Source organism: Mesorhizobium sp. WSM4849, from assembly GCF_055811385.1.
On sequence record NZ_JBVVPW010000007.1, the window covers coordinates 228642 to 269431 of the forward strand.

The window sequence follows — 40790 nt, forward strand, 5'->3', positions numbered from 1 at the left end:
GCTCGAACTGCAATATCATTGCCTGGCGCTCGGCTTCCGCGGCAAATATCGTGTTCCAGGCCGGTCGGGCGACCGCTCGCTCAATGCGGTTCGCGTTGCTGCGGCGCGCTTTCTGCGCGATGCCGACGCCGACGGCGCGCCGCTGTCGCCGAACTGGAAAGGCGTGATCGCATCCGACGAGCCGCAGCGTTTCATCGTGCCGATCTGGGTGATGGGGCTCGGCGCGGCGGTTCTCGCCACGGCAATCTATCTCGGGCTGTCGATGGGACTGAGCAGTCAGGCGGTCGAGCTTTCGACGCTGGTTCGTGCTTTGCCGCCGCCGGCCCGCGGCGATATCAGCCGGACATCGCCACAGGTCGACGCGCCGCCGCCGGAGGCAGTGGATTTCGCGCTGGTGCCGGAGTTTCAGGCCGGAGCGCCGGCCAACCTCAGGGCCGCGCTAAGCGGCACCGAGAGCGTTTCGCTGGCCAGGCTGATCATTCAGGCCTCCAACCCCGAACTGTTCCAGTCGTCGCGGCCGACACTGACGGAAGGCTTCGAACCGCTGATCGGCTCGATCGCCAAAGTGATCCTCGCCAATCAGGAACTGATCGGAAACATCACCGTGGTCGGCCATACCGACAGTATTCCCTTGCAACGGTCCAATCCACTTTCCACCAACCAGCGGCTGTCGGAAGCGCGCGCAGCAACCATTACCGAGATGCTGGTCCAGAACGGTGTGCCGCAGGACCGCATTCGCTTCGAAGGACGTGCAGCTACCGATCCAGTGGCCGACGACAGCACCCGCGCGGGCCGGGCCTTGAACCGCCGCGTCGAGGTGCTGGTCGAAAAGAGGCTGTGAGATGTTCATCCTGCGCTTCCTCTGGGCGGTTCTGACATCGCGCTGGCTGTGGACGCTGATCGGCATCGCGCTGCTTTCTCTGGTCATCTGGGTGTTCGGCCCGATCGTCAGGGTCGGTGCTTACGAACCCTTCGCCTCGGAAAACGTCCGCATCGTCATCATTGCGCTGCTGGTCATCTTCTGGCTGATCTGGCTGATCCTCGCGCAGCGCCGGGCGATCCGAGCCAACCGCATGTTCGTCGCCGAAATCGCTGCGCCAGTGGTGGAGAAACCGCTGAGCCCCGGCGAAGAGAACGTCGCCGCCGTCGGCGCCAAGTTCGCCGAGGTGATGGTCGAATTGAAGCGCCGCAAGCTCGGCGGACGCAAGTTCCTGCGTGAGATGCCCTGGTACGTGATCGTCGGGCCGCCGGCCACCGGCAAGACCACGGCCTTGCGCCAGTCCGGCCTGAACTTTCCGATCGATCTCACCGACGACCTGCAGGGGGTTGGCGGCACGCGCAACTGCGACTGGTTTTTCTCCGAGAACGCAGTTCTGATCGATACGGCGGGCCGCTATGTGCAGCAGGAGAGCCAGCCGGACGTCGATGCGGCGGAATGGCTGGGCTTCCTCGACCTGTTGAAAAAGCATCGCGGCCGCCGGGCGCTGAACGGCGTGATCGTCGCGCTTTCGATCGACGCGCTTTCAGAGGGCGACGAAGCCATCAAGGCGCATGGCCGCAAGATCCGTCGGCGCCTGGCAGAGCTCAACGACCGGCTCGAAATCCGCCTTCCAGTCTATCTGATGCTGACCAAGGCCGATCTGATCAAGGGTTTCGAGGCTTTCTTCGGCGGCCTGTCGACGGCCTCGCGCGAGCAGGTCTGGGGCACGACCTTCGCGCTGGATGCGCGTGTCGACGCAAAGACCATAGAACGGGAAATCGCCACCCTTGCGACGGAACTCGAGCGGCGGCTGGTGCCGCGCCTGGAGGACGAGGACAAACTCGCCGCCCGCGCCGAGATTTTCAGGTTTCCCGCCCAGCTGACGAGCCTGTCCGAACCTATTCAGGTGCTGGTCGAGGCGATGTTCGGCGAAAGCCGCTACGAAGAAGCCGCCTGGCTGCGCGGCCTCTATCTGACGTCGGCAACCCAGGAAGGGGCGCCCATCGACCGGCTGACCGCGGCACTGTCTTCATCCTTCGGTCTTCCGCCGCGACGGGCCATGCCGGCGCCGCGCGTTGAAAAACGCAGCTTTTTCCTGAAGAACCTGCTGACCGAGGTCATTTTTAGGGAAGCCGGCCTGGGGACGTTCGATCCGCTGGCGCAGCGCCGCCGCGCCTGGATCTGGCGTGGCGCTGCGGCAGCCTGTGCCGCCGCAGCCCTGTTGGCCGGTGCGATGTTCACCTGGTCCTACTATGACAACCGCAATGCGATCGCGGCGCAAGCGGGCCAGTTCGAAGCACTGCAGGCGCCGCTGACCGCGGCAGCCGCGAGCCCGGCATCGGTGGAGCAGCCCGCCATCGACAGCGCGCTTTATGCGATGGCCGAGGTCGCCAATGCCCGAACCGCACCGCCGAGCAGTGCCCAGGATCTGCTGGGGCCATCGGCGTCGGCGGAGCTGCTGCGGGCGCAGGCCGACACTTACGAGCACGCGTTGCGCAACGTCCTCGAGCCGCACATGGTCGCTCTGCTCGAGGCAACCATGTGGCGGCAGATCCGCGATCCGGATTTCATGCTGGGGGCGCTAAAAACCTATCGGATGATGACCGGCCTGTCGCAGATGGACGCCGATTTCGTCCAGAACTGGTGGGTCAACGACTTGCCGGAATTCGCACCGGCGGCGCCCTTTCCGACTGCCGACGCGGAAGAGCACCAGCTTGCCGCGATCCGCCGCATGGCGGTCGACGACAGCTACATATCAGCGGATCAGGCGCTGGTTGCCGAGGCGCTGAAAACGGTTTGCACGATTTCGCTGCCGGCGCGTGCCTACAGGCAGTTGCTGGCCGACCCGGCGGTGGCCGACCTCAAGGAATGGATCCCGGCGAATTTCGCCGGTCCCAACGGCGCCAAGGTTTTTGCGCGGCGTTCCGACAAGACGCTGCGCGTCGGCATTTCGGGCGCGTTCACCTATTCCGGCTTCCACGATGCCATCCTCGACCGGGTCGAGGATGTCGCCGCCCAGGCGGCGCTCGATCGGGCGGTCTTCGCCGGCGGCTGTTCGGAAAATTCGGAAACCTCTGTCTCGGCACTGTCGGAGGATATCCTAAAACTCTATTACGAAGACTACATCGCCCAATGGGACAGCATCCTGCGCGATATCAGGCTCGCGCCATTGGCCGACCTGAATGTCGCCAGCGAGAACCTCAAGGACCTTTCGAGTGCCGACTCCGCGCTGAAGCGCCTGCTTACAGCGGTCGTTCAGGAGACCGAGCTGACCCGATCCGATGAAGCGCCGGCCGCCGACAACAAGGCGGCAGCCAAGGGCACCTCGAAACTGCTCAGCAAGCTGGGGAAGCTGGGAAAGATCGTAAAGACAGGGGCAAAACTGCTGCCGCGCGCAGGCTCCGCCAACGAGGTGGACCTTACCGGCAATCTGGTGGCCGAACATTTCAAGCCGCTCAAGGGCGCGATCGCCGAAGTCGACGGCCAGCCGCCGGCACTCGACGCCGCGGTGGTGGCGCTGACCGCACTTTCGAACGTGCTGCAGACGGTCACGGCCAATCCCGATCCGCAGGACGCCATCAAGAAGCAGGGTGGGCTGGCCGAACTGACGGGAGCGGTCGCCAGGCAAGCGCAGATCCTGCCCGATCCGGTCGACGACTGGCTCGGCGGCATTGCCGGCGACACCAGCGGCCTGACCCAGAAGGCGGTCACCTCGGAGCTTAACGCCATCTGGCGCGCCGACATCCTGCCGTTCTGCCAGGCGGCGCTGAACGACCGCTATCCGTTCAGCCCCGAAAGCGCGGTCGACGTCAATGTCCGCGATTTCGCCCGCCTGTTCGGGCCGGCCGGGATGATCGACACCTTCATCAACGACCATTTGATCAGCTATGTCGACACCGCCAGCCAGCCATGGAAATGGCGCGCCGATTTCGGCCTCGATGCGGCGGCTCTGGCGGCGTTCGAACAGGCCAGGCGGATCCGCGACGATCTGTTTCCGGGCGGTACCGGCCCGGTGATGAGTTTTACGCTCCAGCCGACGGACCTGTCGCCCAACGTCACGCGCGTGACGCTCAATCTCGACGGCCAGAACCTCGTCTATTACAACAACGCGACGCGGCCGCAACCGATGACCTGGCCCGGCAAGGATGGCACCGGCGTCATCTCGCTCGCCTTCCAGCCGATCGACGGCTCGCCCGAAGTCATGTTGAACGAAACCGGCAGCTGGGCGTGGCTGAGGCTGCTACGCAGCGGCCGCTTCACCGGCACCTCGCTGTCCGACGTCTACAGCCTGCGACTGGGCACGCAAGGCATGTACGCCGATTTCGAGCTCAAGGCGGCAAGCGTCGAGAATCCTTACAATCTGCAAATGTTCAAGAAATTCTCATGTCCGCCGCAGATATGATCCTGCCCGGCTTTTACGGCAAAATGCCTGCCACCGGCGATTTCGTTACGCGGCGGCTGCCAGCGGATTTTGTGCGCATCTGGGACCGCTGGCTGGCGCAGCACATCGTGCCGCTGATCGGCTCAAAAACCTGGCCGCGCGCCACCGCGCTACGCTTCCTGGCCGGCCCGGCTTCTTTCGGCGCCTCGGCAGGCATTATTCTGCAGAGCGCAGACAGGGTCGGCAGGCAGTTCCCTTTGAGCGTTGTCGCGCAGCTTCCTGACGCTTCAATTCAACTGGCTCGCGCCGATGCGTGGTTTTCCAAGATCGAAGAAGCGGCCATCGCTGCCCAACGGGGCGAGCTGACGCCTGACGAACTGGACACCGCTTTAAGCGTGCTGCCGGTGCCGCCTGTCGAACCAAGCGAAGAGGTCATCAGCGACATGGTGATGTGGACAGCCCGTTCGGACATTTTCGACGTCGACCCGCTGTCGCCACAAGCGACGCTGGAGCAAGTGTTCTCAGGAAGTTGGGAGATTAGGCTGATATGACCGGATCAAATGACGAACATTATTCCCTGAGTGAACCCGCCGGATGCTCTGGCATCCTGTTTCCGAGAACATCCTAAGCCAACGAATTTACCGCCTGAGGGTCCGCCGCCGCCATGTGGGAAGTCAGCAACAGCACCGGGTTTCCAGCGATGGGGAGCTGGGTTCAGGACAAGGCCGCGAACAAGATCTGGCTGGTCTGCGTGAAAGCTACCTTGGACATACAGGCCGACGGAAGCATGCGGCCCTCGGAGAACCAGGTGCCGCCGTTCATACAGGGACAGCCCCTCGACGGCGACTACGAGAAAAGCCTGATCTATGAAGCCGATTTTTTCGGGGTGAAGCCCTGCACGGACGTGCTCGTCAACGGCACCGCCTGGTCACCGAACGGCAAACCGATCACAGAGCTCGATGTAGGATTCCAGGTTGGTCCGGTTCAAAAGCGCCTGAGCGTATTCGGCAATCGCTGGTGGACGGTGAACCTTGCCGGACGACGTGTCATCGCGAGCCCCGACCCGTTTCTCAAGATGCCGATCCGGTATGAAGCTGCATTCGGCGGCTGGGATCGCACTGCCAGCAATCCGAAGGATCATCGCCTGGAGGCGAGGAATCCGGTCGGGCAGGGCTTCATCTCCAACCCGAATGGCTGTCTCGGGCGGCCGCTTCCCAATATCGAGTATCCGGCAAACCTGATTTCGTCCGTCGCTAGCCGCCCCGCGCCGGCCGGCTTCAACGCGGTGCCCTGTCATTGGTCGCCGCGCCGGGAACTCGCCGGCACCTATGACGAGATCTGGCAGAAGACGCGCTTCCCGCTCTGGGCGAATGATCTCGATTCCCACTACTATTGCTGCGCCCCGCAGGATCAACAGGTCGCCGGCTATCTGCGGGGCGGCGAGCCGGTGCAGCTCATCAATCTCTCGCCGAACGGCCCGATACGCTTCCATCTTCCGCGCCTAGTTTTCGGCTTCTCAACGCGCATCAAACGCGAGACGATTCACACCAAATGCACGCTGGCGACCGTGATCCTAGAGCCGGATACTTCGCGCGTGATTATGGTTTGGCAAAGCTCGCTCATATGCAATAAGGACATCGACTATCTCGATCAAACCTCTGTCCGCCTGAAAAAGCTGATGTGATGGAATGACGATGCCTACGCCAAGCGTCGCAGCCTATCTCCCTCGGACGGCAGTCTGGCTGGCCGGCCTTTCAGCGCGGACTCCGGTTGGTCTGCGTCCCGAAAGCGCTGCCGCAGCGGTGCGGGCGGGGATCTCAGCAATTTCCGAGCATCCGTTCTTCGTCGACCGCAATGGCGAGCCCATGCGCCTGGCGCAGGATGCGGTCATCGGCCCCGAGGTGCCGCTGGCAGAGCGCATGAAGGAACTGCTGTTGTCGACGCTGCTGCAACTGCCGCAGGCAGCGGCGCTGTCGGCCAACGGCCTGAGAACGCTCCTGATCATCTGTGCGCCGGAGCCGCGGCCCGGGTTACCGGACGGCATCGCCGAAGTGCTCGGTCGTGCCGTAATGGGACGATTCGGCCCGGCGAACCTGCGCGTGCAATGCCTGGCCAACGGACATGCTGGCGGAATGTTTGCGTTCGGTATGGCCGCCAAGGCGATCGATGAAGGCAAGACGGATCTGGCGGTGGTAGCAGGCGTGGATTCCTATCACGACTATCAAACGCTGGAATGGATGGATGAAACGGGGCAACTCAAATCCGAGGTGAACCGAGACGGCTTCTTCCCGGGCGAGGGAGCGGGCGCGTGCCTGCTGGCACGCCGCAATCTGATATCAGAACTGGGCCTGGAGGCCCTGGCGCAGCTGAGCGCAGTCAGCACCGCGCCCGAGCGGATCACCATCAAGCGACACGGCGAGGACGGGGTTTGCGTGGGCGAAGGGCTGAGCTCCGCCTTCCTCGGACTCGAGCCGGTCATTGGCACAGATCGGCGCAAGATCACCGACACCTACTGCGATCTCAATGGACAGCGCTACCGAAGCGAGGAATTGGTCTACACAATCCTGCGAGTTCAGCATCTTTCAGATGAGGCAACCCACTATCTGCATCCAGCTGACTGCTGGGGCGATGTCGGCGCAGCGTCAGGTCCACTGTTCGCGGCGCTGGCTCACGCCGCCGCCAGCAAGGGCTACAGCCACGGTTCGCGAGCGGCGCTCTGGGCCAGTTCCGAAGGCGGCCAGCGCGCGGTGACGCTGCTGGACTTTTCTGCCAACCCGCCAAGAAAGGCTGCCTGATGGTTTCCGTTGGAGTCAACCCGCCCAAGACGCCGGTGACCGAGGGCAGCATAGACATGGCGCCGGCGGACGTGCCCAATGTGTGCAAGATGCCGGGGCCGCCGGCTCCGTTCGTGCCCGTTCCGCTGCCGAATTTCGGACGCTCCGCCGACAGGCTGTCGGATGCCACCTCGACGGTCAAGATTGAAGGGAAGAAGATAGCCATCAAGGGAAGCTACTACATGAGCGCGCCGTCGCCTGATGTGGCGAGCCAAGGCACCGGCGGCGGCGTGGTGTCGTCGGCTACACAGGGAAAGACCGAGTTCGTCGCGCCCGGCTCGATGGACGTGAAGGCAGAAGGCAAGAACATCCAACTGCTCGGCGATCAGATGACGAACAATGGGAGCTAAGAACTCCGCCACCTCGACCGGTAATAAGCAGGGTCCGGACAACAAGCCGATGCACAAATGCGGCGAGGTTGGCAGCTATGGAAGTCTTTGTAACAGCGGCAAGGCGAGTCGAGCAGACGGGTCGCGGGTATGGGAGCGCGACCACGTTCCGGCGAAGGGAACTTTATATGCACGCGCCGTAAAACGCTTCGGCCCTTTCGACCCAGACGTTGCAAAGTGCGTAAAGGACAAAGTGGAAAGCAGGGGCATGGCTATCGTAATCCCACGCAAAGTTCACCGGGCGGACAGTGAAACATGCGGGAATTTAAACAAACCGCTGATGAAGCCGGACGCGGAAACCAAGCAAAGCATGAAGGATGCCATAAAACGAGACACCGACGCAATACAAGCAGCGTTGGACGACACCGAGTGCGGACCCGCATATGCTGCGGCGGTCAAGGAACTTAAAGAGTTTGATTTCGAAGGAATGATAAAAGAGGCGGTCAAGGAGTGCGAGGGCTGACCATCGATCAAGCCAGTATGGAGGCAGTAATGGATTATCAGAAATGGGTAGACCTGTTTGGAAAGACGAATAACGATCCGGATTTAAAGGAAAATTTGAAACGGTCAGGTGTCACAAAACGTGTGGTTATGCCGAGGGATGAGATCTACCTCTCCGTCGATGTAGATGGAATGACCCTTCAATTTGAGGATGTTGAGCTCTTCAAGGATGTTCCGGGGGGCGCCGGCACATGCGTGCTCACCAGTGTGACCATGCATGTGAAAAGGGAACCTTGGCCGTCTCCTTATGATATCCCAAAAGATGCAACTCGGCCGAGCCTGAGGGAAAGATTTGGAACTCCGGTCGAGCAGGAGGAAGCTTGGGACCAATGGAGAGTGTCAAACAAACTTCTTCTGAAGGCTCGCTACAAAATCGATGGTGACGCTCTCATGAAGGTTACCTTAAGCATGGAAGAACCGAAATAGGGGACGGATACGGCCTGGCATGGACTTCAGCGGAGCTGTAAGCCTTCTTGGGAGATCGTCAACGGATACCGAGGTTCAGGCCTTGATGTCGCGGCTGGCCATTTTGCGGCAGCCGGAAGTCGTGCTCGACGAGAACGACGGATCTGTCCTGAATGCTCAGGATTGGCTTCTGAACAAGAAGCTTGGGGTGGAACTGGGATTCGAGGCGAGAGCGCACCTGCTCGGGCAGGAAATAGAGGATCCCAAGAACGAGCCGATGCTGCTCACTCAGATCTACTTTTACTGCGAGCAATATGATGTCGGCCCGTACCAAGGATCTTTGCCTGCCGGCCTCGTGGCTTCGGACAGCAGGATTTCGGCGCGAGACAGGTTGGCCGCCTACGAGAGCACCCGGCGTTCCTACACCAGGGACACGTGGGAGCTTCCACAGTTTCAGCTCATCATTGGTTATGCAAATGGCGGCACGAATATAGGTTTCGTTTCTTGTCAACTTCGACCGCCGCCAATGCCTGCCGACTACGACGATGCAGCTCTGATACCGTCAACCCCAAATATCATCGCCGCGCTTGGCAAGAAGCTGTCCGATCCCGGACTCCGGCTTATGTTTTCGCCTCTGCGATTGGAGCAAAATCTGGAGGTCGACGATGGCGGCTTGGTTGGAAGATTCGATAAACACTTGGGTCTTTTCCTCCACTTCCGGTACATGGAGGGGGGGCGCGATCTGGCGCTGACCCATGTGCTGTTCTATCGAGAATACGAAGCCGACGGGGCGCGTTGGCCCGGCACGCTTCCGAATGGATTGCACTTCGACGATTCGCCTGAAGTTGTATTTCGAAAGATCACAGCAGAGCCGATCAAGCATTACGACGAGGAATTCACAGGAGACGCAACCTGGAAATTCCCTGAGTATACGTTGCAAGTTTTGTATAGCACCATGAGGAATTACATCCTACGGGTGCAGGTCAGTGCGCCTGGAGTTCTCCCCATAGCATAGCGACGAATTGCGCCGCATTCAGATCACGGCTATCATGCGCCAAAGACATCAAGCTAGTCACAAGGTAAGCACCTGTGAACGATCGCCCCGATTTCGCGCGCGTAGGCAGCGGTCTCAGCGATGGCCTTGTCATCGGCACCTTCATAGGACGCAACAAGTCAGGCGAGCCGATCGTCTCCGTACCGGACGGAATCGAGAGCAGGATGGTTGCTGCCCGCGCTGCAACCATGCTCGAGGCGTCGGATTTCGGGACCGACGTGGTCGTGATGTTCGACGGTGGCGATCCCGACCGCGCCGTCATTCTGGGCCGCCTGCTGCGTCCGAAGCCGGTTCCCGCCGAGGACGTCGCCGTGACGCTGGACGGGGAGCGCCTGGATCTTTCCGCCGAACGCGAGATCGTGCTTCGCTGCGGCAAGGCCAGCATAACGCTGACCCGTACCGGCAAGATCATTCTGCGCGGCACGTATATTCTCAGCCGCTCCTCTGGCCCCAACAAGATCAAGGGGGGCTCGATCCAGCTTAACTAGAGCCTCGAATGTCGCGCCGCGTTATCGAGCATATCGTCGAACAACATGCCGAAGACGCGGCGTTCCTTTGGCTGCAGCGTGACAGGGCGGTCGATGCTCCCGATCAGTACCTCAAGAATTTAAGCCGACTGGACGACCGCCTGGAGGCACATATCGACGGGCTTCGTGTTGCGGGCGAGTGGGGCTGGCAGGTAGCCGAGAGGGCCTTCGACCAGTATCAGGAGCCGGGCGAGACTTTCGTGGCTGCCGTCCTTGCCTTCGAGAGCCTGTCCGAAAACAGGATTGGCTACGTTCTGAATCTCGCCGAGGCATCTCCAGATTTATTCCGAGCCACAGTATCGGCCCTGGGCTGGGTCGAGCCGTATCGAATTCAAGAATGGGTATGCTCCCTTTTGGAGGATTCGCGCCCCATCCGGCGCCTGCTTGGTTTGGCCGCGTGTTCAGTCAGGCGGATCGACCCCGCGAGGCGCCTGTCAGAGTTGCTGAACGATAGTCCGGCGGTGCGAGCCAGAGCCTTGCGCCTGGCCGGGGAAGTTGGGCGCGTCGACCTGCTCTCCGACATCAAGGCGGCCCTAAATGACCCGCACGAAACTTGTCGATTTTGGGCCGCGTGGTCCTGCGTGCTGCTGGGCGACAGGCATGAGGCACTGGAAATCTTGCGGATGCACGCCAGCGTCGACGGGATTGGTTGGAAGGGCTTGCAACTTCTGTTGCGCGCCGTGGATCATCCAAGCGCCGTGCAATGGCTGCTTAGTCTGCGTGGGGATCGTTCGAAGGAGCGTCTGATTGCTGCCGGGGCGGGCATCCTGGGGGACCCCATCTTCGTGCCGTGGCTGACCACACGCATGCGCGACTCGAAGCTCGCACGGCTGGCCGGCGAAAGTTTTGAGACAATAACCGGAATGTCAATCGAGCGCGAAGGGATGCATATCAAGCCGCCGGCTGACGTGGATTTCGAGAATGCGTCGCCAGCCGACTATTTCGCTCGCGACGAGGACTTGGTCTGGCCCGATGTCCGCAAAATTCGCGAATGGTGGCGGCGCAACCAGACGGACTTCAGTCAGGGCAAAAGGTATCTGCAGGGCAAGCCTCTGGCGGCGGCGAGTCTGGCGGAGATCTTTGCAAACGGGACGCTGCGTCAGAGGCGATGCGCTGCTCTTGACTTGGCGTTAAGTGCGCCGGACGCCTCACTGGCCAACAGCTCGGCACGTTCGCTCAAGCGGCTCGCGCCAGTTCGTTGAGACTCGACAGTGGTCCTGTGATCCGTGCGGCCCGCCTGGCGCCTCGCTCATTTCATTCATTCCGTCTATTTGATGTGTCCTTGGCGCTGTCCCCATTGCAGGACTTTGCCGGCAAGCGGGACACTTACGGCCTGACCACCAAAATACTCCTCGAAGCGAAGCCCTGCCGCGCCAGGATCATTCGTAAAGAGATCGCTCTCTTGCCGCGCCTCGGGAAACAGTTCCAGAAACGATGCGCCCGCGGTCACGGCAAGGGCGGGATTGCCCATCTGTTCAATCAACCACGGCAGGATCGATCGATCGCCCAACATGCCAGCCGCTCTCACCCCGAGAGAGGCGCTCTGCGGCGAGGTATACAGCGAGCCTATCCAGCTTCGCGCTTCCTTCATCGGCGTCGCCTTCACCGCAGCTCGAAGCGCGCTCAGCGCGTTGTGGTCGCCTTGCACTGCTACCCTCCTCAGTTCAGGAACAGCGAGGTCGCCCGAGCCAAGCTCGCTCAAAGCCCAGGCAGCCCAGAAACGTACCTGCTGGTCCTCATCGGAACCCGCATTCCTGACTTCGCCCGTCAGGTCGGCGCGACCGAGCTTTGCGACCAGCCGAAGGCTCGCCGCACGTACTGACGTGTCGGGATCGCGCAGTCGCAACGACAGGATCTGTTTTGGATCGACGCGGTGTTCGAGGCAGGCCGACACGCCCAGGAACCGCTTGAACGGATCACGCGCGTCATTAATCCACGCTCGCACCCATGGCGCAATTAGGCGAGGCGCATGCCATGCCAGCGCGCCGAGCAGGCCACCTGGGCCGTCGATCGCGGTGCGACCAATTTCAACTGCTTGCGCGACATAATCGGCGCTCTCGAATTCGAGAGCCGTCCAAGACACGACGAAGAGTTCGCCCTTGCCAGGCGACGCCTCATGGAGGGCGAGGACACAGGGCCAAGCCGCCCGGCTGGCGACCCTTATGCCATCGAGACTTATTTCCAATCTGTCGTCTATGGCCGCTACGGCGTCCAAATCTGGAGGATCGTCAAGGGCTAAACTGTCCCTTTGTGCCCACAACGACGCCGCCTGCTCAGCATGCTGCCCTACAATATTCTCTAGGATGATCATTCGGGCAAAAGCAGCCATTCTCTCACGATACACGATGTTGTTAAGGCGCTACCCCGCCATCAATGAAAACAAGGCTTCCGCTAGTTTTCGTGGATTTTGGAACCCTTCATGGTGATGTCGCTCGATGCCTTGATATTGATCTTTCCGGATCCGTTGACGGTAATGTCTTTGCCCTTGATGATGATATTTCCATCCTTCTTCATGGTGATCGAGGCGCTGCCACACGTCAGCGAAATCGAATCCCCGGCGTCGATCGCAAAGTTCTTGCCGATCTTGAAACTGCCGTCGTCGGCAACATCCACGGCACTAGCCTTGCCGACCTTCAGGGTGTGCCCGCCGCCGACGTCGGTCGCGTCGTCCGCGCCGATCTTCAACTTGCGGCCTTTACCGATTTCAAAATTTTGGCCACCGCCGACCTTCTTATTCTGGTCCGCAGCGATGCTGATATTCTGGCTTGCGCCGATCTTCCAGGTATCCGAGGCGCCGATGCTGTGGCTCTGGCTTGTCCCAACACTGACCGACCGCGTCGCCCCGATCGTGTTGCTCTGCAATCCGCCGACACTGCGTTGTTCCGCCGCGCCCACTGAATCCACACGCGCCGCGCCCACCGTGATCGTCTGCACAAGCGCCACGGTCTGCGTGTGATTGGCCCCGATCGTCTCCGTAGAGTTCGCCCCAATACCGATCGTCTCGTTCGACCCCACCGTCAGCGAGCGATTGACCCCCACCGTCTCGGTGTCGTTGTTGCCGATATCGGTGGTCTGGTCGACGCCGACCTTGACCGTCTTGTTGTTGCCGACGTCCTCGTCGAGGTTGTGGCCGACGGAGTGCTTGGCGTCGTGGTCGATGCGGTCGGACTGGTCGTGCTGCACCAGCTTGGTGCGGTCGTTCTTGATCAGAAGGTTGTGGTCCTTCTGTGCCTGGAAATTGACCAGTTCGGAGCCGGCCTTGTCCTCGAACATCAGCTCGTTGTAACCGCCGCCGCCTTTCGACGAGTCGGACTTCCAGCCGGATTGCGTGGCGTTGCCCGGCAGCCCGTAGGGCGGCATCTGCGAGGCGTTGTAGACGCGGCCGGTGATGATCGGCAGATCCGGGTCGCCTTCGATGAAGTCGACGATCACCTCCTGGCCGATGCGCGGGATCTGGATGAAGCCCCAGCCGCTGCCGGCCCAGGTCTGCGACACGCGCACGAAGCATGAGCTGTTCTGGTCCTTCTTGCCGAGACGGTCCCAGTGGAACTGGACCTTCACCCGTGCATATTTGTCGGTGAATATTTCTTCGCCGGATGGGCCGACCACCGTCGCCGTCTGCGGGCCCCGCATGATCGGCCGTGTCGTGACCCGCGGCGGGCGATAGGCCAAGGCGGTCGGCGCCACGCCGAGGATCACCTTGAAATTCTCGCTTTCGACGTCGGCAAGGGCTCTGTAGCCCGGATCGAACAGCCTGTATTCGGCGCTGACCACCAGATACTCCTGGTTCTGGTCTTCCCTTGGGAAGCCGTCCAGCTTGAACGTACAGCCCGAATACAGGCCGCGCACGGTGCCGACTGCAGCGATGCGCTGGTGCACTGCCTGGATTTCCTCGCGCCGGATCGCGGCCAGGCTGTCGCCGCGGCCGACGTCGAGATGCGCGCCGGGCTGGCGGTAATTCTCGCCCGCCGCCAGCTTGTGACCGAACGGCTGGGCGGATTTGGCCATCAGATCGGCGCCCGGCTTCTTGAAATCATAGTCGGTATGGACATAGGCACCTGGCCGCACCGAACTGCCCGGAATCCATTCCGTGATGTATTCGACATCGCGCCGGGAGCCCTGCCCTTCAAAGTGATAAGGCACCTTTTCATAGCCCGGCGCCGGCTTGAGCTTGTTCATTGCGTCTGCAAGGACAAGCGTATGCTTGCCCTCGTCATGCTCGAAAAAGTACAGGATGCCTTCGTGCTCGAGCAGCCGCTGCACGAAATCGAGATCGGTCTCGTCATACTGGACGCAGTACTCACGCGGCGGATAAGACCCTTGCAAACGCTTCTCGAATTTTGCCGTGCTGTATTTCGAGAAAACCTCCTCGACGATTTCGATGACGCTCATGTTCTGGAAGATACGGCAGTCGGTGGTATTGCCGAGAAACCAGAGCCATGGCCTGATGACGGCTTCGTAGTAAGCCAGACGGTCCTCAATCCGGGTCAGCCGAAACTCGGAGACAAGGCCGCTGAACCAGCGTTTCGGATCGGATTCACCTTCGACCGAAACAGCACCGCCCAGCATCTTCAGCGGATCGATGTCGGGGCTGCTGCTCACGAACCCGACCGTATAGGCCAAACAACGACTGATCTCATCGCGCCCGATAAGATGCGTGAAGGTCAACAGGTCAGCGCCAACCGGCGTCTGCACAACCGTAGCACGTTCGTTCGGCATGGGTCGCGCCCCCTCCCGCCGCTCGTTTCTGCTTAAGCCTAGCACATGTCTTCCAGCGACCAAAGAGGACCGCTTGCTGACTGCAGCGTGGTCACGTTCAGATTCATCGACTTGAACGCTTCTGTGCCGCCGCGCTCACAAATTGCTGGTATAATGGGGTGTCCTGGGTGAGTTTCCCGACAGGATCGACGGCGATTTTGAATGTTCATCAGGCTGCAGATCAACAATGTCGTCTCCCTGCCCGCCGGTATGTCGACCGGGTATTCCGCTCGTGATCGCAGCTTCGAAATCGGCCGCGAGGCCTGTGGCTGGACCTTGCCCGACCCCGACAAGTTCATCTCCGCCCGACACTGCGAAGTTCGTTACGAGGCAGGCTCGTTCTGGCTGCACGATATCTCGCGCAACGGAACTTTCATAAACGGATCGACCCAGCGCATGGCCGGCCCTCACCGGCTCGGTCAAGGCGACCGGTTGCTGATCGGCCGTTATGTGGTCTTCGTTTCGATTGATGACGAGCGCGCCACGGCAGGGCATCCTCGAGGCAGCCACGGTTCGACGCAGCGACAAATGCCGATCACGACAGGCCGGCCGCTGGACTTCGGAGACCAGCCTTTCTTCGAGCCGGTGGAGCAACGGCCCGGGCAGAGGGCACTGGCGTCGACGCCTTCGCCGCCCGCGCCTCTCCCTTCAACGAGAGACGAGGTGCTGCGGGAAATCGCAATCGGAGCCGGCATCTCGCCGGAATTGCTCCAATCGCGTGATCCGCATGAAGTTGCTGCCGAAATCGGCGCGGTGCTTCGAACGGTTGTCGAGGAACTGGCCTTGCTGCTGAAGGCACGTGCGGCTGCGAAAGTACTGGCCAAGAGCACACACCGGACGATGATAAGCTCCGCTGATAACAATCCCTTGAAGTTCGTCCCGGGAACCGACGACATCCTTGAAATCATGTTCGCACGGCGCAGAGCCGGCTACCTTGATGCCAGGCACAGTGTCGAAGACGCATTCCGCGATCTCAAGACGCACGAATTTGCCACCTATGCGGCCATGCAAGCTGCGCTCTCCCGGCTGCTTGACGATCTGTCGCCCGAGGCGATCGGCAAAAAACTCCCACCCACGTCATTCACATCGAAGAAGAGCCTGGCTTGGGACGCCTTTGTCGCCAAATGGCGGACCATGGAGGAAGCACACGAAAACGGAATGCTGGACATATTCCTGGCCTATTTCAGCGAAGCCTATGCCAAAGCCGACAAGCAAAAATAAGCCGGGGAGATTGAACCTGGCCCATGCCCCGGAAATCGGATTGGTTTGCTGCGCTGACCTTCGGCCGCGGTACGGATCACGCGCCAGGTGGAAAGTATTAGAGCGTCCTTTGCGAGCCCAAAGATGCGGTGCTGTAGTTGGCGAAGAAAAATCCTTTCGCAGCGCTGCATCTGGTTCCAATCGACCGTTTCTAAGCTTACGATCACTTACGACAGTTCGCCAGCGGGTAAGGCTGATTGACCCGGGGGTCTGCGGCACATGTCATGTTACGGCGGGATAGAAAGATATAGCCGACCTTCCTCCAGACACTGCCCTCGCCAGCAGCGCCTGCAGTTCCTGCGCCTGACCAGGGACCGCTTTGCCCCGCTGTGGCGCACACGCAGCAACCGGGCATGGACGGACGTTTGGAGATGAGCTCGAAGGACGATCCTTTCGGCCCAGCGGGCAAGACCGTCATTCGCGCACCGCGCCGCGCTGAAAAACCAGCGGCGGCTCCTCAGGTGCCTGTTCGCGACAGCGGGCAGCCCGGTTCCTCGCGCGTTAAGGATTCAACGGTTTTCGATCCCGGTCGGCATGCACCGCCGGGCTGGGAATCCGGAACCGTGATTTATCAGGGTGCAGACCCCGGCGCAGCGGCGGCAACCGGCTCCTTTGCGGCGACGCCGGGCATTGAGCAGGACATCCTGCTGAATGCCACGGACAGCGTCAGATATTCAGCGGCAAATCAGATCCTCGCTGCGGCCGCTCCTTTGCTGATGCTGTTTGGCCAGCTCAGGCTTATGCCTGTCGAAAGACAGGCGGAACAATTGGCGGAACATGTTGCCGAGGCGATCGAAAAATTCGACCGGACAATGGAGAAAGCCGGTGTTCCCGAAGAAGATGCACGGATCGCAAAATTTGCTCTCTGCGAAACCGCTGACGACCTCATCGGCAACCTGCCTTGGCCCAAGAAAGACGCCTGGGCGCAGCACAGCATGCTGTCACAGTTCTTTCACGTCGTGCCCACCGGTTCGGGCTTCTACGAAGCGCTGAACAAGGTACTGGCAGCGCCGGAGGCACACTACGACTTGCTTGAATTGATGCATGCCTGCCTGTCGCTGGGGTTCGAAGGCCAGTATCGAGGCCTTTCGCGCGAGGACAACAATCTCGAACGCGTTCGACGCGACGTCTACGAGACGCTTCGCTACTTCAGGGCGCGCGCCGACGAAGACATCTCGCCCCACTGGCAAAGCATGGCGGTGTCAAGCGCACAGTCGTCGACCCGGTTGCCGCTCTGGGTGGTTGCGGCCGCAGCGTCGGCGCTGTTGACGGCGGCATTCTTCGCATTGCGGGTCTTCATCACCAACGAGGGCGAGGCCCTTGCCGGCAGGTTGCTGGCGCTCGATCCATCGACGCCGATCGCCATAGAACGCGCCAGCGTGGTGCCGTCGGCTGCGCCGGTGAAAGTCGCTCCGCCTGTCGCCACTACCCCCTCTCAGATCGATCGCATCCATGCCGCACTGGCCAAGACTATCGCGCGCGGCGGGCTGACCGTCGGCACGCAGGGCAAGTTCATCGTCGTGGAGATCAACAATTTCCTGCTGTTCCAGTCCGGCAGGGCCGAGATAAAACCGGAGTTTGGACCGATCGCCGCGGACATCGCCGCCGCGCTGGAACCGGAGCCCGGACCGATCATGATCGTCGGCCACACAGACAATGTGAAGCCGCGAAAATCGAGCGCGTTCAAATCCAATTTCGACCTTTCCATCGCCCGGGCGAAGGCTGTCGAAGCGATGATGGCGCCACGGTTCAGCAAGCCTTCCCGGATCACGGTCGACGGCAAGGGCGAAGACGAACCGATCGCCGACAATGCGACGCCGGAAGGCCGCGCCCAGAATCGCCGTGTCGACCTGATGATCCCCAAGGAGGAAACGCTGTGAGCACGGCCATTTGGAAGCGCCTATGACGCGTTGGCTGCTGCGGATATTCAGCGCGATCGCGCTGGCCGGTTTCGCGGCAGCCGTCTGGTTTGCCGGACCATTGATCCGCTTTGCCGACACTCGTCCGCTGGCACCCGTCTGGCTGCGCGTGACGATCATCGGCGTGATCGTTGCGATCGCGACGCTCTTTTATGGAGTGCGTTTCTGGCAAAAGCGAAAGGCGCAAAAGGCGCTCGAGACGATAGTCGCCCGCAATGACGACAGGGATGACGACTCGCAGGTGGTCGAGGCTCGCATGAACGAAGCCATCGCTGCGCTCAAGCGGTCGAGCGGCAAGCGCAATTTCCTCTACGAAGTTCCCTGGTACGTCGTAATCGGCCCGCCTGGTGCCGGCAAGACAACGGCGTTGGTCAATTCCGGTCTGAATTTTCCGCTTGCCGGTTCGGGCGACGCCCAGCCGGTCGCCGGCATTGGCGGCACACGAACCTGCGACTGGTGGTTCACCGACCAGGCGGTGCTGATCGACACCGCCGGACGCTACACGACGCAGGATTCCAACGCGCAGAGCGACAAGAAGAGCTGGCTCGCCTTCTTGTCGCTGCTTAAGAGATACCGCACCAGGCAACCGATAAACGGGGTTATCCTGGCCATCAGCCTTGCCGATCTCATCAGCCTCGATGATCAGCAGCTTGACGTCCATGTCGTTGAAATACGCAGCCGTCTGCGCGAAATCCACGAAACGCTGAAAATCCAGTTCCCGGTGTACCTGCTCTTCACCAAGGCCGACCTTGTCGCCGGTTTCATGGATTATTTTGGCGGTTTCGACGAGCAGCGCCGCCGGAAAGTATGGGGCGCGACATTCCAGACTGCCGATCGCAACAAGAACATGGTCGGTGAGGCACCGGCCGAATTCGACGCATTGGAAAAACGCCTGGCGGAGGAGATGGCCGACCGCCTGCAGGAAGAGACCGACCCGGTCGCTCGTATATCCATCTTTGGCTTTCCAGCCCAGTTTGGCGCGCTGAAGGGCCGTATTGCCAGTTTCATCGCAAGCGTATTCGATCCGGCCCGCAGCCAGGTGAACGTCAGCCTGCGTGGACTCTATTTTTCATCGGGCACGCAGGAGGGCACGCCGATCGACCAGGTGCTGGGCGCAATCGGTCGCAGTTTCGGCAGCGCTTCTCGCGCCCATCTTTCCGGCACTGGCAAAAGCTTCTTCCTGCACGATCTTCTGACCGGCGTCATTTTCGCGGAATCCGGCTGGGTTTCATACGACAAATCGGCTGAAAGACGTGCAGCGATCGCCAGATATGGCGGCCTTGGCTTGATCACATTGATCGCTGCCGTGGCTCTGGGCACCTTGGCCCTGAGCTTTACGGCCAACAGGTCGCTGATCGCTTCTATGACGCAAGCTGTAAGCCGCTATCGCGAGACGGCGGACCCGCTCCTCAAAACCCCGACGGTCGCCGATGTCGACCTCGAAAACGTCATTGGCCCGCTCGACCAGTTGCGCGAGCTGCCGGCCGGGTTCGACACCAGTGACTTGCCGACCCCGATCGAGGCGACGTTCGGGCTCAGTCAGCGGGAAAGACTTCTTTCGGCATCAAAAACAGCTTACCGGCAAGCGCTGGAGCGCTTGTTCCGTTCGCGCCTGCTGCTTCAGGCCGAACGGACGATCCAGGCCAAGATGGCTGATCCCGCCGCGCTTTACGAACCGCTGAAGATCTACCTGATGCTTGGTGGCAAGGCGCCGAAGGTCGACGACGAGCTGATCGTGTCCTGGATGAGGCAGGATTGGGAGCAGAACCGGTATCCGGGTGAAAACAACCGCGAGGGACGGGCGCAACTCGAAAAGCACCTGCGGGCCATGCTTGCGCTGGACGACGCCTATGATCCGGTCTTCGAACTCAACCAGCCACTGGTCGAAGCCGCTCAACGCTCGCTCGGACGCATGAGCCTTGCCGATCGTGCCTCTGCCTTGGTGAAGTCGGCGGTATACGCCGCAGCACTGGACGATTTTTCCGTCTCCGTCAAAGGCGGCCCGGAAGCGCAGCTGTTGTTCGAGCGTGTCGATGGCGGCGATCTGTCCGGCCTTCGCGTTCCCGGTATCTACACCTATAGCGGCTTCAACAACTTCTATCTCGGACAACTCTCGCGCATCGCGAAGATGCTTGTCGACGACCAGTGGGTTCTCGGCGGCGGCGCCGAGCAAGGCGGCATCGACCAGGAGTTGCCAAAACTCGGTCCCGAACTTGTCGAGCGCTATGGCAGGGAGTTCGCCGCGGCGTGGAACGGCGTTCTCGACAGACTGAAGTTCAAGCCAATGCTGAAGGACAAGCCGAACTATATCGCGCTCTCCGCCGCCGCGTCACCAAGCTCGCCAATCGACCAGCTTTTTGCCGCGATAGCCGACGAAACAGCACTGACGCGAGACGCCGGTTCCAGCGAAAACTCCGGCTCCGAGGCCGACGCCGGCATACTTCAAAACCAGCCGCAAAACGCTGCAGATATTGCCAGCGGATTGGCCCGCATCGGCATTCAAATCGCCAGCGGCAAATCGCAAAGCCGGGCCGGCACAGGGTCCGCCGGCGGGCAAAACCAGAACCCCGGGGCGAACATCGAAGCGCAATTCAGATCATTTCAGGCTTTGGTGAACGGTCCCGCCGGACGCCGCCCGATCGATGCACTGACCCAGAATTTCCGCGACATCCATCAAAGCCTGCAATTGGCGGCCGATGTCCCTTCGCAAACGGAACGCGCCAACATGAATCTGCAGCTGCAGATATCCACCCTTCGCGCCAATGTCTCGCGGCTGCCCAAGCAACTCGCCCGAATGGTCACTGCGACCGCCGACGAGCTTGACGGCAACGTCGCAGAAACCTCGCTGACGAACTTGAACCAGATGCTCGACGAGAAGGTCACGCGCGCCTGCGAAGAGATGGTCGAGGGCCGTTTTCCTTTCGCCAGCGATGGCTCGGAGGATATTGCGATGGCGGATTTCGCGAAACTGTTCGCTCCAGGCGGACTGATGGACCGGTTCTTCGCACAGAATCTCGCATCGCTGATCGACATGACCGGCCAGGACTGGAACTGGAAGCAGGATGCGCGTTTCGGGCGCGACCTGTCGAAGTCGACCTTGAAAAACTTCCAGCTGGCGGCGGAAATCCGCAACGCCTTCTTTCCTTCAGGTGGTTCGGTGCCGTCGGTCAGTGTCACTTTTACGCCGTTTTCACTGCATGGCGATGCCGATACGGCGGTACTCGACGTCGATGGCCAGATCGTCCAAAGCAACCAGACCGGCAACGCGCCAAGCACGGTGACCTGGCCGAGCGGCATGGCTTCCGCGTCGGCGAGCCTGAGCCTCATTCCGGAAATGCCGGGCCGTGAGTCCGCGATCAAGTTCAACGGTCCATGGGCTCTGAAGCGCCTGCTGGACAAGGCTGATATCACCAGCACCGGCGGCAACACGCAAGCCCGCTTCGTGATCGGCGGACGCGATGTCGCCTATGCGGTCCAGGCCAGTTCGGACCAAAACCCTCTCTTCCTTCCTGCGCTTTCCGGGTTCAGCTGTCCAAAGGCGTTTTGAGATGACCTTTGAGTTTTCCAAATACGGTGCGGCCGTCATCGGCAACAGATGGGCGGACGTTTATTTCGATACTCTAACGTTCGAGCCTGTGGCAAACTGGCGCGAGCGAGCGCCTGACGGTGCGCCGCAGAGGACGCTTGAGAAGCGCTTGGTGGCAAAGTGAACAATGTCGCCCTCCCCTTTGAAAGCTTCGGCGTCAGCCACAGGGGCTGTGTCCGCGAGCTCAACGAAGACAGCTATCTGGTCGAGCCGGAAACCGGCCTGTGGGTTGTGGCCGATGGAATGGGTGGCCATGATGCCGGGGAAGTCGCTTCGGCCAGTATTGTCGATCATCTGGCAACGATCGGCATCGCAAGCTCTGCACCGGATCTGCGCGCGCGCTTCGAGGACCGGCTGAGCCGGGCCAACGCTGAAATCCGCAGGATATCGCAATCCCGCGGAGTAACCATTGGCTCCACTGTCGCCGCCCTGCTGGCGATGGATGGGCGGTTTGCCTGCCTGTGGGCGGGCGACAGTCGCGTCTATCTGATCCGCAACAACTCGATCTCCCAGATTTCGAAGGACCATACCGAAGTTCAGGAACTTCTCGACCAGGGCATGATCAGCGCAGCCGAAGCGCTCACCTGGCCGCGCCGTAATGTTATCACGCATGCGGTCGGCGTCAGCGACGAGATCGTCATTGACTTCCAGCAAGGCGAGATCATGCCGGGCGACATATTTGTGTTGAGTACCGACGGGCTGACAGCGCATGTCACAGACGCCGAGATCGAGGCGGCGGCGGTGTCGGCGACGCCTCAGGCGGCATGCGAAAACCTGCTGCAGACGGTACTGGCGCGCGGGGGAACGGACAATGTCACGATCGTGCTCGTGAAGATCGGAGATGGGCGCAATGGGGCCCGTCCTGATCCTTCCCGGGCGGAAGGTTGAGGCTGATGAGCGCCGACGACAAGACGCGAATATCGCCTAACGTCGCCAACACAGCCGTAGGCACGCAACTCAGCGGCATCTATGAACTGGACGAGCGGATCGCATTCGGTGGCATGGGCGAAGTCTACCGGGGCCACAACATTCAGACCGGCGACCATGTCGCGATCAAGATCGTCTTGCCCGAGTTCGCCCGCGATCAGACGATCCTGTCGCTGTTCCGCAAGGAAGCGTCGATCCTCAATCACCTGTCGCACGACGCCGTCGTGCGTTATCACGTCTTCACGATCGACCCCGGCATCGGTCGCCCCTATCTTGCCATGGAATTCGTCGACGGCCAGTCGCTGTTCGATATCATGCGACGTGGGCCGATGCCGACGGAAGACGTGCGCAAGCTCTGCCATCGCCTGGCTTCCGGCCTGAGCGCCGTGCACCAGGCGGGAGCAATACACCGCGACCTCTCCCCGGATAACATCATCCTGCCAGGAGGCCGGGTCGAACGCGCAAAGATCATCGATTTTGGCATCGCGCGGTCGGCGACCGTCGGCGGAGAGACGCTGATCGGCGGAAAGTTCGCGGGGAAGTACAACTACGTTTCTCCCGAACAGCTCGGGCTGTACAGCGGCGAGGTCAGCGAGCAATCCGACATCTACAGCCTGGGGTTGGTGCTGGCCGCTGCTCTGCGCGGGAAGCCGATCGACATGGGCGGCTCCCAGTTCGAGATCGTGGAAAAGCGCCGAACCGTTCCGGACCTGTCCGACATCGACGGCGATTTTCGTGGAATTGTGGAAGCCATGCTGCAGCCGGATCCACAAGACCGGCCGATCAGCATGGCGGACATCGCCAGGGTGACACGTGACGATACGGATGAGGAGACAACGCCGCCAACGTCGATCACGCCGCGCGACCGGACGGGTTTGCCGCGAGCGGGGGGGACCGCCGCGCCTGGCCCCAAGCTCCCAAGTCAACGTCCGGCGGCTCCCGGTGAACAGCGCTTCGTTCCGCATGTCCGGCCGGCGCTTCTGTCCGAACCAAGGCCTTCGCCAGTTGCCGGTCCTCGGGCGGTTTTGCCAAAGGTTCCTGCAAAGTCCGCCAAGAGCCGATCGATCGTGATCGCTGCCTTGGCGGCCTTAGCTGTCGCGTCAGGTGCAGGCATTTATCTAAGCGGCTTGATGACGCCTTCCACGCCGACCGGCAGTGAGACAAAGCTCTCGGCACCGGAAGCATCAAAGCCGGCCCCGACGGACAGTGTTGCAAATTCGCCGAGCGATGAGCCGGCAAAGGCAGTTCCGCCTGAGCGGTCACAAACAGAGGCCGCTGCGCCTTCAGCTGAAAAGCAGGCAGCTGCCGCAGCGGATCAAAAGCTGGAGCCGACACGGCCCGCCGAAGTCCTCTCACCAAGCGAGGAAACCTCGGAGCCGGCGGCATCCGAGGAAACCTCGGAGCCGGCGGCATCCCAGGAAACTTCGGAGCCGGCGCCAGCCGAGGCGCTGTCGCCAGCTGAAAATCAGGCAGATGCCGAGGCGCAAAAGTTGGAGCCGGCACGGCCCGCCGAAGTCCTCTCACCAACCGAGGAAGCGTCGGAGCCGGCGGCATCCGAAGAAACCCCGGAGCCAGCGGCATCCGAAGAAACCCCGGAGCCAGCGGCATCCGAAGAAACCTCGGAGCCGGCGGCAGCCGAGGCACAACCACCGCCGGCAATTCAGCCGGATAGCGTGACCAGCGACAGCCAGCAAGCTGTTCCGCCGCGCGTCCAGGTCGCGCCGGTGGCGCCGGCCGACAAAGTCTCACCGCCCCCAGCGGTCCAGCCCGACGTTGTGGAGGGCGGTAAGCCCGAGCAGCCGGCCAGCCAGCAGGCCACCACCCAGGTGCCCGACCCAGCTGCGGGCCAGGCGGGCGACGCGAGCGCAAAGGGGCAACAGGACGACCCGGCGGCAGGCAAACAGCCGGACGGACCCGCCATCACCTTGAACGTGCCGAAACCGGAACTAGAGCTGCCGCCGGCAATTGCCCTCGACAAGGCTGCGCAACGGGTCTCCTGGGTGCGCGAGTTCAACGGCGGCGACTGTTTCTATGCGTCGTTGACGTCGGCAACCGAGACCGCCGTCGCTATCGAAGGATTGGGCACAGAGGTCCAGCCTTTCGAACGAATGTTGTCCGATTTCCAGGCAAGATTCCATGTCGAACCGGACATCAGCGTCCGCCTGATTGAACCGGCTCAATGCGAAGTCACCAACTTTCTGCGCTTTGTGGACCAGACGGCGACTGACAAGCCGCAGCTTGTTCTCGATCGAACGACGGTGCCGAGCGGTTCGCCGATCGGCGGCACGCTGGTGACGCGTGGCGGCCTGATTTCCAGCGTGCTGCTGATCGACCACAGGGGCATGGCATTCAACCTCGACGGTCGTATCTTGGCGCAAGCCGGCAAGGCCACGTTCAACTTTCCGATCGATCTCGGCGCAGCCGACAAGGCGGCCGGCAAGGTCGTGCCGCAGATCATAATGGTGATCACGGGTCCACAGGATATTCAGGCTGCGGCGTTCTCCGCGCCGACACCGGCCGCGCTGCTGTTGCCCAGAATTCTCGAAGAGATCGAGACCACCCGATCTGAGTTCTCCGCGACTGCAAAGTACTTCCGGCTCGGCGGATAGCATGAACGCCGATGGACCGCCGCCGCTCGCGTTTTTCCTGCCCGACCGCTGTCCCGCCGAGAAATCTGCGTGACCGGCTTCGCGGCCTGCTTACCCTGAGAGGCCGTATCAGACTTACGGTCATCTCGGGCGCGACATTGCTGGCTCTCCTGTCGTCCAACGAAGCGCGTGCCGAATTCACCGTCTGCAATCAGACGCTCGACGTCGTTAATCTCGCTGTCGGCCAAAAGGTCGACAATGCGGACCAGACCGATGGCTGGTGGACCATCGGCGCAAATCAGTGCGTGAACGTCATCCGCGAGGAACTCACCAACCGCTACATCTACATCTATGCGACGGACGTTTTTGGCCATGCAACCCTGACCGGGTCGACCGAAATGTGCATCGACCGGCGGCGTTTTTCGATACGCGGCATCGATGAATGCTGGCAGCGCGGCCATATCGCCGCACGATTTCTCGAAGTCGATACGCTTGAACAGGCGCGGTGGACCTTTTTCCTGACCGGAAGCAATCCGTGACGCACAGTATCGACACAAGCTTCAGGTTGAAAAAGCAGGCGCGCGCCGCCCTGCGCAGACGCCGGCTTTGGCGCAGACTCCTTGCCGGTCTTGCTGCGGTTGTCCTGTTGTCGATCGCTGCCGGCTTCTATCTCACCGCGGACTATTGGTCGTTTGGCGATGAAGATGAGGAGTTGCACGCGGTCGAGGGAACCGACGATGTGCCAGCCGATGCATCGGTCTATGTGCCTGCCATCATCGATCTCGCAGGCGACCCGATGTGGATCACCCTTGCGCCCGACACCGGCGCCGCAACAAAAAGCCAAGTCATCCCGCGCCCGGCAGAACTCGATCAGGCTGGAGTTTCTCCCCAGATCGAAATTCTGTCTGACGTGATGCTTAGCGCCAGCGAAAAGTTCATGACAACGATACCGTCCACGCAGGAAGATTTCGCATTCTTCCAGGCACAGCGACAGGCCGCGCCGGCGCCATCCAACGATCTGCAAAACGATGTTCAGCCACCGCCCGTTCTAAACGAGGCTCCGGTTGCTTCGGACCCGCTGGTGGACACCGATGATGCCGAAGCAGGTTGGGGCGAAACAATCGATGCAGGCGAGGCAGCCCTTCCCGCATTCCGGAAAACCCAGATCGAAAACAACACCAGCGTTGCAAATGTTACCAGCGAACATCAACGATACGAGGCTACCGAGGACACGTTCGTAAAGATTCTCAACGACCGCAGCTTGGACAGCGTTGTGCTGGATGCGCGTTTCTCCGCCGAGGATGCCAAGCTGGCAGGCGAAGCCCTGAAGGCGCTTTTCAATCGGGAAAGCCTTGAGCCGGGTTATGTCGTCGCCATGCGCGGTTTCAGGCAGACGCGCGAGACGACAACCATGTCCCTCATGCAGGTATCGATCTATGCCAAGAACGTATTTGTCGGCACGCTGACGCGCAATGCCGCTGGTGTGTTTGTGTCTGGTGTGGACCCCTGGGTCCGCGAAGACCTTTTCAACTATTCGGGTGCACAGGCGCAAGGCACGCACAAAAGGCAATACCGGCTGCTCGACGCAATCTACTCGACAGCAGCGCGCAACAAAGTTCCGACCGGCGTGATCGGAGAAGCGATCATGTATCTTTCGCGAGGACAGGATCTGGATGCCTTCGCCAGCGAAGACCAGCGTCTGGTGCTGATCTATTCGCAAAGGCCACGCGGCAAGGAAGAGACGGCCGGACGGGTGCTGTATGTTGGCATCCAGGGTAGCGAAAAAAGCCTCGACTGTTTCGTCTTCCAGCAGACCGACGGCCAGTTTGCATGCGTTAGCGGCGACGATCAGGTTCGCTCGCTGCCAGTCACCAACGGCATGGTCACCCCGGTCAACGGGGTCATGACGTCCACCTTCGGCCCTCGCAAGCACCCAATCCTCGGGACTGTTCGCATTCACAAGGGCGTGGATTGGGCGGCGCCTCTGGGTACGCCGATTGCAGCCGCCTTCGACGGCGAGGTCGTTTTTCAAGGCGATGGAGGGGGTTACGGCAACCTGGTGAAGATTTCGCACGGAAACGGGCGCGAGACGCGCTATGCGCATATGCAGAAATTCGCGGTCAAGGGCGGTGTCGGCGCGAAGGTGAAGGCAGGCGATATCATTGGTTACATCGGCACCACCGGCCTCTCGACTGGGCCGCACCTGCATTTCGAACTCTATCGCAATGGCGAGGCGATCGATCCCCTGGGTACGGTCACGGCAATCGCAACGGACGCTTCCGCTGTCGAAACGCTGACCAACCGTATCGTTCAAGTCGAAAGTGGCGGCAGCGCCCGCGCCAAGAACCCACTTTCTTCGGCGACCGGCGCCGGTCAGTTCATAACGAAGACCTGGATCAGGATGATGAACACCTACCGCCCCGAACTTGCGCGGACACTGTCAACCGCCGACCTGCTCGCTCTGCGTTATGACGCAACCATCTCGCGCGAGATGGTCAGCAATCTGGCGCGCGAAGGCGAAGCTTATCTTCGGGCGCGCGGCCATCAGATCACAGCCGGCCGGCTTTATCTCTGTCATTTCCTGGGGATGGAAGGCGCCCATCAAGTGTTGTCGTCGCCGGGTTCGGCGCAATTGACCGCCGTGCTCGGGTCGGCCGTCATTCAAGCCAACCCGTTTCTCACCGGCAAGTCCGCCGGCTATGTCGTGAGCTGGGCCGAAAGGAAAATGGGGCGGAAGCTGAGTCCGGCGATGGTTGAAGCGAGCCAGCGGACAACGACAACGACGGAAGTCCGGCAGACATCGCCTGAGTTCGAAAAATACAAGCAGGCGATCACGGCTATGGTGAGTTCCGTTCAGAATGCGCTTTGAGCCAGCGCATGACGGGAAAAGCACATGGCCGGGAAATCGGAATCGGTTTTGCTGCGCTGACCTCCAGTTCGCGCGTCGAAAAGAACGCGTGGCTCTAATCTTAGTCTAGCATACCCGCTCCAGCTACTCAGTCCCTATCCGCATTTCCACCCGGCGGTTTACCGGATCGAACGGATTGGGGCTGCGCGGATTCGCTTCGCCCAGGCCTGTCGCTTTGATGCGGGCAGGATCGATGCCGTTAGAGGTCAGGAAAGTTGTTACCGACCTGGCTCTTCGTTCCGACAGTCCCTCGTTGTAATCAGCCGAGCCGCTTGCATCGGTGTGACCCTCAACAACGAAGTTCAGAGTGCTCAGTCGGCTGTCCTTCAGTGCCTTAGCGAACTCGTCCAGTTCAGCGCGGGCAGTCGCATCGAGTTCCGCAGAATCCAGGCCGAAATTGATCAGCATGTCGAGGCTGGTTTTTTCGGCAGGCGCTTGCTTGTTCTTGCTGTTGCACTCTTCCTCGGTGCCGACGCAAATTCCACGCGACGGGCCGAACTCGCTCGCCGCGTCAAAAAACTTCACGATGTCTTCTGATTTCTGAAGCGGATCAGCAAAAGCGTGGGTCGAAAAAAATGCGATCGTAAACACGAATGCTAAACTGCCAAACTGCATAACGGTTACTCCCGTCTGAGCATCCGATCTTGTCGGCTGCGGATTATACCAAATCCCGAAGCGATTGTCTGTCAATAAACGCCAAGCCTACGGTTGGTGGAGGGCAGTTGCATCTCGCCAGGGACTGGAGACTTGACCGGCGCCCTGTCCAGGGCTTCAGTGTCGATTGTTACCTGAGGAAAGCGTGGCGGGCCATGGCCAATGAGCTTCGATTCAAAACGGCGCGGGATCTTTTCATGGCCTGCCCCGCTGTTGCCAGGCACATGGTAACACTTCCGACCGAACAGCCTTCAATCGAATTTTGCCGTGCCCTGCTTGCCGGGCGGGTGCCCGAGGAGGCGATTACGTTCTGTGCCTATCTGCTTCCCGAGCGGGCTGCGGTGTGGTGGGCGCATGAGTGCCTGAGCCACCTCACCGTTGTGCTCGATCGCAGGGATCAGGAATTGCTCGCGCTTGTTCGTGACTGGGTCAGCGAACCGGATAGCCCTCACCATCGCCCAGAAGTGCGCGAGGCTACGGCAGCAATGCCGCCAACAACGCCTGCCGCCTGGATTGCCCTGGCTGCAGGATGGCAAGGCGATGGTGCAGCTATGGAGACGTCAGCGGTATCGGCCTTGCAGCCAGCCGCCCGCGCTGTGAGTGCGGGGGTTCTGGCCGGACTGGCACGTGTTGCGTTGGAGGACCGCTTTTCGGTTCTTTCCGCGTTTGTCGAAATGGGCATCGAGATGGCAGAGATAGAGGCGCTGCGCCAGTCAGCGGATGCATACTAGACTGCGGTCTGGATTCTGATTGCTTGCCCTACTTTCCGGCTGCCGCTCAATGTTCGGTCAACCGCCCCAGCCGCCTCCCCCGCCACCGCCGTTGCCACCCAGGGGAGCGATGACAGGTGGTGGGGGCTCGTCCGCAACCGGCTTAATCACCACTTTCTTGGCGGCCACCGGTTGGGGAGCGGGCTTGACGACCTTGCGCGGCGCAGGGGCTCTGCGAACGACCTTCGGCGCGGGCGTCGCCACCAGCGCCGTCGGTTGAACTTCGGGTGGCCAGGATGTGCAGCCAACGAGCCCCGGCAAGGCGACGGACAGAGTTATTCCGATGATTGCCTGCTTCCAATTCCTGCTCACCATCACCTCCTGGTTCACTAAAACACGTCCCGACGCGGGTTGGCTTCTTCCCAGACCCGCCTGGCCGCGCCGACCAGTTGATTGTCCAGCGAACCGGACACGGGGACCTTCGACCTGAGTTCCTGGCGCAACAGCTTCAACGCTCTCGTTTTCACCTTCGTGCCGAAATTCGCGAGGTTCGTCCGGGCCTCCGGCAGCTGGTCGCGGGTGTCCAGCGCGACCGCGAATGCCAGAAAGCGGACGGCCATGGCCTGATCGGCGTTCTCGCCCTTTTCCATTTCGAGAACGGCGCGATCGAAGGCACCGGACGGGTCGCCCCGCATGGCAGCCATCTCGAACAGTTTTTGCGCTTCTGCCGGGTTTCGCTCCACCCCCACGCCGTCGCGATACATGCGCGCAAGGCTGCCCGGAGCGTAGGGCTGGCCAAGTTCGGTGGCTTTCTGAAACAGGGCCAGCGCCGTTTCCGGATTTTTTTCGACGCCCGCGCCGGACAGATAGTTCCGGCCAAGCAGATTCATCGAATACATGTCCTGGCGCTGGACGCCAGCCTTCAGGAAGGCAACGGCACGGGCCTGATCGGCGGGCACGCCGTTGCGGCCTTCGGTGAAGATCGCGCCGAGATCGTTCATGGCATAGGTGTGCCCCATCGCCGCCGCCTTGAGCAGCAGGTCCAGTCCTTTGCCGGTGTCGCGCTCGACACCGTAGCCATTGAACAAGGCACGGCCCCACGACGTCATCCCGTAGGGATCACCCTTGTCGGCTGCAGCCGCGTAGAAGGTGTTGGCCTGCTTGCGGTCGACAGCCAGGCCCGTTCCGGTCGCGTAGAGGTAGCCGAGTTCGAACACAGCGCGCACGTGCCCCCTGTCGGCGGCCTGCTGGATGGCTTTCCTTGCCTGGTCCACCTTGCCGGCTGCAAGCAGTGCGCGACCCAGTTCATAGCGGAAGCGGGCGACATCGGGATACGCCTTCACCGCAGCCTCGCAGAGCTTCACCGCGTCGGCGCCGATTTCATTCGGCAGCAGGCCGGGGACGACACCTTGAAGGTCGAGAGGTTCGCCGGCAGCCAAGTCGCACGGATCGACGCTTGGCGACAGTTTCATTTTGGCGGGTTTGGATACGCCGCTGTCCGCCCGAATTTCGAAGGCGACCTCAACCGGGGTGCTGGCTCCGATCTGGGGTTCATAGCGCAGCACCTCGACTTCACCGACCGTCAAGCTCGATTCGGGCGTCAGGGGCCGATCCGGCAGCGAGAGCGTTCCCGTTGCTGGATAGTTCGCAACTTTCAGGCTGACCGCCGCATCGTTTGTCGGGAGATCCAGGTTCAGGGCGACCGCGCCGATGCCGACCGGAACGTCGATCTCCCGGTTCTCGATCGCCTCGGCGGCACCGGTGACATGAATGCCGCGCTGCAGCACCTGCTGCTTCTGCTCGGCTTCGAGCGAGGCCATCACCTGTTCGCCCTGGGTTCCTTCGCCGCTCTTGACCCGGAACACCAGCATGCCCTTGGCTTCGCCGCCCCAATTGTCGCGTGCGGCGTAGGCCAGCATATCCATCTCTTCTGGCTCGCCAATTCCCTTGGGGACATCCATCTGCAAACGCGGCAAATCCTTGCCTTGGATCAGTTCTCCCGCCTCGACGACCTTGCCGTCCAGCATCAGGCGTCCCAAGGCGGGCGGTCTTTCGATGCTGACGGTGATTGTCCCGCCGTCGACCTCGACCGGTTCCGGGAGGTTGAGGTCGACAGGCCCGACCCCCGACAACACGACTTTCTCCAACACGGGCGGTAGAGAGGGGCGGCTGCTGCGACGCATCAGAACGACTTCGTCGATCAGCGAAGAGTTCTCCCAGGGAACCTGCAAGCCCTTGGTAGCCTCAACCACATCCCGGCGGACGGCCGACATAACCGTGCGGATCTCCTGGTTCGGGGCGAGCGCGCGACGAGAAAACGCCAATGAAAAAGGACTGAGGTCGCCGGCGCCGTCATAGGCAACCGCGCCGGGTTCGGTGGCGAAAGCAATCAGCGTGTTCAGCGAGCTTCTTACTTGCGCAAGCCCGGTGCCGCTGGCGGTAAGAAGCTGGTCCCTGAGCCAATAGTCCTTGCGAGGGAATGGATTGTTGCGGCAGGCGTCGAGGATGATCACCTGGATCTTCGATTTCGAACGCATCTGCTGCAGCACATCGTTCAGCTTGATAGCCTGGACCTCGACGTCCGCCGCATCTTTCAACGAAGCATCGACAGGGATCAGGAAATTTTCGCCGCCGATCTGAAAACCGTGACCGGAATAGTAGACGACAGCCACATCCGCGCCGTCCACGGCGGCAAGATAGTTGCGGAACTGGTCCTCAAACTGCAGCTTTGTAAGATTGCTGGCGACAAAAACATCGAAACCAGCGGCTCGAAACGTGTCGGACACGTCCACCACATCTTTGGCCGGGTTTTTCAGGGCCGAGATTTCCCGGTAATCGGAGTTGCCGATTACAAAGGCGACCCTTCGTTCGACTGCAGAAGCATCGAAAGCCGTGAAGCTTGCGAGCATCAAAGCTGCAACGAATCCGCAATGTCGGAGCATGGCAAATCCCTTAACCGCTGTTACCTAGCGACCACAAGAACACAGCTGCGGTATCAAGGTCCGTTAGAGAGCATGCTATCTGCCGAGACAGAAAAGAGAGAAAAGCTGTCGCGACAGCGGTATATTCCTCACTTGATCAAACCCTAAATTACATCAGAGGCCGAGTGTCCGCAATGATGTCGAAGGGTTCTCAACCTGGCTATTTGGACCCGCGATCGATACGGTCCCCTCGGGCCACGCGCGGCCGGCATACCCTTGACTTGCGCACCTGCATCACGCGTCAGGGCGCCTGAGGTTTTCCACTACTAATATCGGTCTACCCCTGATTTTCTCTACCCACCATTTCCGCGACTCAATTAGCATCTGCTTATGGAGCATCGGCACGCCATTCGAAGAATCAAGGAAGGGTTTTGGGAGGTCTACGACATAGACGACAATAGGGTTGTCTTCGCAGACGGGGTGGCTCTGACAAATTTGCTGGATGACGAGGCACTCGACGCCCTGGAGTTGCTAAAGGGTGGATTCCTTGTTCCGAGCAGCGCTCCCAAGGCCGGTTGACAGTTCCTCGAGGGACACGCTGAGGCCACACTGTCCGCGAGATGGGAGCACTGAAGGCGGATAGCTGACACGCAAAAGCGCCGCCGCCTGGCGGGCTCCTGGATGCGTTCGCTCGTCGAGATCTGCCACCCTATTTCGGCGACGTCGCAGCCGCGATGCAGAAGGTATGGATCAATTCGCGATGCTCAGCGCGCCGCAGCGTGGCAAAACGAAAAAATCTCCTTCGTTTGGTTGATGCCGGAACAATGCTCCGTCCGTAAGTTCGTTCTATATATTAGCAGGTGCTGTTATGAGGTTTTGGCCCGTTCAGGAACCGACCAACACATGGGCCGTGTTCGATACCACCGTGGATGTGCCTGCGGACTTCGCTGGCACTTGCCTTATCGGCTTGCCGCGGGAGCGGGCGGAGTGGCTCGCAGCGAGAGCCAATCAAGATGCATCGGTGAGGAGCAATTGGATCGGCCGGTTATCCTCCCTGGAGCCTGAGCATGGCGTGGTTTCCATACGCAAATGTCAGAAATGGCTTATACCCGCAGGGGAGATTTCAGTGACGGACGAAGAGGCCGCTGCGTTGGCAGGCAGGGATCAGCAGCCAACGTAGTCCGACATCACCAGCAAAACCGAAGCAGCGATTGGTTCCCGGCGTTGGATGAGGCTATCCAACTCGTCGCCGATGCGCTCCCCGGTTTGTATTTCTGCCCGAAGGATCGCTGCTATTGCTGATCCGGCATCTCGGTATTCTCTTTGGGATTCTTCTTGATACCCGCCGCAGGCGAGGTGTCGGCCGGCGATCAATGAGTGCCAGCGTTCGTTTCCGATGAAACGGTCCCACCGAGATTGAGGTAGCACATCGTCCTGGACCGCACGCCTTTTGGGCGAATGACGGAACAAGCCGAGGCGCCGCGCCATGACGAGGCTGATGAAACGAGCTAGGACGCCCCGACCAGTTCGTCCAAGGCATTCTCAATTGCAGCCTGATCTGCGGGCTTGCGAACAAATTTGAAATTGGCGAAGGCGGGTGGAACATCGCGCGGCCCAAATCCGGTCAGGTACGCAAAAGGAATGTGGCGGGTATGTAATTCCTCTGCGATCGCCAGGCTCGTTTCGCCATGCAGTTGAACATCCAGCAGCGCCACGTCGACATGATTTTCGCCGATAAGGCCAAGGGCCGCCGCCACCGAAGGGGCGGGGCCGATCACCTGATGTCCCGAAGCGCGCAGACAAGCAGCGATGTCCTCGGCGATGAGCCATTCATCCTCAACCACCAGAACGCGCAGCGGGTCGCTCACGGCGTCTCCTTGCGCATCATCGGAAATGTGACCTGGACCTCAAGACCTTCACGATTGAAGGCGGTCTCGACGTTTCCACCAAGCCGGTAGCCGATCTCGCCCTGCAACAGGGAAAGCCCGAAGCCGTTGATTTCGGGCTTTCTGACTGGCGGCCCACCTTTCTCGCGCCAGGCAAGCCTGAAAACGTCGCCATCTGCCGACCACTTCAGCGCCACCCTGCCTTGCGGCTTCGACAGCGCGCCATATTTGGCGGCGTTGGTCGCCAGTTCATGAATGGCCATGCTAAGGGAAAGGCCCTGTTGCGGGTTAAGCTTCACTTCAGCGCCGTCAAGTTCGAACCGGTCAATGCTGAACGGTTCGAGTTCCTGATGCAGCAGTTCGTTGATCGAAGCTTCTTTCCAGCGTTCCTTCGACAGCAGACCGTAAGCCCGCGACATGGCGTGTAGGCGGCCGATCAGCGCTTCGGCGAACTCTTCCTTCGATTCCGATCTTTCACGGGTGCGGTTGGCGATGCTGGCGACGACCGCCAGCATGTTCTTGACGCGGTGGTTCAGTTCCGAAATGAGCACCTGGTTTTGCTCTTCCGCCTCGGCCAAGGTGGTGACGTCGACCAGTGTGACCACGACGCCCTGGATCCTGTTGTCCTTGTCGCGATACGGATTGATGCGAACCATATAAAACCGGCCCTGGTCGTCGCGCGCCAGATGATGGTTCAGGGTCTCTCCGGTTTCGAACACCGCATCGATGTGCTGTTTCAGCTCGGGATAGTCGAGTTGGCTCGAAAGCTCGGTCAGTGGCCGGCCGACGTCAGACGGACGCAGGCTGAAGAAAGACGAGGCCGCCGGGGTAAAGGTCCGCACCACCAGATTGCGGTCGAGGAAAATGGTAGCGATCTGGGTGCTCTCGAACAGATTGCGCAAATCACTGTTGGCGTGATCGAGCTCTTCTATCTTGCTGGTTAGTTCCGAGTTGATGGTGTTGAGCTCCTCGTTGAGCGACTGCATCTCCTCCTTCGAGGCCTCAAGCTCCTCGTTGGTCGACTGCGCCTCCTCATTGACGGAGACGAGTTCCTCGTTTGACGATTTCACTTCTTCCAGCGCGGTTTCGTACTCCTCAATCGTCGATTGCAGCCTCTCGCGGGTGTCGCGCAGCTCTCGTTCGAGGTCGGCAGCGCCTTCGCCATCACGGTTTTCGCGACGCCCATCCGACCGTGCCTGCACCGGCCCCGATGGTTCGAACAGGACAAGATAGAGCCGTTCGCCCTTGCCGCGTTCCGCCAAGGGTTCGACAGTGAGTTTGATCAGCTGGACCTGTTCGTCGTCCTCGTCGACAACGACATTTTCCCGCACGACGCTGCGGCGCGTCGCGGCAGCTTCCCGCAACGCTGCACGCAGGTCGAGCCTCAGCCCGCGGCGGGCCAAGGTCAGCACCTGCCGGCTCGGAATGCCTTGCGGCGCTTCCAGATATCTGCCGGTCCGGGCCGAATAGTAAACGACGTCGCCATCGCCGTTGACAACGACATGCGGCGGCGCGAAGCGCTCCAGCACCTGTGCCTCGACCGCCTGCCGAAGCGGGTAGCTGGCGGCTCCCTTCGAACCGGAGCCTTCGGGCAGGGAGCCACCCGAACCGCCGTCGCCGATCGGCATAGGCAGCCTTATATGTGGCGAGGCATGTTCCCGCGCCTGAAAAACGCGCTGTTTCTTGTCGACGGTGGCGAAGAGGTTGTCGTGCTGGCCGATGCTTTCGGACGTGCCGAGGAAAAGATAACCGCCCGGCTTCAGCGCATAATGGAAGATCGGAATGACCCGGTTCTGAATGTTCGAGCCGAAATAGATCAGCAGGTTGCGGCATGAAATCATGTCCATGCGCGAAAAGGGCGGGTCGCGGTCGACGCTGTGAGGAGAAAAGACGCACAGCTCCCGTACCTCGTTGGTGAGCACGTAGCTCTCGCCGTCGTTGCTGAAAAAACGCTGCTTGCGTTCGGGCGAAACCCCCTGCAGCAATGCCGCCGGGTAACGCGCCGCGCGCGCCACCGCTAGCGCCGGCTCATCGATGTCAGTCGCAAATATCTGGACGCGTGGTATGACCGAAAGCGTCTCCATGTGTTCGCGCAACAGCATGCCGATGGAGAACACCTCCTCGCCGGTGGCGCAGGCAGGCACCCAGATCCTGACGGCGTCGCTGGCGGTCTTGCCCTCGAACAGCTGCGGTACGATCTTCTCCTCGAGCAGTTTGAACGCATCGGGATCACGGAAGAAATCGGTGACGTTGATCAGCAGATCGCGGAAGAGGTCCATCACCTCGCGAGGGTCTTTCTTCAGCCATTCGACATAGGCTGCAATCGACTGGAGCTGTGCGATCTGCATGCGCCGCTTTACGCGACGCAAGAATGTCTTGGTCTTGTAGCCGGAGAAATCGTGGCCGGATTGGCCCTTTAGAATTCCATAGATCTCGTCGCGGAGCCGACCCATCTCTGCCGTCTCGCCGTCTCCGGCAGCCCCGTTCAGCATACTGAAGCTGCGGGCGAACCCCTCGAGCTTCGCACCGATGTCCTCCGCCGGAGCCGCAATATCGATCAGCCCGCTGGAGATCGCACTTTTCGGCATGTCCGGATTGCGGGGACCGTAGCCGTCGGGGGCCTGTGCGACCGTCAGCCCGCCACGCTCCTTGATCGCCTTCGCGCCAAGCGTGCCGTCGGAATCGCCGCCCGACAAAATAACCCCTACCGCATATTCGCCTTGATCCTCGGCCAGCGCGCTAAAGAAGATATCGATCGGCTTGCGCTCACGGCTGAGCACGTTGGATTGCCTCAGATGCAGCACTCCCTTCTCAATCGTGAGAACGACGTTTTGCGGCATCACATAGACGTGGTCGGACAGGACAGTGGTGCCGTCCTCGACGACGACAACCGGCATTTGCGTGTAACGTCCGACGACCTCGTGAAGCAGACTTTCGCGCCCGGGACTGAGATGGGTGACGATGACGAACGCCATGCCGGGCCGGCCGGTGATGCCTTTGAACAGACCTTCCATAGCCGGAATGCCGCCTGCGGACGCGCCGACGCCCACAATGGGAAATCTCTTCATCTGGGATGTCACCGCAAGCCCTTCGGTTGAACAGCCTAGACGACAAGGCCGCCAATCGACCCAAAACCCACGACCGGGCTGAACGCGACGCCATCATACAACGCGCAAGAGGGCCGGAACAAGTCAGTGCAGACGGCGTTAAAGTTGGGACCTTTGTGGAAACTCCAATGTCAAAACGCGCACCTGACCTAAAGCCGACACAACAAGCGTTGTTGCAGTCTTCGGATTTGCTGGGTTTACCGGGAAATGAATCCATTCCGCCCCGCATGCTCGTTTTGGCGAAACGATTGCAGACAGCCTTGCAGCAACATTGTGAACAAGCCCGTGGGGATAATTGGAAATCTCGCTCGAAGGAAGGACGGTGAGGTGCGCGATCTCCGAGGGGTGCACATCCTGATCGTCGAAGACGATTGGGTATTGGCCGGCGATCTTGCAAGATATTTCGGCAATATGGGCGCCGTGGTCCTCGGCCCTGCGGCGACAGTCGAACACGCGTCTATGCATACCGAGGCGGCTGAGGCCGCGATCCTCGACGTCAATCTCAACGGCCGGCGGGTGTTTCCGATCGCAGACGAACTGATGCGCCGCGGCGTGCCCTTCGTCTTTTTCAGCGGTGCCGAGGACATCGTCATTCCCGAACGTCTGCGCCACGCCAGCAATCTTCGAAAATCGTCGGATAGCTATGCCGTCTTCGATGCCTTGTTCCCTCCGGAAAGACCGGCCTTGGCGGGTAGCCCTCCGGTGAACTTGTCCGACAATGTCTTCTCACTTCTGCCCAAGCTCAGGCTCGCGGCGCGTCTGCTTTTGGGCGACGTGGGTGCTTCCGACCGGCTGGTCGAGCGAACGCTGGAGCGAGCCATCGGCGAGATCGACAGGAGGCGGGCCGGCGTGTCGACCGAAGATTGGCTGAACGGCATCATGCGAAAGGTTGCCAGATCGAGTGGAACCAGCCTGTTGCACTGACGCTCCGACCGATCGGCGACCGCCGAAGCGTCTAGCCGGCGATTTGTTCCATCAAGTCTGGAATGTTTGGAAAAACCGGTTTATCTCCAATTGCATGCCTCCAAAAAAGCTAGCAAGAACAGCGAGCTAGAGTGAAGTTCTCTGTCAGAATGCGAGGCGCGCCTTAAGAGCTAGCCGACACCGCTGACATAGCACCCTCCTCAGCCGCTCTGTTTGCGGTCGATGAATTTGTTGAATCGGCTGTTTTTCCCGCCGCCGATTTCGTCCTGGTAAAGGAAAGTCAGATCGTTCTCGTCGAAAATCCGGAAGAACTCATCCCATTCAATGGGTTCGAGCTTCTCCTCGGGCTCGCCAAAATCGATCCGCAAGATGCCGCCCTCGCCCCTGGTTCGTACAACCGCAGGTCGGCCACCACGATCTTCGGCCCATTGGCGGATCTCGTCATGATTGGTGGTTGTCTTCGATTCAGACATTGAAACCTCCTTTTGATCCAGGCTTTGCAGGCGTGTGAGCCTCATGATCAGGTCTGGCTTGCTACGCGATACCGCTTCGATGACAGCTGCCAGCCACTCCTTCCGCCCGCGGGCCGGATGAGCGCCCTAACCCCAAAGAAGCTGCAATGTTCCAGCGCATGGCCCAAGGCTCGTTCGCTATGCGCGTTCACCTCAGGTTGCAGCCTCCCCAAAACCATCTTTGTTGAAGCAGAGGGAACAAACCTTTTGCCAAACAGTTCGGGGCGCCAGGGCCATCTGCGTAAGGAGTTGTCGTGAAACGCATGCTGGTTACAGGAGGGTGCGGTTTCATCGGCCGCCACGTCGTCCAGGAACTCGTTGAACATGGTTATGCTGTCTGCATTCTTGATGCGCTGCTGGAACAGGTGCACGGCAGCCAGGCGATCAGCCTGCCGGCAGGAGCCGAACTGATCAAAGGCGCATCTGCGCTTCGGCGTGTTCTCGCGGAGCACACTTATGCATTGCGGGCAGCCGTGGCCGACGCTGTCTTCAGGCGTCATTTCGAGCGCCCCACCGTGGAGGCAGCGGAATGACCAAGCGGCTGGATATCGTCTTTCTTGGCCTGTCTTTGTCCTCTTCGTGGGGAAACGGCCACGCCACCACCTTTCGCGGGCTGCTGAAGGGCCTGCACGAACTCGGCCATCGCGTCACCTTCCTCGAGCGCGACGTGCCGTGGTATGCAAGCCATCGCGATCTGCCCGACCCGGATTTCTGCACGTTGCGCTACTACGAAACGACGAACGATCTTCGTCGGACGTATGCCGGCTGCCTGCAGCAGGCCGATGTCGTGGTGGTTGGGTCTTTCGTTCCGGAAGGGCGCGCCGTCATCGACATTGTCGCGTCCCTGTGCACTGGCCAGTTCTGCTTCTACGACATCGACACGCCGGTCACGCTGGCAAAGCTCGCCGCGAATGATTGCGACTACATATGCCAACGGCAGATTCCGTATTTCGACGTCTATTTCTCATTCACCGGTGGGCCGACGCTCGCCCGTTTGGCGGGGGATTTTGGTGCACGGCGCGCCGAGCCGCTCTACTGCTCCGTCGACTCCGAGCGGCATCGCCGGACGGCCGATCCGATCTGCTGGGACCTTGGCTACCTCGGCACCTACAGCTCGGATTGGCAGGCGACGCTGGAAGCTCTCCTGCTCGAACCGGCAAGACGCATGCCGGACCGTCGCTTCGTCGTGGCCGGCTCGCAATTCCCGTCTGAGACCGTCTGGCCAGGCAATGTCGATCGCATCGAGCACTTGCCGCCGGCGGACCACGCCGCCTTCTACAGCCGCCAGCGCTACACGTTGAACGTCACACGCAGCTCCATGATAGCGGCTGGATGGTCTCCCAGTGTACGCCTCTTCGAGGCGGCTGCCTGTGGCACCGCGATCATCAGCGATCGCTGGACCGGTCTGGACAGCTTCTTTCCGACAGCCACGATCAACACGGCCGGCCAAGCCGAAGACGTGATCGATATCCTGTCCAGCCAATCCGACCGCGTCAGGCTGGCTATGTCCAAGCGAGCGCGTGCAACGATCCTGGCGGCACATACGAGCGCCGCGAGAGCCCGCGAATTCGTTTCGCTGCTGGCGCGGCCAAGATCGGCACGTCCAGCTCTCGATCTGGACATCGAAAGTGCAGCATGACTGGCAGACAGGAGAAAATAGAGATGCGGCAATCAACAAGGACGCAACGGACCAAGACGGCGCTTGTCGCCGGCGGCGCGGGTTTCCTCGGTTCTGCTTGAGCTCGCCGCCCGAAACAATGCGCGCTTCCTGGAGGCATCGACAAGCGAAGTGTATGGCGATCCCGAACAGCACCCGCAAAGGGAAGACTATGTCGGTCACGTGAACTGCACCGGTCCTCGTGCCTGCTATGACGAGGGCAAGCGAACCGCCGAAACCTTGTGCTTCGACTATTTGAGAACCGAAATGGCCGGCTTGCGGCGCTGAGGTCGATCGGCCCAGGCAACGCAAAACACAGGTCGCGGCTTTGATCCGAATAGAGGTTCGTGATTTTTCCAGGTCGCAAGGAACATTCCCGGCAGCTGGCAGTTCGGCGCGAGG

At 60.8% G+C, this 40790-nt stretch carries 30 protein-coding genes and 1 pseudogene (1 of these 31 only partly in view); 23 read left to right on the forward strand and 8 right to left on the reverse strand.

The annotated features are described in order from the left end of the window. The 11 genes from icmH to AC0L3L_RS10195 form a co-directional block, all read left to right on the forward strand. Positions 1-841 carry the 3' portion of a type IVB secretion system protein IcmH/DotU gene (gene icmH / locus AC0L3L_RS10145; RefSeq protein ID WP_473526264.1) on the forward strand. 482 nt of this gene lie to the left of the window's left edge, so 841 of the gene's 1323 nt are visible here — the last part of the coding sequence; its start codon lies off the left edge, out of view; its stop codon occupies positions 839-841. Position 842: 1 nt separating this feature from the next. Further along, positions 843-4382, forward strand: coding sequence for a type VI secretion system membrane subunit TssM (gene tssM / locus AC0L3L_RS10150; protein ID WP_473637446.1), 3540 nt, complete (start codon positions 843-845; stop codon positions 4380-4382). After that, positions 4364-4912 (forward strand): type VI secretion system-associated protein TagF, encoded by a 549-nt coding sequence (gene tagF / locus AC0L3L_RS10155; RefSeq protein WP_473637447.1) that lies wholly within the window; start codon positions 4364-4366, stop codon positions 4910-4912. Before tssM (AC0L3L_RS10150) ends, tagF begins: the two co-directional genes overlap by 19 nt. A 149-nt stretch (positions 4913-5061) precedes the next feature. Continuing rightward, positions 5062-6045, forward strand: a complete 984-nt coding sequence (locus tag AC0L3L_RS10160; protein ID WP_473637448.1) for a DUF2169 family type VI secretion system accessory protein — start codon at positions 5062-5064, stop codon at positions 6043-6045. A 4-nt stretch (positions 6046-6049) separates the two neighbouring features. After that, positions 6050-7156 (forward strand): beta-ketoacyl synthase N-terminal-like domain-containing protein, encoded by a 1107-nt coding sequence (locus AC0L3L_RS10165; protein ID WP_473637449.1) that lies wholly within the window; start codon positions 6050-6052, stop codon positions 7154-7156. Further along, a complete protein-coding gene (locus AC0L3L_RS10170) occupies positions 7156-7545 on the forward strand; it encodes a PAAR-like domain-containing protein (protein WP_065006582.1) in 390 nt (129 codons plus the stop codon). Before AC0L3L_RS10165 ends, AC0L3L_RS10170 begins: the two co-directional genes overlap by 1 nt. A gap of 247 nt (positions 7546-7792) precedes the next feature. Continuing rightward, positions 7793-8047 (forward strand): hypothetical protein, encoded by a 255-nt coding sequence (locus AC0L3L_RS10175; protein ID WP_127210037.1) that lies wholly within the window; start codon positions 7793-7795, stop codon positions 8045-8047. Positions 8048-8076: 29 nt separating this feature from the next. Then, entirely contained in the window at positions 8077-8511 is a 435-nt protein-coding gene (locus AC0L3L_RS10180; protein ID WP_473637450.1) for a hypothetical protein, read from the forward strand. Between the two features lie 19 nt (positions 8512-8530). Continuing rightward, positions 8531-9505, forward strand: a complete 975-nt coding sequence (locus AC0L3L_RS10185) for a hypothetical protein (RefSeq protein WP_473637451.1) — start codon at positions 8531-8533, stop codon at positions 9503-9505. 74 nt (positions 9506-9579) lie between these two features. Beyond that, positions 9580-10032 carry a DUF6484 domain-containing protein gene (locus tag AC0L3L_RS10190; protein WP_473637452.1) on the forward strand — a complete coding sequence of 151 codons (453 nt, stop codon included), beginning with the start codon at positions 9580-9582 and terminating at the stop codon, positions 10030-10032. 8 nt (positions 10033-10040) lie between these two features. Further along, a complete protein-coding gene (locus tag AC0L3L_RS10195; protein ID WP_473637453.1) occupies positions 10041-11273 on the forward strand; it encodes a TIGR02270 family protein in 1233 nt (410 codons plus the stop codon). Between the two features lie 65 nt (positions 11274-11338). On the opposite strand, the gene AC0L3L_RS10200 is transcribed toward AC0L3L_RS10195, so the two are convergent. Both AC0L3L_RS10200 and AC0L3L_RS10205 read right to left on the reverse strand, forming a co-directional pair. Next, complete coding sequence (locus AC0L3L_RS10200) at positions 11339-12400, reverse strand: HEAT repeat domain-containing protein (protein WP_473637454.1); 1062 nt, start codon at positions 12398-12400, stop codon at positions 11339-11341. Positions 12401-12462: 62 nt separating this feature from the next. Further along, the gene (locus AC0L3L_RS10205) at positions 12463-14790 is read right to left on the reverse strand and encodes a type VI secretion system Vgr family protein (protein WP_473637455.1); all 2328 of its coding nucleotides are present in this window, start codon (positions 14788-14790) and stop codon (positions 12463-12465) included. Between the two features lie 201 nt (positions 14791-14991). Here AC0L3L_RS10205 and tagH point away from each other — a divergent pair, with 201 nt between their 5' ends. From tagH to AC0L3L_RS10240, 7 genes are all read left to right on the forward strand, one after another. Beyond that, on the forward strand, positions 14992-16050 hold the full coding sequence (gene tagH, locus AC0L3L_RS10210; RefSeq protein ID WP_473637456.1) for a type VI secretion system-associated FHA domain protein TagH: 1059 nt from the start codon (positions 14992-14994) through the stop codon (positions 16048-16050). A gap of 410 nt (positions 16051-16460) precedes the next feature. Further along, positions 16461-17969, forward strand: coding sequence for a type VI secretion system protein TssL, long form (gene tssL, locus AC0L3L_RS10215; RefSeq protein WP_473637478.1), 1509 nt, complete (start codon positions 16461-16463; stop codon positions 17967-17969). Between the two features lie 22 nt (positions 17970-17991). Next, on the forward strand, positions 17992-21555 hold the full coding sequence (gene tssM / locus AC0L3L_RS10220; protein ID WP_473637457.1) for a type VI secretion system membrane subunit TssM: 3564 nt from the start codon (positions 17992-17994) through the stop codon (positions 21553-21555). Between the two features lie 159 nt (positions 21556-21714). Next, positions 21715-22482 (forward strand): PP2C family protein-serine/threonine phosphatase, encoded by a 768-nt coding sequence (locus tag AC0L3L_RS10225; RefSeq protein WP_473637458.1) that lies wholly within the window; start codon positions 21715-21717, stop codon positions 22480-22482. A 5-nt stretch (positions 22483-22487) separates the two neighbouring features. Next, the gene (locus tag AC0L3L_RS10230) at positions 22488-25130 is read left to right on the forward strand and encodes a serine/threonine-protein kinase (protein WP_473637459.1); all 2643 of its coding nucleotides are present in this window, start codon (positions 22488-22490) and stop codon (positions 25128-25130) included. A gap of 11 nt (positions 25131-25141) precedes the next feature. Continuing rightward, entirely contained in the window at positions 25142-25648 is a 507-nt protein-coding gene (locus AC0L3L_RS10235; RefSeq protein ID WP_473637460.1) for a DUF1036 domain-containing protein, read from the forward strand. Beyond that, the gene (locus AC0L3L_RS10240; protein ID WP_473637461.1) at positions 25645-27978 is read left to right on the forward strand and encodes a M23 family metallopeptidase; all 2334 of its coding nucleotides are present in this window, start codon (positions 25645-25647) and stop codon (positions 27976-27978) included. The genes AC0L3L_RS10235 and AC0L3L_RS10240 overlap by 4 nt, the downstream gene beginning before the upstream one ends. A 123-nt stretch (positions 27979-28101) precedes the next feature. Here AC0L3L_RS10240 and AC0L3L_RS10245 read toward each other — a convergent pair whose 3' ends face one another. After that, positions 28102-28632, reverse strand: a complete 531-nt coding sequence (locus AC0L3L_RS10245; protein ID WP_473637462.1) for an OmpA family protein — start codon at positions 28630-28632, stop codon at positions 28102-28104. A gap of 194 nt (positions 28633-28826) precedes the next feature. Between AC0L3L_RS10245 and AC0L3L_RS10250 the strand changes: the two genes are divergently transcribed. Then, complete coding sequence (locus AC0L3L_RS10250; RefSeq protein WP_473637463.1) at positions 28827-29402, forward strand: DUF6931 family protein; 576 nt, start codon at positions 28827-28829, stop codon at positions 29400-29402. 57 nt (positions 29403-29459) lie between these two features. Here AC0L3L_RS10250 and AC0L3L_RS10255 read toward each other — a convergent pair whose 3' ends face one another. The 4 genes from AC0L3L_RS10255 to AC0L3L_RS10270 all read right to left on the reverse strand — a co-directional run bounded on the left by AC0L3L_RS10255 (position 29460) and on the right by AC0L3L_RS10270 (position 37256). Next, positions 29460-29756 (reverse strand): hypothetical protein, encoded by a 297-nt coding sequence (locus AC0L3L_RS10255; protein WP_473637464.1) that lies wholly within the window; start codon positions 29754-29756, stop codon positions 29460-29462. Between the two features lie 14 nt (positions 29757-29770). Further along, positions 29771-32323: a caspase family protein gene (locus tag AC0L3L_RS10260; RefSeq protein ID WP_473637465.1), complete on the reverse strand. Its 2553-nt coding sequence runs from the start codon at positions 32321-32323 to the stop codon at positions 29771-29773. 1487 nt (positions 32324-33810) lie between these two features. After that, on the reverse strand, positions 33811-34170 hold the full coding sequence (locus tag AC0L3L_RS10265) for a response regulator (protein ID WP_473485031.1): 360 nt from the start codon (positions 34168-34170) through the stop codon (positions 33811-33813). Further along, positions 34167-37256: a CheR family methyltransferase gene (locus AC0L3L_RS10270; RefSeq protein WP_473637466.1), complete on the reverse strand. Its 3090-nt coding sequence runs from the start codon at positions 37254-37256 to the stop codon at positions 34167-34169. Before AC0L3L_RS10270 ends, AC0L3L_RS10265 begins: the two co-directional genes overlap by 4 nt. A 366-nt stretch (positions 37257-37622) precedes the next feature. On the opposite strand from AC0L3L_RS10270, the gene AC0L3L_RS10275 reads away from it, so the two are divergent. Continuing rightward, positions 37623-38219, forward strand: a complete 597-nt coding sequence (locus AC0L3L_RS10275) for a response regulator (protein ID WP_473637467.1) — start codon at positions 37623-37625, stop codon at positions 38217-38219. Positions 38220-38419: 200 nt separating this feature from the next. On the opposite strand, the gene AC0L3L_RS10280 is transcribed toward AC0L3L_RS10275, so the two are convergent. Then, on the reverse strand, positions 38420-38692 hold the full coding sequence (locus AC0L3L_RS10280) for a hypothetical protein (protein ID WP_473637468.1): 273 nt from the start codon (positions 38690-38692) through the stop codon (positions 38420-38422). Between the two features lie 302 nt (positions 38693-38994). On the opposite strand from AC0L3L_RS10280, the gene AC0L3L_RS10285 reads away from it, so the two are divergent. From AC0L3L_RS10285 to AC0L3L_RS10295, 3 genes and pseudogenes are all read left to right on the forward strand, one after another. Next, a complete protein-coding gene (locus tag AC0L3L_RS10285; RefSeq protein WP_473637480.1) occupies positions 38995-39264 on the forward strand; it encodes an NAD-dependent epimerase/dehydratase family protein in 270 nt (89 codons plus the stop codon). Next, positions 39261-40370 carry a CgeB family protein gene (locus tag AC0L3L_RS10290; RefSeq protein ID WP_473637469.1) on the forward strand — a complete coding sequence of 370 codons (1110 nt, stop codon included), beginning with the start codon at positions 39261-39263 and terminating at the stop codon, positions 40368-40370. Before AC0L3L_RS10285 ends, AC0L3L_RS10290 begins: the two co-directional genes overlap by 4 nt. A gap of 63 nt (positions 40371-40433) precedes the next feature. Then, a pseudogene (locus tag AC0L3L_RS10295) lies at positions 40434-40649 on the forward strand (GDP-mannose 4,6-dehydratase); the annotation flags it as partial. Positions 40650-40790 lie beyond the last annotated feature (141 nt).

Coding starts and splice junctions, on each gene's coding strand:
- AC0L3L_RS10230 (WP_473637459.1), top strand. CDS start 22,488: ATGAGCGCCGACGACAAGACGCGAATATCGCCTAACGTCGCCAACACA.
- tagH (WP_473637456.1), top strand. CDS start 14,992: ATGTTCATCAGGCTGCAGATCAACAATGTCGTCTCCCTGCCCGCCGGT.
- AC0L3L_RS10195 (WP_473637453.1), top strand. CDS start 10,041: ATGTCGCGCCGCGTTATCGAGCATATCGTCGAACAACATGCCGAAGAC.
- AC0L3L_RS10185 (WP_473637451.1), top strand. CDS start 8,531: ATGGACTTCAGCGGAGCTGTAAGCCTTCTTGGGAGATCGTCAACGGAT.
- AC0L3L_RS10175 (WP_127210037.1), top strand. CDS start 7,793: ATGGCTATCGTAATCCCACGCAAAGTTCACCGGGCGGACAGTGAAACA.
- AC0L3L_RS10200 (WP_473637454.1), bottom strand. CDS start 12,400: ATGGCTGCTTTTGCCCGAATGATCATCCTAGAGAATATTGTAGGGCAG.
- AC0L3L_RS10280 (WP_473637468.1), bottom strand. CDS start 38,692: ATGTCTGAATCGAAGACAACCACCAATCATGACGAGATCCGCCAATGG.
- AC0L3L_RS10165 (WP_473637449.1), top strand. CDS start 6,050: ATGACGATGCCTACGCCAAGCGTCGCAGCCTATCTCCCTCGGACGGCA.
- AC0L3L_RS10285 (WP_473637480.1), top strand. CDS start 38,995: ATGCTGGTTACAGGAGGGTGCGGTTTCATCGGCCGCCACGTCGTCCAG.
- AC0L3L_RS10170 (WP_065006582.1), top strand. CDS start 7,156: ATGGTTTCCGTTGGAGTCAACCCGCCCAAGACGCCGGTGACCGAGGGC.
- AC0L3L_RS10255 (WP_473637464.1), bottom strand. CDS start 29,756: ATGGTGAGCAGGAATTGGAAGCAGGCAATCATCGGAATAACTCTGTCC.
- AC0L3L_RS10235 (WP_473637460.1), top strand. CDS start 25,142: ATGGACCGCCGCCGCTCGCGTTTTTCCTGCCCGACCGCTGTCCCGCCG.
- AC0L3L_RS10290 (WP_473637469.1), top strand. CDS start 39,261: ATGACCAAGCGGCTGGATATCGTCTTTCTTGGCCTGTCTTTGTCCTCT.
- AC0L3L_RS10250 (WP_473637463.1), top strand. CDS start 28,827: ATGGCCAATGAGCTTCGATTCAAAACGGCGCGGGATCTTTTCATGGCC.
- tssM (WP_473637457.1), top strand. CDS start 17,992: ATGACGCGTTGGCTGCTGCGGATATTCAGCGCGATCGCGCTGGCCGGT.
- AC0L3L_RS10160 (WP_473637448.1), top strand. CDS start 5,062: ATGGGGAGCTGGGTTCAGGACAAGGCCGCGAACAAGATCTGGCTGGTC.
- tssL (WP_473637478.1), top strand. CDS start 16,461: ATGAGCTCGAAGGACGATCCTTTCGGCCCAGCGGGCAAGACCGTCATT.
- AC0L3L_RS10260 (WP_473637465.1), bottom strand. CDS start 32,323: ATGCTCCGACATTGCGGATTCGTTGCAGCTTTGATGCTCGCAAGCTTC.
- AC0L3L_RS10180 (WP_473637450.1), top strand. CDS start 8,077: ATGGATTATCAGAAATGGGTAGACCTGTTTGGAAAGACGAATAACGAT.
- AC0L3L_RS10205 (WP_473637455.1), bottom strand. CDS start 14,790: ATGCCGAACGAACGTGCTACGGTTGTGCAGACGCCGGTTGGCGCTGAC.
- AC0L3L_RS10270 (WP_473637466.1), bottom strand. CDS start 37,256: ATGAAGAGATTTCCCATTGTGGGCGTCGGCGCGTCCGCAGGCGGCATT.
- tagF (WP_473637447.1), top strand. CDS start 4,364: ATGTCCGCCGCAGATATGATCCTGCCCGGCTTTTACGGCAAAATGCCT.
- AC0L3L_RS10245 (WP_473637462.1), bottom strand. CDS start 28,632: ATGCAGTTTGGCAGTTTAGCATTCGTGTTTACGATCGCATTTTTTTCG.
- tssM (WP_473637446.1), top strand. CDS start 843: ATGTTCATCCTGCGCTTCCTCTGGGCGGTTCTGACATCGCGCTGGCTG.